The sequence below is a fragment of the Kitasatospora sp. NPDC001095 genome (genome assembly GCF_053598615.1).
On sequence record NZ_JBSFKQ010000052.1, the window covers coordinates 1 to 54,234 of the forward strand.

The window sequence follows — 54,234 nt, forward strand, 5'->3', positions numbered from 1 at the left end:
GGGCGGGTGGGCTGACGGCACCCTGCCGGGACGGTCCCGGGCGGGTGCGGACGGAAGGACGGCCGGCGGATGGGCAGCGAGCGGGTGGGCGGCGACCAGTTGACAGCGCGTCCGCGGCCTGACTCTAATGGGGGCGTGCAGCGCGGCGTCGGCCAAAGAGCAGTGGGCCGGCCGACAGCCGAGCGGGCACCTTTCCCGAAGGGTCGATGCGCGATGAGCACTCTCTCCGCTTCCCTGATCTGACGCCAGGCGGTCACCGCGGTACCGCTGTACCTGCGGGCGCGAACCGCATCCGGTGTTCCGCGACGCGTGTTCCGTGTTTCGAGCCCTGCGCTCGGAGCCCTGTGTTCCGAGCCCCGTGTCCTGGGTCCCGTGTCCTGTGCCCTGTGTCCGATGTCCCGTGACGGACGTCGCCGGGTGCGGGGACCGGCCGTGACACCGGTTCGGGCGCCGCACCGACACCGCGTGTGGCCGCACCCCCCTTCCTCTCTGGAGATCCATCACACACACATGCCTATGTCCTTCAATCTGAACGTCATCGAGGAGTTCCGCGCCAACGGCGGGAGGGTCGGCGGCCCGTTCGAGGGCGGCGACCTGTTGTTGCTGACCACCACCGGAGCCCGCTCCGGGCGGCCGCACACCGTGCCGCTCGGATACGTCCGGGCACAGGGGCAGCTCCTGGTCGTCGCCTCGGCCGGCGGTGCTCCGGAACACCCCCAGTGGTACCGCAACCTCCTCGTCCACCCGGTCGTCCGGGTCGAAGTCGGCACCGAGGCCTTCGACACCGTCGCCGTACCCGCCGAAGGCGACCGCCGGGAGCGGCTGTTCGCCGCCGTGGTCCGGAAGGCCCCGGGTTACGGGGACTACCAGGCGCACACCGAACGGGAGTTGCCGGTCGTCGTCCTGGAGTGCCCCGAACCACCCGCCGACGGACCGGCCCCGGCCGCCGCCCCGGTCGTGCGCAGCCTCGCCGACAAGCTGGTGGAGACGCACACCTGGCTGCGCGCGCAGCTGCGCCACGTACGGGAGGAGGCGCACGCCCACGTCCCGGGCCGACCGGCCACGCTCGGGCTGCAGCTGCGCCAGCACTGCCTGGCCTTCTGCGAGGGGCTGACGCACCACCACACCGGCGAGGACACAGCCGTCTTCCCCGCGCTCGCGCGCAGCCATCCGGCGCTGGCCGACGTCCTGGCGCGGCTCGGCGAACAGCACCGGGCCATCGGTCGGATCAAGGAGGAACTGGTGGCCCTGCTGGCCGGGATCGCGGTCACCGAACCGGGGCGCCTCCGGGCGGAACTGGACCGGATGTCCGCCGAGTTGGAGGCCCACCTCGACTTCGAGGAGGCGGAACTGCTGCCGGTCCTCTCCGGCATCCCCTTCCCGCCGCCCGGGTCCGCGACGCGCGGACCGGTGCCCGGCCCAGTGTCCGGCCCGGCGTCCGGACCGGCGCCTTCCGGCAGCTGAAACGGCGTTGCCGCCGCCCCCTCCCGAGTCGTGGGAGGGGACGGCGGCTCCGGGACGGGCCCGCGCCGGGCGGTCCGTCGCGGCGGTCCTTACAGCGCCGAGAAGACCGGCAGGTAGCCACCGGAGTGGCCGGACGCCTTCGGGTGGTAGCTCTCGTCGACCGGCAGGGTGGTGCTGTTCAGCCAGGTGGTCTGCGAGCCGCAGATCTCGTGCTCGGTGAAGATGCTGCGGACGTCGCCGAAGGCGAAGCCGGCGTTGGCGGCCCGCTTGGCGAGGACACCGTCGAGGGTGTCGGCGGCGCCGTTGATCGCGGCACGCTTGGTGTCGCTGATGCCGAAGATGCAGCTGCCGCCGATCTTGTAGATGTGCGGGTAGCCCATCACCACGACGTGGGCCTTCGGGGACTTGGCCTTGATCGCCGAGTACACCTTGTCCAGCTGGGCGGGCAGGGTGTTGGTGGCGTAGCTCTTGGCCGTGTTGATGGCGCTGATGCAGTCGCTGTCCGAGCCGAGGACACAGGTCTGCATGGTGTCGGCGAAGCCCGCGTCGTTGCCGCCGACCGAGATGCTGACCAGCGTGGTGCTGGCGTCCAGGGCGGAGATCTGGTTGTTCAGGATGTCGCCGGTCTTGGCGCCCGAACAGGCAACGAACTTGAAGGAGGACGGCGCGTGCGCGTTCTTCCAGAGGTACGCGTACGCATTGGTGCTGCGCTTGCAGCTACCGCTCTCGGCCGTGTAGCTGCCGGCGCCGACACCGGAGGAGTACGAGTCGCCGAGGGCCACGTAGTTGGCGCCGGCGGCGTTCGCGGAGGACGCGGCGAACAGCGTCGTCATGGTGAGGCCTGCGGCTATGGCGGCGATGGACAGAGCACGGGCACGGCGGATCATCACAGCTCCAGTGGGGTGGCGTGGTGAGGGTCACAGAAGTGATACCAGGCGGTAGCCGAACCTGGAAGCGGTCATGCCAGGGATATTGACGGGACGTCTGACTGCCCGGAGATGAACTGCCGCTGACAGTCCGTGACTTCGCGCAGGTCAAAAGGGGTGCGCGGTGACGCGCGTAGCGCTGCGCGCGTAGACCGGCAACTTGCGGAAATTTCTTGCACGATAAGCCGGGGGCCGCCGCCCGGACATCGCCGAGTCAGATTCGGAGCGGGTGTCAGCGAGCCCCGGGGGGGGGCTGATCGAACTCCCGAGGCGCGCCGAGAGGTGGGCGAAAAGGGACATCAACGGCACGGCCGGAATTCACCGTTGCGGCCGCTCCGAGCCGTGCGACGGATGTTGACATCGGTCCTGGCGTGGCGTCAGAACAGCGAACACCGCTGCCGAAACAATGGTGTCGGGACAGGGGTGCCGGGGCAGGGGTGCCGGGGCAGGGGTGCCGGGACGTCGTCCGGGAGTACGGCGCCGCGCGCGGTCAGCCCTGCACGCCGGAGTGGCCACCACCGTGGTGCACGGCCCCGGGGTACACGGTGCCCGGGGCGAGGGTGCAGCCCTCGACCGGCAGCTCCTCGATCGCCTCGTTCGCCGCCGCGGGCACGCCGAGCCAGCGGACGGCGGTGGCCACCGCCGTCCGGGCCTGGCGCAGCCCGGGCCCGCCCCAGCCGAGCAGTTCGACGGCGAGGCCCGGTGCGACCAGCAGCCGCCGGTAGTGCCGGCCCGAGGCCGGGTCGGCCGCGCTCGGGCCGACCGCCCGCAGCACCGCCGCCATCCGGACCCGCGCGCACTCGTGCCCGCCGTTCGCCGAGCCGACCCGGTCGTAGAGGTAGCCGAGGTAGTACGGCCGGCTGATCAGGGCCTGTGCCTCCTCGGCCGCCTCCCGGGCCAGGGCCGCCGCCGGATCCCCACCGTCCTCCGGCTCCAGCGAGCCGCCAGGCAGCGAGCAGATGCCGTCCCTGGGGTTCACCAGTGTCAGCACCCGCCCGTCGGGGGCGAACAGCCACCCCCAGGACTGCTTGACCGGCAGCCCCTCCGGCACCTGCTCGCCCGGCCGCCACGGCCAGCCCGCCGTGGGGCGCCGCCGCACCTTCCCGAGCAGCTCGGCGACCTCCGCGCTGTACTCGATCGGGCTCATGCAATCGCCCCGCGGCGCTCGGCGGGGGCACCGGCCCGCGCCCACCCCCTGGCACCGAGCGCACTCCGCTCGCTCATCCGTCCCCCTCTCGCTGTCGGGCTTCGCCGGACCGGCGGTGCGCGGGGAGGACCTGCAGGGCACGGTACGGAGCGGAGCGGCCGGAGCGGCGGCGTGGGGCACCGCGCGCTCCTGCTGTTGATCTTCTCCGAATCTTCCCCGAACACGCGGTCGATGAACAGTCCCCAGCGCCGCATGGCGGATGCGGAAGCCGTGAACGCGGTGAACGCGGAGGCGGTGAGCGCCCTCGTCAGCCCAGCGGCCCACCCCCTTCCCCGGCGCCCCGGAAGACGGGCAGCGGGAACCCGGGCAGCGGATCCACCCCGGGCGGGAAGGGCAGCCCGCGCGCGGCGTCGTCGGCCAGCTCGTCGAACACCTCGTGTGCCGTCATCGCCCGCAGCCGGCCGCCGGTCAGCGCCCAGCCGCGGACCGGCGGCCGGAGCCGGGTGCCCGCCTCCTCGCCGTCCACCCGGACGCCCGCCGACGGATCGCCGTGCAGCAGCAGCGCCCCCTCCCCACCCAGGGCGACACCCGCCGCGAGCGTGACGCAGAACGCCTCGGCGTCCCGCCCGGCGGGGTACAGCCGGCCCTCCTCCACACAGACGTCCACCGCGGAGGTGAGCTCCTCGCCGTCCTCGGGGCCGTGGCAGCGCAGCGTCAGCAGGTGGCAGCCCTCCCCCGCGCCCTCGGCCAGCGCCAGGTAGACCGAGGTCACGTACCGCATCACGGCCGCCATCCGGAGCTGCCCGGACGGGTCGTCGCCGACGGCGTCCAGCAGGGCCGCGCAGGCCACGGACATCCGCACCCGCGCCCGGTGGTCGTCCAGCAGCACCGGGAGCAGCTCGGCCAGCCGCTCCCCCGCGTAGACGAACGGCTCACCGGCCAGCTCCGGATCACCCGCGTAGGCGACCCGGGCGGCGGGCATCCGGGGATCGAGGCCGAGCGCCTCGCAGTAGTCCTCGAAGTCGCCCGCCTCCAGGACCCGAAGGTGCACCTCCAGCCCCTGCCGGTGCAGGGCCGTCAGCTGCTCCTCCGCCTGCCGCAGGTAGGCCGCGTGCCCGAGCCCGCCGAACAGCCCGTACCGCGCCAGCCCGGCGAAGTCCCCCGCGTCGACGGCCAGGGCCACCGCCACCGGCTGGGGCGGCGGCGCACCCCGTGCCCGCCCGCCGCGCCCGGCCGCCCGCGCACCACGCCCGCCGGCCCGCGCCCCCGGAGGCCGGTCGCCTCCGGGTGGCACCGCCCCGCCGGGCCCACCGGCCGACGCCCCGCCGGCACCGCCACCGGGCCTCCGCCCGGACAGCACCAGCACCTGCCGGCGCCTCGGCGACGGCCGCCCCGCCGCAGCACCGCCCAGCACCTCGCACACCGACTCCCGCACAGCAGCCATGGCTCCTCCTTCTCGTTCGATCGCCCGACACCGGACAGCGCCGACCACCCCGGCTGGGACTGGCCGACGTCGAGGAACATACACAGAGCCACTGACAATTCACCCCAGGTAATCGAACAAGCTCAGCGCGGACCCCAGGCCGCCGCTGCGGAGCGCCCCGCTTGATCCGGAGTGCCCGTGCCCGAGGTGCACGGACCGGAGGGTGGCCCGCGATGCCGCCGCTTGAGCTGATGGCGCCGGGGAGTGCTGGAGGTGTCGCGGTGGCTCGGCCATCGCTCGATCAAGATCACTGCCGACATCTACGGTCATGTGTCCCCCGATGCGGGTGAGAAGCTGAGAGCTGTGATGGACGCGGTGCTGTCGGAGGCTCCTGTGATACTCGGTGCTGACCACGCGCTCGCCGCGTGACCCGTGCTGGTCCGGTGCTGACTCGAATGTGCAAGGAGCGACAAACATGCAGGTGAGGGCCCTGTCGTGAGACTGCTGCATACCTCCGACTGGCATCTCGGGCGTTCGTTCCACCGGGAGAGCCTGCACGACGCCCAGCGCGCCTTCCTGGACCACCTGGTGGCAGTGGTCCGGTCCGAGGGCGTGGACGCCGTGCTGGTCGCGGGAGACGTGTACGACCGGGCGCTGCCCGGGCTGGAAGCGGTCGCGATGTTCGACGACGTGCTGCACCGGCTCGCGGATCTCGGGGTGCCGACGGTCTTCATCAGCGGCAACCACGACTCGGCCCGCCGCCTCGGGGTCGGGGCGGGGCTGATCGGACGGGCCGGCATCCACCTGCGGACCGACCCGGACGGGTGCGCCGAGCCCGTCCTGCTGGCGGACGAGCACGGCCCGGTCGCGGTGTACGGGCTGCCGTACCTGGAGCCGACGCTGGTGCGCGAGCGGTTCGGGCTCGCGAAGGGCGGGCACGCGGCGGTGCTCGGGGCGGCGATGGAGCGGGTCAGGGCGGACCTCGCGGCACGCCCGGCCGGCACCCGGGCGGTGGTGCTGGCGCACGCCTTCGTCACCGGCGGCGCACCGAGTGACAGCGAGCGGGACATCGCGGTCGGCGGCGTCGCCTCCGTGCCCGCCTCGGTCTTCGACGGGGTGCACTACGCCGCGCTCGGCCACCTGCACGGCTGCCAGACGCTCGCCCCGCACCTGCGCTACAGCGGCTCCCCGCTCGCCTACTCCTTCTCCGAGGCCAACCAGCGCAAGACCATGTGGCTGGTCGACCTCGCCGCCGACGGCTCGGTGACTGCCGAGCGCGTCCCCTGCCCCGAGCCGCGCCGACTGGCGACCTTGCGCGGCACCCTCGACGAGTTGCTCACCGACGAGCGGTACGCCGAGCACGAGCAGTCCTGGGTGCAGGCCACGCTCACCGACGCGGCCCGGCCGAGCGAGCCGATGGAGCGGTTGCGCCGCCGCTTCCCGCGCACCCTCCAGCTGCTGTTCGACCCCGAGCGCGGCGACGCCGAGCCCTCCCTGTCGTACGCGGCGCGGGTCAGCGGCCGCGGGGACCTCGAGGTCGCGGAGGGCTTCCTGCGGCACGTCCGCCCCGGTGCCGAGCCGGCGCCGGACGAGCTCGGCTGGCTGCGCGAGGGCTTCGAGCGCGTCCGGGAGACCACCGACCGGAAGGCGGACCTGCCCCGATGAGGCTGCACCGGCTCACCGTCACCGCCTTCGGCCCGTTCGCGGGCAGCGAGACGGTGGACTTCGACGCGCTCGCCACCGGCGGGCTGTTCCTGCTGCGCGGCGCGACGGGCGCCGGCAAGACCAGCGTGCTGGACGCGGTCTGCTTCGCCCTGTACGGCGAGACGCCGGGCGCACGCCGGGCCAACCGGCTGCGCAGCGACCACGCCGATCCGAAGCGGCTGACCTCGGTGGAGCTGGAGCTGACCCTCGGCGGCCGGCGGCTGCAGATCACCCGGCTGCCGGAGCAGCGCCGGCCGAAGAAGGTCGGCACCGGCACCACCGTCGAGCGGGCGCAGACGCTGCTGCGCGAGTGGGTCGCCGACACGGGCGACGGCGCGCCCGGCTGGCGGGGGCTCAGCAAGTCTCACCAGGAGGCCGGGGAGGAGATCCACCGGCTGATCGGCATGAACCGGGAGCAGTTCTGCCAGGTGGTGCTGCTGCCGCAGGGCGACTTCGCCCGTTTCCTCAAGGCCGACTCGGAGGAGCGCGGCAAGCTGCTGCGGCGGCTGTTCGACACCGAGCGGTTCCAGCACGTGGAGGCCTGGCTGGCCGAGCAACGTCGCGGTCAGGAGGCCGTCGTCCAGGCCGACCGGCGGCGGCTGCGGGACCTCGTCAGCAAGGCCGAGCAGGCGGCCGGTCCGGGCGCCGAGCCCGCCGCCGGCTGGGTGCCGGCCGAGGAGGACGACGCCGGTCTGGCCGCCGGGGTGCTCGGCTGGGCGGCGGTCCTGCGCAGCGGCGCGGCCGAGCAGTTCGCCGTCGCCGAGGCCGCCCTCGCGGGCGCCGGCGCCGCTCAGCGCGCCGCCCAGGAGCACCGCGGCGCCGCGGAGGAGCTGGCCGGTCGCCAGCGCCGGCACCGGGAGGCGCTGGACCGGGCCGAGCGGCTGGCCGGCTTCGAGGCCGCCGCGGCCGCGGACCGGCGGCGACTGGCCGCCGCCCAGGAGGCCGTCGGGGTGGAGTCGGCGCTGCGGCTGCGGGAGAGCGCGGCCGAGGCACTCGGGCGCGCCCGGCTGGCGGAGCGCCGGCACCGCGAGGCGCTGGCCGGCTCCGGTGGCGAGGGCCGGGAACTCGCCGGGGCGGACGCCGCCGGGCTCGCCGAGGCCGAACTGCGGCTGCGGGCCGAGGTGGTCCGACTGGAGGCGGCCCGGGCGGAGGAGCGACGCTGCGCCGAACTCGCCCACGAGCAGAGCTCCCTGACGGAGGACCGGCGCGCCGCCGAGGAACGGGCCGAGGAGGCCGAGGACTGGCTGTCCGAGTTCGAGGACGAGCTGGGCCGCTTGGAACAGCAGCACACCGAGGCCCGGTCGGCGAGCTCAAGGGTCGAGCAACTGGACGGGCAACGCACCGAGTTGACGGTCCGCCTGGGAGCGGCCAGGGAACGCGACGGCCTGCGCGCCGAGATCGCCGCGGCCGAGCCCCGGGTGGTCGCGCTGCGCACCGCCGCGCTGGACGCCCGCGAGCACAGCCTGGACCTGCGGGACCGCCGGCTGAGCGGCATGGCCGCCGAGCTGGCCGAGCAGCTGCGCACGGGCGAGGCCTGCCGGGTCTGCGGCTCGCCCGAGCACCCGGCGCCCGCCGAGGCCACGCCCGGCGGCCGGGTCGGCGCCGAGGACGAGGAGCGGGCGCGCCGGGCACAGGCCGCGGCCGAGCGGGCCTGGACGGAGGCCGACCAGGCGCTCACCGCGCTGCGGGTACGCGAGGCCACCGCCGCCGGCGCGGCCGGGCCGGACGGCGCGGAGGCGCTCGCGCAGGCCCTCGCCGGGCTGGAGCGCGAGCACCGCGAGGCACGGCAGGCGGCGGAGGCGCTCGGCCGGGTCGAGCGGGACATCGTCCGGCTGTCGCAGGACCGCGCCCGCCGGGTCGACGAACTGCACGAGGCCAAGGAGCGCGCCGCCGTCCTCTCCGACCGTCTGCTGGCGCTCGGCACCGAGCAGCGGGCGCTGACGGCCCGGGTGGCGGCCGCCCGGGGCGAGGCGGCCTCGGTCGCGGACAGGGCCGCGGCCCTGTCCCGGCTCACCGAGGCGGTCGCCGCCACGGCCACCGCCGCCAGGGCGCACGCGGAGGCGGAGGCCAGGCTCGGCGAGGCCGAGGACGAGCTGGGCAAGGCCGCCGCCGCGGCGGGCTTCCCGGACGCCGCGGCAGCGCTGGCGGTACTGCTGCCGCGCGAGGAGCGCGAGCAGTTGGAGAAGCGGCTGGAACGGCACAGCGCGGAGACCGCCGCCGTCCGCCGAGAGCTGGCGCTGCCGGAACTGGCCGAGGCCGCGGGCCGTCCGCCGGTGGACCTGACCGCCGTCGCGGCCGCGCTCGGCGCGGCCACCGACCGGCTCGGCCGGGCACACGCCGCCCACGCGGCGGCCCGTGAGCGCTGCGCGGCGCTGGCCGCGATCGGTCGGCAACTGGACGGGCTCGCCGCCGAGCTGGCCCCGGCGCTGGACCGGTACGGGCGGATCAACCGGCTCGCCGCGCTCGCGGCCGGCACCTCGGCCGAGAACCGGCTGCGGATGCGCCTGGAGTCGTACGTCCTGGCGGCCCGGCTGGAGCAGGTCGCGGCGGCGGCCAGCGACCGGCTGGTCCGGATGTCCGGCGGGCGCTACACCTTGGTGCACAGCGACGACCGGGGCACCGGCACCAAGCGCTCGGGCCTGGCCCTGCGGGTGGTCGACGCCTGGACGGGCACCGAGCGGGACACCGCGACCCTCTCCGGTGGCGAGAGCTTCTTCGCCTCGCTCTCCCTCGCCCTGGGTCTGGCCGACGTGGTCACCGACGAGGCGGGCGGGATGCCGCTGGACACCCTCTTCATCGACGAGGGCTTCGGCACCCTCGACGAGCACGCCCTGGAGGAGGTCATGGACGTCCTGGACGGCCTGCGCGAGCGCGACCGCGCGGTCGGCATCGTCAGCCACGTCGCCGACCTGCGCAGCCGCATCCCCGCCCAGCTGCTGGTCCGCAAGGGGCGGCACGGCTCGACCCTGGCACTGGCCGGACGGGAGGACGCTTAGTACTCCGGTAGCCGGCCCGCGCCGGGCCTCGACTCCGCCGGCCGCATCTCGGGCATCGACGCGGAACCGGTTCCTGCCCAGTGCTCCACCGTGGATCTCGACGCGGCCCGAGGTCAGCCCGAGCAGGCGATTCGCTGCGCCTGCTGCCAGGCGCACACCGGGCAGAGGGTGCCGCCGGGGTGGTCGGCGGGCAGTTCGGTCGGCTCGCCGCACAGGACGCAGTCGGCGCGGGGCCCGGTCGCGTCCGGGTCGTGCCGCAGCGCGGCCTCCGCTCCGCCCTCGGGTGCGAGTTCGCAGACGACCGCTTCCTGGATCGTACGGGTGTCGCTCATGCCGCCTTACTACTCCGCTCCCCGCTCAAGCGCAACAAGCTCGGTCCCGGCGGCCCGTGGCCCCGGCGGACGACCCGGGGCGGCGGGGTCGGTGCCGGAGGCCGGGGGCGGCTGTCACCCCCAGCGGTCGTCGCGCGGGCGCCTGATCACCGTTCCTCCAGCGGGAGTTCGCCGACGCGGTCGACCGCGCCCCTGGTGAGGACGGCTGAGGTTCCGAGCACCGTCCCGGCCGGCCCCGCGTCGCCGGCCTCGCTGAGGACCGTGCGCTCGCCGAGGAACGCGTACGTGGTCCGGTCGAAGATCCACTGCGTCTGCTGTCCGTGCGCCGTGCGGGCCACGGCGACGCCTTCGCGCCCGGCGGCGTCGCCGGCCGAGGGGACCACGGTGACTCCGGGGATCCGCTCGGCGGCCCGGTAGAGCGCGGCGCCGACCTGCGGCGGCGCCCAGGTCTCGGCCAGCAGGTCGCCGATCGCGGCGAAGGCCCGCTGGTCGGGGTCCTGGCCCGCGCCGGTCCGGCCCTCGGTGCGGGTCTGTTCCCGGATCAGCTTCAGCAGGGCGTCCGGGTCGGTGGGCAGGGAGGCGACGTAGGCGTGGGTCGGCTCGGCGATCGACGGGCCGACCGGGCGTGCGGTGTGGGGCCGGGGCGTCGCGCCCGGCCGGTCGAGCTCGAAAACCGGTCCGTCCTCGCGGAGCGGGCTGTCCGGCCCGCCGTCCTCGCGCAGCAGACCGGGGCGACTGCCGTCGGCGGACAGCCAGACCTGCCGGGTGTGCGCCGGCGCCGTCGTCACGGGACCACCCGCGGCGCTCTGCCCGGCGAAGGCGACCCTGCTCTCGATGTAGACGAACTGGTCGGCGCGGAGCGCCGGTTGCTCCGCCTCGGCGGCGGCGAGCGCGATGCGGCCGAGGAGCCGTCCCGCTTCGGAGGTCCCGGCGGCACTGCTCTCGATGACCGCGCGGTCGGGCTCGACCGCACCCCCGAGGTCCAGCGCCACGACGCCGACGGCCGCCAGGCCGCAGGCGAGCGCCGGCACGGCGATCCGGAACCGGAGCGAACGACGGGTCGGACGCCCGGACGGCGCCCGCCCGGCGGACGCGGGGGACGCGGCAGGCACGGCAGACCCAACGGACGCTGCAGGCGGAGCAGCCTCGGCGCCATCGGCGGCGGCCCTGCGCAACACCTCCCTTCTCAGCAGCAGTTGACGCTCCTCGTCCAGTCCGGGCACCGCCGGCGGCGGCAGCAGCTCGGCGAGTTCGCGCCGCTCGGACTCCTCGGACGACGGGCACTGCGTACCGCGCCGTGGGGTGGCATTCATCCGTGGCTCTCCTGGGTCGACGGCCGGAGCACGGGGGCACGGCCGGGTACGGGCAGGGTGGTGACGGCGGAGGAGGTCCTGCCCTCCGCCGCGGTGGGCTCTCCGGTGCCGTCCGGCCGTCGCCGCACGCGCGCGGAGGCCCTGGCCGAAGCCCTGGCCTCCGCCGCGATTTCGGCCTCGGTGAGGTCGCGCAGCCGGGCACGGGCCCGGGACAGCCGCGAGCGGACGGTCCCGACCGGCGTGCCGAGCGCCTCGGCCGCGCTCGCGTAGTCCAGTCCGGCCCACACCACGAGGGTGAAGACCTCCCGGTCGCGGCGCCGGAGGCGGGCGAGCGCGCGACGCGCGGCCCGCAGGTGTTCGACGTCGGCGAGGTTCGCGACCAGGTCGTCGGCGAAGTCCGGGACCGAGCCGCGTTCCGGCGTCCGGGCCAGCGCGATGTCACGGCGCCGGCGGGCGCGGGCGTTGCGGCGCATGATGTTGGTCGCGATCCCCAGCAGCCACGGGCGCAGCCCGTCACCGTCGGGGCGCGGCCCGTAACCGTCGGCGTGCGGCCCGTCACCGTCGGGGCGTGGCCCGTCACCGGCGGGATGCAGTCGCTCCCGGCCCCGCCACGCCTCCAGGAAGGTCGTCGAGACGACGTCCTCGGCCTCCGCCCAGTCGCCCGTCACGCGCAGGGCGTAGCGGTACAGCACCTGGGCGTGCTCGTCGTACAGCTCGCCCAGGGCATCGGGGTCGCCGCGGCGAAGACGCGTTCTCATGAGTGCTTCCACACACTGCTCTGCCCGGTCCGCCGCCCGGGTTCCGGTGATGCGCGTCACAGCCGCCGACCCGCCCGGGGTGTGGCCCTGATCACGGGAACTCCGCTGCCCGGCCGAGCAGTACAGGGCATGACCACGACCTCCCTTCCCCGCCGCAACGCCCTCCGCGCCCTGGCCGTCGCCGTCGCACTGGTCGGCGCCTCGACTCCCGCCTTCGGCGGTGCGGCCTTCGCCGCCGAGCCGGAGACGTACACCCTCACGATCAAGCACCTGGACCGCGCCGGCCAACCGGCCGGGAAGTACCGCACCCACATCAGCGGGGTCTTCGAGGCGGGGGGCGAGGAGTTCCTCGAGCAGCAGGACGCCTCCGGGGTCACGACGGTGCGGCTGCCCAGGGGCCGGTACCTGCTGGACAGCACCCTGCCCGACGGCCCGGGGGCGGGCGGCCCGGCCTGGACGGACTGGGTCGTCCAGCCGCGCCTCGACCTCGACCGGGACACCACCGTCACCGTCGACGCGCGGACCACCGCCCCCGTCGACGTCCGGCCCCCGGACGGCGCCGCGCGGTTCCTGCAGAGTTCGATGTTCGTCGAGGTCACGCACGAGGGTGTCACCAGGAGCGCCAACATCGGCAACAGGTCGACGAACCTGCGTGTGGCCCACCTGGGGCCCGAGGCCGAGGCCGGGACGGTCAATCAGTGGTACGACGCGCACTGGGCGACCGACAGCGGCGGCTACCTGCTCGGGCAGACCTTCTCCGGCACCCGCGCCCTGACCGGGCTCGCCCGGCAGTACGCCGCGCAGGAGCTGGCGACCCTGAACATCCGTGGCGCCGCCGGTCCGGGCAGCAACGGAACCGCCCTGCTGAGCGTCCTGCCGAGCACCGGGACGGTCGCCGGCGCCCCCCGGGTCATGAAGACGCCGGGCACCGCCACCTTCCTCGTCGCGCCCGAGCGCGGCACCTGGGACATCGGTGTCACCGTCCCGGGCGCCGACGGCGTGACGCGGAACCACTACGCCGCCGACCGCGTCGCCGTACGGGCCGGGACGACGACGACCCACACCTTCGACGGCCCGGTGTTCGGCCCGGCGCTCACCGAGCGTCCCGCCGTCTCGCGCGACGGCGACCGGATCACCGCCGACGTCCCGCTGCTCGCCGACGGCGACGGCCACGCGTCGTGGCGCCCGTCGTTCGACACCGCGTACACCGCGCTGTACCGCGACGGCGTGCTGGTCGGCACCGCGTCCGACGCGCCCGGGCGCGGCGAGTTCACCGTGGCCCCGGGCCAGGGCTCGTACCGTCTGGCCACCACGGTGACCCGCAAGGCCGCGGCCGGCGCGACCACCCGCGTGAACGCGTCCTGGACCTTCACCTCGACCACCACGACCGGGCCGACGGCGCTCCCGGTGAGCGTGGTGCGGTTCTCCCCCGATCTGGGCCCGACCGGCACCGCGACGGCCGGCAGCCCGCTCCGGATCCCCGTCACCGTCCAGGGCGCCGCCGCCGACGGCCGTACCCGTTCGCTGACCGTCTCGGCCTCCACCGACGGCGGCGCCTCGTGGACCCGTCTCCCGCTGGAGGCCGGTGCCGTCACCGTGCAGAACCCGCCGGCCGGCACCGCCGTCTCCCTGCGCGCCGAACTGACCGACACCGACGGCAACACCCTCGAGCAGACCATCGCCGACGCCTACCGCACCCGGTGACGACGGCGAGCGCCTGAGCCGGCGCCGGCCTCCTCGATCGAGGAGGCCGGCGCTGTCTTCTCTTCCCGTGCCGTTCCCGGGTCTCCGTCCACTCGCTCCCTCGACTCCGCTTCCGGCTTCGCCCCTCGACGCGTCAACGATGCTGGTCTTGACGGGTGTTGACGATCTGCTGGCCGGTGAGCGGCCGGGCGGGGAGGGGCTTCGCAGGGCCCGGCTATTACCCTAGGGGGGTATGGTACCTTCGACGTGAAGCAGCCGCCCGGGCCGTCCGGTCGGCGCCGGACACCCATGACAGGAGCACACCCATGAGCGAGAGCACCGTCACCGTCGAGTCCGCCACCGCCGAGGCCTCCTCCTGCTGCGGTTCGTGCGGCACCAGCGCCGGTGCGGCGCCGGCCGCCGAGTCCGTCCGGGCCTCGGTGTTCCAGGTGAAGGGCATGACCTGCGGCCACTGCGTCTCCTCGGTGACCGCCGAGCTGAAGAAGATCGCCGGCGTCGAGGACGTCGCCGTGGACCTCGCGACCGGCCGGGTCACCGTCGGCAGCACCCTGCCGCTCGCCGACTCCGACGTGGCCGCCGCCATCGACGAGGCCGGTTACGACCTGGTCAGCCGCGTCGAGGGCTGACCCGCACGCGTCGGCCCGAACGGGCGGGGCACCACCGCGCCCGTTCGGCCCGACTCCCCACCACCGCGCCGCCGGTAGAGTGAGGGCACGCCTCACCGCACAGGAACCGGAGACGGCTATGGCCAGCTACAGCTCCCACAAGGACGACTTCCTCAAGCGGCTCCGCCGCATCGAGGGCCAGATCCGTGGCCTCCAGCGCATGGTCGAGCAGGACACCTACTGCATCGACGTCCTCACCCAGGTCTCCGCCGCCAGCCGCGCCCTCCAGTCCTTCGCCCTCCAACTCCTGGACGAACACATCGAATGCTGCGTCCGCGACGCCATCGCCGAGGGCGGCCAGGAGGCGGGCACCAAGATCCGCGAGGCCAACCAGGCCATCGCCCGCCTCGTCAGGTCCTGACCCGACCCCGATCCGGCACCCGAGGCACCCGAGGCACCCACGACGCCCGAGGCGCCCGAACCACGACCCCCGGCTCCCGGCAGCTCCCGCGCCGGGAGCCGGGGCCGTTACGGGGTGGGGGTATGAGCGGCGGTCAACCGCCTTACCGGACAGTCGAATCGGGGCGATCAACCGTGGAGTCGATCGAGTTCGTCCGCCGACTGGACGGCCTGGTCCACCGCTTCGACCCGGACGGCATCTTCAACGGCCGCCCGTCCTACCGGCGGCGGGGCCTGGACCTGTGGTGGCGGTGGCCGCCGGACCGGGGCTGGTGCGTGGTCGATGCCGACGGAGTGCCCAACTCCGGCCCCCTGCCGGCCGGGAGCCGACACCGGGAACACCCGCCCACCGGTCCGTGGCGCAGCCGGAAGGCGGGCAGGTCATCCCTCAACGGCCTGCGCCGAGTCGACGGAGAGCCACCGCGCTGACGCCGCCGCCACGGCCGACCTCCAGGCTCGGACCCGCTCGGACCCACTCGGACCCACTCGGACGTGCTCAGACCCGCTCGGCCCCGCTCAGACCTGGCCGAGCGGACGGTGCGGGCCGTCCGGGAGCGTGACGGTGACGGGGTCGCCGGGGCGGACCGGGCCGCCGGCGCGGACGGTGCCCATGATTCCGGCGCGGCGCACGATCGTGCCGTCCGCGGCGCGACCGACGACCTGCTTGAGCAGCCCTGGCCGGTAGTTGTCGATCTGGGCGCACGGGTTGCGCAGGCCGGTGATCTCCACCTCGGCCTGCGGGCCGATCCGCAGCACCGCGCCGACCGGCAGGCCGAGCAGGTCGACGCCCTCGGTGGTGATGTTCTCGCCGAGCGCGCCCGGCGGCACGTCGAAGCCCGACTCGCCGAGCTCGGCGAGCAGTTCACGGTGGATCAGGTGGACCTGCCGCAGATTGGGCCGCGTCGGGTCCTGCGCCATCCGGGACCGGTGCTTGACCGTCGCCCCGGCGTGCACGTCCCCCTCGACGCCCAGCCCGGCGAGCAGCATGATGCCGTCGCGGTTCGTCTTGGTGAACGAGTACTCGGCGTTGCTGCTGACCGCCACCACGGTGCCGCTCATGTTCGGGCCCTCCTCGCGCACGCACGTTCGATCAGCCAGGAGCCTACTCCGCCGCGGCCGTACGGTCAGCCCTCCGAGGGCGCCCGCAGCAGCGGCAGCACGACCTCGTCCAGGATCTCCTCCGTCCACCGCGGGCGGGGCCGACTTCACCGGGCTCTCGGTCGGCTACCCGGGGCGGGCCGCTCGGCCGCGACCTCGATGACACCACCGGCATCCGGGCCGGCGACCGCGCTCCCGACGCGCCCTGCACCACCGCCGACGGCACCCCGCCCCGACTCTTCGACCTGTTCGCGGCCGGCACTTCACCCTGCTGACCGTCGGCGAGCACCCGGCGCCGGCCGACCTCCGCGAGAACGCGGACCCCGCCGCCCCCGGCCTGCGCCGGGGGCGGCGTGCCGGCCCCTGAGGGTCACGTCGCCCGGGCGTACGGGCTGCGCGGCGACGCCGTCGTGCTGGTCCGCCCGGACGGCTACGTCGCGCTCACCGGCGCCACCTCCGACCTGGCCACCGTCGCCGCGCAGCCGGCGGGCTACGCCCCGGTCGACTGAGCCCCGGTCGGCTGAGCCCCGCTTGGCCGAGCCCCGGCCCCGTTCCCGCCGCGCGCCGCCCGCTCGTCCGCGTCGGCGAGCCACAAGTACACCGGCGCGAGCCCGAGTTCGAGCGCCATCAGCACCAGCTGGAACCAGTGCGGCCGGCCGTCGACCACGATGGACAGCACCCGCGCGAGGCCGCCCAGCAGGAACACCGCCGCCAGCCACCGCACCGTCCGGGCGGGCACCGGCGCCTGCCGGGCGGCCTGGATCCAGGCCGCCCCGTACCCGGCGAAGACCGCCCCCATGAAGCGGCCGAAGCCGGCGGCCGTCGGCCCGGCGTCCGCGACGCCGGGCATCGCGGCGTTCCCCAGCAGGATGTGGACGAAGCCGATCGCCACGCAGGCGACCCCCATCGTCCACGTGAGCACCCGTAACGCCTTGGCCATGACCCACCCACCCGTTCCAGAGGTCTGGTTGACACGTGTCTACTAACCTGCGCCGACAAGTAGACGCGTGTCAAGTAACCTGGCGCGCATGCCAGTCCACGAACGACGCCGGCGCCTCTCCCCCGCCGAGCGACGCGCCCAGCTGCTCGCCACCGGCGCCCGGCTCTTCGCCGAACGGCCGTACGAGGACGTGCTGATGGAGGAGGTCGCCGAGAAGGCCGGGGTCTCCCGCGCGCTGCTCTACCGGCACTTCGCGAGCAAGCACGACCTCTTCGCCGCGGTCTACCGGGAGGCCGCCGACGGCCTGCTCGCCAGGACCCGCTTCGATCCGGCCGACACCCTGGTCGAGCAGCTGGTGGAGGGCATGGACGCCCACCTGGACTACTTCATCGCCAACCGGCACGCCGTGCTCGCGGCCAACCGCGTGCTGGCCGGGGACCAGGTGATCCAGACCATCATCGACGAGGAGCTCGACGCCCTGCGCGGCCGGCTGCTCGGCGTCCTCCCGCTCGCGGACGAGCGGGCGCGGCGGGCGGTGTCACAGGTCCTGCGCAGCTGGCTGGTGTTCGTCCGGGTGCTGGTCATCGATTGGCTGACCGAGGAGAACTGCACCCGCACCGAGCTGCGGGACGTCTGCGTCGGCGCCGTGCTGGGCGCGCTCCGGCCGCTGCTGCCCGCCGATCCGGCACCCGACCGGGGGCATCCAGGGCATACCATCGGGGCATAACGGGGAGAAGCGCCATAAGTATCCAATTACCTATGAATATACGACAATTGCATGCTCCGACTCCCCCCGACCAGCCGGACCTCCGAACCCGCGAAGGGACCCATGGACTCCGTCACAGCCGCCCCCCGGACCACCCTCCCGCCACTCCACCGGCTACCCACCACCCCCGCCCAGCCGCCCCACCCCACCACCCTCCCGGACGGCACCCCCGCGTGGCTGATCACCCGCTACCACGACGTCCGGCAGGTCCTCGGCGACCCCCGGGTCACCCGGGCCGACCTGCATGACGTCGGCACCGCCGGCACCACCGCCGACGTGGCCGCCAACCCGGCATCCCTGTTCAACCAGGACGGGCCCGCCCACCGCCGACTGCGCGGCACCGTCCAACGGGCCTTCACCCCGCGCGCCATCGCCGGCTGGCAGCCGTGGGTCGCCGCCGCCGTCCAGCAGTCCGTGGACCGGCTGGTCACCGCCGGGCCTCCGGCCGACCTGGTCCCCGCGTTCGCCCGGCCGGTGCCGTTCGCCGTCACCACCCGGCTGATGGGGCTCGACGGGGACGGGCCGGACCACCTGGACGAGGAACGGCTGCACCGCTGGACCCTCGCCCTGCTCGCCCAGGGCGAGGACCCGGGCAACGGGCCGGAGCAGCAGGCGGGAGCCGACCACGGCGACACCCTCGCCGAATTCGGTGCCTTCATGGCCGAGTTGGTCGCCCGCCGGCGCCGCGAGCCCGGCGACGACCTGGTCAGCCGGCTGGTCCGGGCCGCCGACCAGGACGGCGGCGTCCCCGAGGACTCCCTCGTCTTCCTGGTCGCCGGACTCACCGCCAGCGGCAACGAGAGCGTCGCCGGGGCGCTCGCGAACGCCCTGGTGTACGTGCTCGGCGAACGCCCCGAGCACTGGCCGCTCCTCGCCGACCCGGTCGTCGCCGAGCACACCGCCGAACGCCTGCTGCACTACATCCCGCTCGGCGACGACGAGGCCACCGTCCGCCGCACCATCGCGCCGATCGAGGTCGGTGACGTCACCATCCCGGCGGGCTCGGTCGTCGCCGTCAGCCTCGGCAGTGCCAACCGCGACCCGGCCGTCTACCCCGAGGGCCTCGACACCGACCTCGGCCTCCCGCTGCCCGCCCCCACCCTGGCCTTCAGCTCCGGCCCGCACTACTGCATCGGCGCCTGGCGGGTCCGGCTGGAGATGCGCGAGTCACTGCACCGCCTCGCCACCGCGCTGCCCGGCCTGCGCCTCACCACCCCGGTCACGGAACTCGCCTGGCAGCTCGGCAGCACCACCCGCAGCCCGGCCCGCCTGCCGGTGGACTGGTAACCCGCGGCCGACCCTGGCCAACCCGCGGCCGCCCCGCGACCGATCCCCGCCCGACCCGCGGCCGGGAGCACCCTCGGCACCCCGCTCGGCGTCAGCCGTCGAGCAGGGCGCCGAGCCAGAGCTCCCGGCGCCGCTCGATGTACTCGGCGTCACCGCGCCAGACCTCCCCGTGCCCCTGCTCCCAGAGCCTCGCCCAGGGCTGGACGCCACGGCCCGCCCGGTCCCGCAGGAAGTCGTGCATGGCCCGGGTCCGCGGGCCCAACAGGGGTACCAGAGCGCGCCGTTCGGCCTCGTCCAGCCCGTAGGCGTCGACGAACACCCGCAGCCGGGCCGCCGCGTCGGCGTCGGCGAGCCGTCGGTCCGGCTGCGCCGACAGCGGCAGGAACCCGTGCAGCGCGTACGCGAGGTCCCACAGGCGGGTGCCGGGGGCGGCCGTGTCCCAGTCGATGAAGGACCACTGGTGCTCGGCGCCGACCACGAGGTTCCACGGGGCGAGGTCGTTGTGGGCGATGATGTCGGCGCCGTCGGGCGGCATCAGCACCTGCCAGCGGGCGTCCGGCGGGGGCGTGAAGTCCCGGACGGCGTCGTGGAACTCCCGGATCAGGCGGGCCACCCCGGCCAGCCGCTCGGACCGGTCCAGCAGGTGGAAGCGGTCCGGCCAGAGCACCCGGCCAGGCTGGTACGTCAGCACCTCGCGCCCCTGCGCGTCGAGGCCGAGCGGGCGCGGCGCCGCCCGGTACCCCACCGCGTGCAGGTGCTCCAGCAGCGCGTGCACCGCGGGCGTCCACGGCCCGGCCGGGCGCCGCACGGTGTCCCCGACCCGGACCACGCCGGCGCTCGTGTTCCCGCCGGACAGCGGTTCTTCCTCACCGGGCACGCGCGCTTCCTCACCGGGCACGGGCGGTTCCCGGTCGGTTCCTGGGCCGACGAGGCCGGCGGCCCGCTCCCCCTCCCGGCTCATCCGAACAGCACCTCCCCCAGTGTCCCGCCCTCCGGCGCGCCCGGCAGCACGTAGGCCACCGCCGAGGCCGTGTGCTCGACGAAGGCGTTCAGGGCGTCGCGCGCGGCCAGCCGGTTCTGGACGCGGGTGAACTGGGCCGGGTCGCGCATGAAGGCGCAGAACAGCAGGCCGCGGTCGCCCGGGCCGTCGTCGTAGTTGTAGCCCCGCCGCAGCATCCGGGCGCCGCCGTCCAGCCGGGGGCTGGAGAGGCGGACGTGCGCGGTGGCCGGGATGACGTACGAGCCGTCCGGGTTCTTGGCGTAGATGTCCGGCTCGTCGTGTTCCGCCGTGCCGGTGAGCGGGGCGCCGTCGCCGGCCCGGCGGCCCATCACCTCTTCCCGGCGGTCTCCGGGGAGGGCCGCGAAGGCGGCGGTGTCCATCCTGATCCGGCGGTAGACCAGAACCGTCCCGTGCTCGTGCGGCCCCGGCGGCCCCCAGACCCACTGCCCGCTCTGCTCGCCGTCCGGGTTCGCCGTGCCGTCCTTGAAGCCGAACAGGTTGCGCGGCGTGGCGCCGCCGGCCGTCCGGGCCAGGAAGCCGGACTGGGTCCACCGCACCGTCGCGCCCGCCGCCCGGGCCACGGCGTCCACCTGCTCGGCGACCACGGACAGCGGCCAGCGGTCCGCGGCGCAGAGCTGGAGCACCAGGTCGCCGCCGCCGCGCGCCGGGTCGAGCCGGTCGCCGGGGAAGGCGGGCAGCTCGGTCAGCAGCACCGGCGGAACGTTCAGCCCCAGCCGGGAGGCGAGCCCGGGCCCGACCCCGACCAGGCTGCTCAGCCGGGCCGGCGGGGCTCCCTGCAGCCGCGCGTCCGCCGGGCTGCCGCCCGACGCCTCGGCCAGCACCCGGGTCAACTCGCCGAGCAGGCCGCGCAGGGCGGCCCGTCCGTCCGAGGTCGCGGCGGGCGCCAGGTCGAGGGCCAGCAGCTGGGTGGCCGGCTGCTGCGCGACCGTCACCCCGGCCTGCCGTTCGCCGTGGAAGGGCACGGGGGGCTGCTCCGGCGGCGCCTCCCGTCCGGTCCCGCCGCCGTGGCGGCCGCCGCCGTCCAGGGCCAGCGCCGTGACGCCGGCGCCGATCCCGGCGGCCGCCAGCGCCCCGCCCGTGATCAGGGCCCTTCGCCCCACACCGGTCCCGACGATCGGTGGCTGGTCGTGCGCCTTTCCGGCTTCGGCATGCATGGGCGACATTGGAGACGATAGAACACGCCGTATGCAACTTTTGACCACACGTCATCCCGACCCGACCGCAACTCCCCCCCGCGGGGCCCGTACTGTCAGGCGGCTGCCCGCCCTGTTCACCGCCGCCGTGCTCGCCCTCGTCCCCGTTCTCTCCGGCTGTTCCTCGGGCGGCTCGTCCTCCTCCGACGCCAAGCACCCGGACGGCCCGGTCATCCGCGTCCCGCAGCACTTCCCGACCATCCAGCAGGCCGTGGACGTCGCCCGCGAAGGGGACACCGTGCTGGTCGACCCGGGCACCTACCGGGAGAGCGTCCGCCTCACCAAGCCCAAGATCGTGCTGCGCGGCACCGACCGCAACACCGTCGTCCTGGACGGCGGCCTGCGGCTGGTCAACGGCATCACGGCCTCCGGCCCCGGCTCGGTGGTGGAGAACCTCACCGTCCACGGCTACCTCGCCAACGGCGTGCTGTTCACCGGTGTCACCGACGAGAAGCTCCAGCAGCACGGCGCCGGCGGCTCCGCCTACAACCCGCTGGACACCGTCCGCTTCCCGGTCGTCCAGGGCTTCCGGGCCAGCAACGTCACCGCGTACAACAACGGCCTGTACGGCATCTACGCCTTCGACGCGCGCGGCGGCATCATCGAGAACTCGTACGCCTCCGGGGGCGCGGACTCCGGCATCTACGTCGGCCAGTGCAAGCCCTGCGACACCCTCGTGCGGGGCAACACCGTCGAGCGCAACGCCGTCGGCATCGAGATCACCAACGCCTCCGACGGGCTCACCGTGGTCGGCAACCGGGTCACCGGCAACCGGGTCGGCGTCACCGTCAACTCCAACGACCTCGAGGCCCTCGCCCCGCAGCACGGCGCGGTGATCGTGGGCAACGTCGTCACCGACAACAACGCCACCGACACCCCCCAGCAGGCCGACGGCGCGTACGGCATCGGGATCGGGATCGGCGGCGGTACGGAGAACCAGGTGCGGCGCAACCTGATCCAGGGCAACCGCGCGGCCGGCATCGTCGTCACCGACCCGCCCGGGCACCCGGCGAGCGGCAACCGGATCGAGGGCAACCGGGCCACCGGCAACGGCACCGACCTGGTGCTGGCCTCCGCCGACCCGGGCAACTGCTTCACCGGCAACCAGCCGGGTGTCCAGAGCCCGGACGGCCTGGAGACGCTGGCGGGCTGCGCCGTCCAGGGGCGGACCGCCCCGCCGTTCGGCCGCACCAGCCCGGTCCAGTCACCGCCCGGCATCCCGTTCAGCCAGGTGCCGGCCCCGCCCGCCCAGCCCTCGCTGCCGGACCCGGGCGCGCCCGGCGTCCCGGCGACCGACCTGCCGGGCCCGGTCGACGCCGGCGCCTACCCGCTGCCGGAGTCCGCGGACGCCCTCCCGAAGCACTGACCCCCGCCCCCGTCCGGGCTCGCGCTCACGCGGGCCCGAGGGGGCGGACGGCCGTGCAAGGGCCGGGCGGCCGCGCCGCCCGGGACCGGCGGCGCCCTGGTCGCGGGAGCCTCCGGCGGCTTCATGAACGCGGCCGCCGGGGTGGGCGGCCCGGCCGTCTCCCTGTACGCCGTCAACACCGGCTGGACGGCCCGGCAGCTCCTGCCCGACGCCCGGCTCCACGGGGTGGTGGTGAACGCCTTCTCGCTGGCCGGAAAGGGACTGCCCGCGCCGTCCGGGCCCGCCCGGTGGCCGGTGGCCGCGGCACTCGCGGGCGGCGCGGTGGTCGGCCGGCCGCTCGCCGACCGGGTGCCCGAACACCGCGCCCGGCCGGTGGTGCCGGGCCTGGCCCCGGCCGGCGGGGCGACGGCGCTGGTCAAGGGCGTCTCGGGGCTCGGCCGAACGCCCGGGGGGAGCGCCGGCGCCCGGAACCCGGCGGAAGCCGGAACCCACCGGACACTCCGGACACCCCCGGATGAGCCCGACACCCTTGCCGACACGGACAGTTCGGGACACCCCGGGCAGTTCAGAAACCACCCGAACAGTCCTCCGCGGACATGACATACTGCGTCGGTGACCTCAGCTGACGTGGCCGAAAAACCGTCCAAGACCCGCCCCCAACTGGGCCGGAAGTTCAACCTGCTGTGGTCCGCGTCGGCGATATCCTCGGTCGGCGACGGCATGCGGGATTCCGCCCTGCCGCTGCTGGCGGTGGCCGTCTCCGACTCCCCCAGCGCGGTCTCCGTGGTCTCCGTCGCCGCGTCGCTGCCCTTCCTGGTGATGTCGCTGTACGGCGGGGTCCTCGCCGACCGGGCCGACCGGCGGCGGCTGATGTGGACGATCGACGCCGCACGCGCCGTCGTCGTCCTGGGCTTCGCCGGCTGGGTCTTCCTCGCCGACCCGCCCCTGGTCGCGCTCGCCGCGCTGGCCTTCGTGCTCGGCTGCGGCGAGACGGTCTTCTCCAACGCCGCCACCTCGGCCGTGCCCGAGCTGGTCCGACCCGACCAACTCGACGCCGCCAACGGCCGGATGCAGGCCAACATGCTGGTCGGCGGCAACCTGGTCGGCCCGCTGCTCGGCTCGGCGCTGTTCGCCGTGGCCGTCGCCTCCCCGTTCACGGTGGACGGCGTGTCCTTCGCGCTCGCCGCCGTCCTGGTCGCCGCCACCGGCCGCTCCACCGCCCCGCGCACCCGGGCCGACCGCCGACCGGTGCTCACCGAGATCCGCGAGGGCGTCGACTGGCTGTTCCACCACCGCGACGTGCGGATGCTCGCCGTGCTCTCCACCCTCGGCGCGCTGGCCTGCTTCATGGGCACCACCATGATGGTCCTGATGGTCACCAAGGTCATCCACGCACCGGCCGCCTCCTACGGCATCGTGCTCGCGGCCGGCGCCATCGGCGGCACCGCCGCCAGCACCCTGGCCGGCCGGCTCAGCCGACTGCTCGGCCGGGGCACCCGCATCGCCCTCGCCTTCCTGCTGATGGGCGTCTCGCTGATCCTGATGGGCCTGAGCACCTCGGTGGCCGAAGTGGCAGCGCTCTACGGCGTGATCGGCTTCGGGATCGTCACCTGGAACATCCAGGCGATCTCGCTGCGCCAGCAGGCCGTACCGAAGGAACTGCTCGGCCGGGTCAACAGCTGCTACATGCTGCTGAGCCGCCTCGGCATCATGACCGGCGCCGCCCTCAGCGGCTGGATCGCCTCCGCCGTCAGCATCCGCACCCCGCTCTTCGTCGGCGGCGCCCTGCTGCTGGTCCTGCTGGTCGCGGTGCTGCTCCTGCTCCCCCGGATGACGGCGCTGGAGGCCGCTCCGGCTCCGGCCGGGACCGAGGCCGAGCCCACCGCCGCCGCGGACTCCGGGGAGTAGCGTCCACGGCGGCTCCGACGCGGGGAAGTTCGCGTCCTCCCGCTCAACACCCCCGGTCGGCGGGTATGGTGGCCAGGGGGTGCACCGGGAAGCCTGGTCGGCGAGCAACTGCCGCCCGTCCTGAGGAGAGCCGTGAACGCCAACCACCCCACCGCCGCTGACCGGTCGACCGCCTCGGACGTGAGCGACACCGAAGTGCCTGCCCCCGACGCGCCGGACACCGGCACGCTCGGCGCCGACGCGCCGCCGGTCGGCCTCGGCCCGCTGGTACGGATCGACGGGGCCTGGTTCATCGGCGACCACGGGAGCAGGGCGTACCTCGCCGTCCTCCCCGAGGGGTTCGAGCACCGCGTCGCCGGGCACGAGCCGTTCCTGGTGCCGTGGAAGCGCCTGATGAGCCTGCAACTCGCCGTCACCCGCGGCCGGTTCCTCAGCACACCGGTCGGCGGTCTCCTGGCGGGCGGCCACCGCTCCGCGATCGGCGCCCACGGCTCCTGCCTGCGCGCCATGGTCCGGCACCCCTACGACAGGTGGAGCCCCCGGTTCGTCCACCACCGGCGGTGGTACCCGGCGCCCGAGATCACGGTGCTGCAGCAACTGCTGGGCGACATCGTCGATCTCGGGCGCGTCGACCGGCTCGGCGACGACGCCTGGCTGTCCTCGGTCGTCGCGGAGCTGGCGACGGACCCGTTCCTCCGCAGGTGGCGGACCAGCAAGGCCCTCGCGGAGGGCGTGAAGGAGCTGATCACGCGCGGGGCGTGACCGACGGGCGACGGTCGGGCGGGGTGGCGGCCCGGGCGGGGGCGGAGACGAGGGAGGCCAGGGCCGGGGTCGCGGCGAGGACGAGGCACAGTGGCAGCGGCAGGCGCTCGGCGAGCAGGCCGGCCAGTGCCGTTCCGGCCGAACTCCCCGCGTTGAAGCAGGCGTTGACCCAGGCGCCGGCCCGGGTGCGCCGGCCGGGCTCGGCGAGTTCGTCGGTGAGCAGGTAGGCGGTGGTGAGGGTCGGGGCGACGGTCAGGCCCGCCAGGGCGGCGGTCGCCGCGAGGAGCGGGAGCGTCGGGGCGGCGGCGGTCAGGGCCAGTGCGCCGCCGAAGGCCGCGGAGAGGACGGCGAGCCGGACCCTGGCCGGAGCGCGCCAGTCGAGGGAGCCCAGGGCGAGACCGCCGACCGCACTCCCGGCCGCCAGCGCCGCCTCCACCCAGGCGGCGCCGGCCGGCTGCCCGTGCCGCTGGGCGAAGACCACCGCCAGCAGGCCGAAGGCGCCGAGTCCGGCTCCGGCACCGGCCGCGGCGGCGAGTGGCTGGCGGGTCCGGGAGAGCAGCCGCCAGGGGCGCGAACGGTCGGCGGCCGCAGGTGGGTTCACGGCCGCCCGACTCGGCACGCCGCGCACCGAGGCGGCCAGGGCGAGGGTGCCGGAGAGGACCAGGACGGCACCCAGCACCAGCCCGAGCCCCGGGCGGGCCGTCCCGGCCGCGATCAGGCCGGCCAGCAACGGGCCGGTGACGTACAGGAGTTCCTCGGCGACGGTGTCCAGACTGTAGGCCCGTCGGCGCAGTTCGGGATCGGGCAGCAGGGCGCTCCAGCGCGCCCGGGTGACCGGCCCGAGGGGTGGCGCGAGCACACCGGCCGCCACCGCGAGGGCGAGCAGGGCGCAGTACGGGACGCCGGGACGCCAGGTGGCGGCGGCCAGGGCGAGCAGCACCAGCGCGTACCCGGCCGCCATCGGCGGCAGCGCCCGGCGCGGGCCGTGGCGGTCGACCAGCCCGGCCCGGACGGGCGAGAGCAGCACGTTGGAGCCGGCGAACAGTGCCGTCAGCCAGCCGGCCCGGGCGTACGAGCCGGTCGCGCCGGTGACGGCCAGCAGGAGCGAGAGCGGGACGATGCCGTAGGAGAGGCGGCCGATCAGGGCCGCGCCGAAGAGCCGGACCGCGCCAGGGGTGCGCAGGACCGCCGCGTAGGACGAAGACATGGAGGGGTTCCTCGAAGGTTGGCGCGCACCGCGCGCCGGTGTACCGGGACGCCGAAGGGCCGCACCACCGGGGTGCGGTCGCTGTCCGGGGCCCTAGTCACGAGAGAGGAACACGGGGCCATGCTAGGGCACTTCGGTGCGGATCCCGCACAGGAGGCCGGCCGGCTTCCACCGACCCCTCCTCATGGACAGATCAACAGATCCCCGGTAGCATCTGCTGACAGGTCGACAGATCCGGACGCGCCGTGACGCTGCGTTCCGGTCGACCCTCGCCGGGTGGCACCGCGAGGCCTCGCCCTCGCCTCCGAGCCGGGCGCCGGATCGCTCCCCCGTCGATCCGGCGCCTCTCCCCGACGGGTCGTACACCGGGGCCGCTCCGCCCTCACACTCCACCCTCAGGCGCCACCCCGGGTCGCATGTCCACACCCGAGCTCACGCCCAAGCTCACACCCAAGGCAAGGCTCCGCGGCGCAGCCGTGGCCACCGCCCTGGCCGCCACCCTGATCGCGCTCGGCGCGGGCTCGGCCGAGGCCGCCGGCCGGCCGCCGCTGGAGCCGGGCGCGCACCTCTACTCGGCCACCGACGGACGGGGAGCGGTGACCACCGTCGACCTCGCCGACCTCGACACCTGCCACACCCTGTCGACGCCCGCCCGCTCGATGCAGATCGCCAACGGCGCCGCGTCCGTGGTGCTGTACCCGGGCGCCGGCTGCACCGGCCCGTACGCGTGGGCCAGTGGTTCGCCGGCGCAGTCCAACCTCCCGATGGCGGCCCTGGGCTACCGGGTGGTCCCGGCGTAGCGGCGCCCGGTGCGGCGCCCCTCCGGGAGTCACGCCCCTTCCCGACCGTCACTGCCTTGACAGGTGACGCCGATGTCCGGCAATCTCATCACCTGTCAGGGTGGTGACGATATCGGTGATGCCGGCCGCCCCGTGCCGAACACCTGGGAGGGATCTGTCGTGGTGAGCATCAAGGGCCGACGCGGACGGCTGGCGGCGAGCGTGGTCTCGGCACTCACGGCGGGCCTCGCCCTGTGCGCCTTCACCCTCGGCGGCGCCGCCGACGGCGCGACCGTGGCCGACGCCTTCGGCGGCCGCGCCAGGCCGACCATCGTCCTGGAGCACGGCGCCTTCGCCGACGGCTCCAGCTGGAACGGCGTCATCTCCGCCCTGCGCGCCGACGGCTACCCGGTGGTCGCCGCGGCCGACCCGCTGCGCGGCCCGGCCTCCGACGCCGCCGCCCTGCGCACCGTCCTCGACCACGTCAAGGGCCCCAAGATCCTGGCCGGCCACTCCTACGGCGGCAACGTCATCAGCCAGGCCGCCACCGACGACCCCGAGGTCAAGGCCCTCGTCTACGTGGCCGCCTTCCTGCCCGCCCCCGGGGAGAGCGCCCTGGAGCTGACGAACAAGTACCCGGGCTCGACCCTCCCGGACGCCCTCGACCCGGTCGCCTACCCGCAGGCCGACGGCACCACCGCCACCGACCTGTACATCCGCCAGGACGCGTTCCGCCACCAGTTCGCCGCCGACGTCCCGGCCGGCCAGGCCGCCCAGATGGCCGCCGGACAGCGGCCCATCGCACAGGCCGCCCTGACGGAGAAGGCCACCTCCGCCGCCTGGCTGACCAAGCCCAGCTGGGCCGTCGTCACCACCCAGGACCTCAACATCCCGGCCGCCGCGCAGCGCTTCATGGCCGAGCGCGCCCACGCCGCGACCACCGAGGTAGCCGCCTCGCACTCGGTCGCGGTCTCCCACCCGCGCCTCGTCGCGGAGGTCATCGAGCGGGCCGCCCGCGCCACCGCCCACTGACGGCCCTTCCCGCTCGCCCGCGCGCCCGGTACCGCCACCCGACGGTACCGGGCACAGCCGTGTACGGGGCGGCACACGGGAGCTCGGCCGGCGCGGACCGGCAGGAAGGAGCCGTGGGCACACGGGGGAACCGATCAACCTCTCGCGCCGCCCTGCGCGACACCCTCGGCCGGGTGGCCGCTCCCCCGGAGGCGTGACCCGCCACACCAATTCGTCACCACCTTGACAGGTGACGGAGCCTCATGGAAGTCTAGCGTCACCGGTCAGAACAGTTACTCTCGATGAGGACACCCACCATGGCAGTCGTACGGTTCCATCTCGTCTCCACGCTCGACACCGAGGGCGTCCTGGCGGTGCTGACCGACTTCAGCCCCTCCCGCTCCGAGGCCTGGCCGACGATCGACGCCGAACACTTCGAGGTCCACGCGCTCGGCGACACCTGGGCCGAGGTCACCGAGGGAACCGCCGCCGCCTGGGAACGCGCCCGCTACGACTGGGAGCCCGGCGGTGACACCGTCACCGTCACCACCCTCGACTCCAAGCTCTTCGGCCCCGGCGGCGGCTGGGTCTTCCGGATGACGCCCGAGGCCGACGGCACCCGGGTCGACGTCCAGCTGACGCGGCAGCCGGACACCCTCAAGCGCAGGATGCTCGCCGCCCTGCTCCCCGTCGCCGCTCCCCCGGCCCTGCGCAAGTCCTTCGCGGGGCCCCTGCAGGCCAAGTGACCCCACCCCGAGGGGCCGACAGCACCCGCTGTCGGCCCCTTCGGCATTCCCCTTCGCCGCACGGTGATCCGACGGGCCGTCCGGCGCACCGCCCACGCGGCGGCGCCGACACGAAAAGGCCCGGCCCGCGCCGAGGGACGCGGGCCGGGCGGGCACCGGAGGGGATCAGGGCCGGGAGGGGATCAGTGCCGGGAGGGGAGGACGCAGCGGAAGCTGGAGGCGGCGCTGGTGACGCCGTAGCCCCGGTAGCGGGACACCTCGGGGTAGCGGCACAGGTCGCGGCCGACGGTCTGTCCGGCCGCGTCGATCAGGCCGGCGGACAGCGTCCGGGGCGCCTTGCCCTGCTCGACCCAGGTCACCAGCGCGGCGAGGTCGTCGACCGTGCCGGCGCCCTTGTTGAGGCCGCAGTGGGCCGCACCCGGGACGAGGAAGAGGCGGTAGAAGTCGTCGACCCGCTGGGTGCCGCCCATCGTCCGCTCGACCTGCCGGCGGTAGTCGACGGTGCCCTGGGTGGGGATGAACTGGTCGGCCTGACCGTGCCAGCTCAGGAGCTTGCCGCCGGAGTCGCGGAAGGCGGAGAGGTCGGGGTCGTCGGTGCCGATGATCTCGTCGTACTCGGCCCGGGACTGCTCGAACAGCCGGGTGAACTGGTCGTAGGTGATCGTCGAGACGTCGAACGACGGCTGCTTCTTCAGGAAGGTCGTCGCCCAGAGCCGGGGCACCGGGAACGGCGCGCCCTCCAGCCGACCGTCCGGGCCGAGCACGGTGCCGGCCAGCCCCGTCAGGTCCGCGCCGACCGGGACGCCGGACCACAGCTTCCGGCCCGACGTGCTCCGCGGGCCGTCCCAGATCTTGCGCACCACGGCCGCGTCGGCCGCCGTGATGGTCAGCTCCTTCCCGTCGCAGACCACCGTGGTGCCGATCAGCCGGCGCGGGTCGAAGTCGCATCGCGACGCGTCGTTCACCAGGCCGTCCCTGGCGCCGTCGAGCGGGTCGCAGGCGGCGACGGCGGCGTCGGTGAAGGCCTTGAACTCGCAGGCGGACGGGTAGGTCTTCTCGTTGTTCATGACCACCTGCGGCCACAGCGTGGCGACCTCGAACTCGTCCCAGTTGACGCCGGGCGCGGCGGCGAGGATGCCGTCGAAGTCGTCGGGGAAGCGCTGGGCCTCCAGGTAGCCCTGGCGCCCGCCGGTGGAACACCCGTTGAAGTAGGAGTAGGAGGCCTGCCGGCCGAAGTGCGCGGCGACCACCTGCTTGCCGAGGATCGACGCCTCGTGCTGGGAGCGGGACGCGAGGTTCTTCAGCAGCGCGCGGTTCACCTCGCCCTTGGCGTCCAGCGCCCAGCCGACGTCGACGGCGTCGCCGAGCCCACCGTCGGTGGTGGTCGCGGCGTACCCGTTCTTGACCGCGGTGCCCATTCCGACGCCGTTGTCCCCGACCGCGAAGGCGCTGCCACCGAGCGCCTGGAAGCGGCCGTTCCAGCCGCTGACGGGAAGCCAGGTCGAGACCTCGGCATGGTCGTTGTCGCCGGGGTGGGTCAGGGTGACGGTCACCTCGCAGAAGGCCGGGACCCCGGTGACCGTGCCGCCCACCACCCCGGTGCCGTCGATGGTGCCACCCTCGCGCCGGAGCGCCGTCACGGACTCCACCGCCGTGCCGGCCGGGGCCTGCACGGACGGCGCCGTACAGCTGAACGTCGTGGGTGCGGCGGCGCTCCGGGTGTCCGCCGCCGCCATCGGCAGGTTCACGGCGGCCAGCGCGGCGCCGGTCGCCAGCACGATCAGGAATCTCTTCATGGGTGTCCCGTCCAAGTGCGTTCGGTGGAAAAGGATTCGGTCGAGAAAGGGGCGTTCGGAAGCCGGGGTGTCGAGCAGGGGGGATGACTGGGGGTGATCGATGACCGGCGGTGATCGGGACGTCAGGAGTCGGTCCGGTCCCGGGACAGCCACCGGGCGTGGTGCCGCTGCGCCCAGGCACGGCTGACGTACCCGGTGCGCATCCCGCGCCTCGCCTCCGGGTCCTGGAACGCCTTGCGCAGATGGCCGTACAGCACGAGGGCGATCGCCCAGGCCAGGACGTCGTGGACGAAGATCGCGCTGGTGCGGGAGACGAACGGCAGCAGGCCCCTGAACCACATCAGCAGACCGGTGGCGGCCATCACCAGCACGGCGCCGGCGATCCAGCCGGCGAAGAGCTTCTGCCCGGCGTTGAACTTGCCGGCCGGGCGGGCCTCCGGCCACGTCCAGCGCCTGCGGACGGCCCGCAGCCACTCGCGGTCGTACGGTGCGAAGCGGTTGATCCGGCGCAGGTCCGCGCGGAACTCGGCGCAGAGCAGCCCGAGCAGGAGGGGCAGCGGCAGCAGGATGCCCGACCACTTGTGGACGGTGGCCACCAGGAAGCGCCGCCCGACGAGTTGGGCCAGCGGCCCGAGGTACAGGCAGGCCGCGGAGGCCAGGCAGAGCAGCATCAGGATGCCGGTGGCCCGGTGGACCATTCGCTCGGCGGCGCCGAACCTGCGGACCCGGTCCGGGAGTTCAGGCCGCTTCGGGGCGCTGGTCGGCTTCGTCGAGCCAGCCGTCGACGGCATAGCCGCGCTCCTCCCAGTAGCCGGGGACGACCTCGTCGGTGACCGTGATGCCGGACAGCCACTTGGCCGACTTGTAGAAGTACATGGGTGCCACGTAGAGGCGGACCGGTCCGCCGTGCGCGTGGGTGAGGGGCTTGTCCTGCATGTTCAGCGCCACCAGGACGTCCGCGCGGCGGGCCTGTTCCAGGGTGAGGCTCTCGGTGTACTCGCCGTCGAAGCAGGTGAAGCGGACCGCCGCGCCCGGGGACCGCACTCCGGCGGCATCGAGGAGGTCCGCCAGCGGCACCCCCTCGAACGGGGTGCTGTTCACCCGCCAGCCGTCCGTGCAGAGCACGTCGCGGACCACTCGGGCCTGCGGCATCGCGCGCAGTTCCGCCAGCGTGTACGTCCTCTGACGTTCGACCAGTCCGTCGACCCGCAGTTCGTAGTCGCTCTCGTCCTTGTGCGGCACCGAGCCGACGACGCTGAAGCACCGGAAGCCGCCGGGGTTGGGCAGCAGCCCGGTCAGGCCGGTCGCGTCCTTCTCGGAGGCGACGGACAGCGCCTTCTCCCAGCCGCGCTGGAGGTACGGCGCCGCGGCGAGCCCCGCGGCACCCGCACCGAGCATGCCCAGGACCGCGCGCCTCCCCACGGGTGCACCCTCGGCCCTCCGCTTCGGTTTTCCCGCCATGGTCACTGCGCTCCTTCGGGGTGGCGACGGTCCCGGTGGGCGGCCGTCCACGGCCGGCCCGGTCGCGGGCGGTTCACACGTGTGAACACGATCGAGCCGCCTCGACTCCGTCACCGGTTCAACTGGTGACGATGCTGGCACGGCCGCGCCCGGCCTGTCAACGAGGCGACGGAAGGCTCGGGCCGGGGCGAACGAGGGCACCGGAAAAGGAAGTTGCCGCCTCCGGAACGCCTGCTACAGTGGCCGGGACCTAGTAGTTCGTGATCGAGGAGTGGCAGACGTGGCGGGTGACGACGACATCTCCGGGTGAGATCCGGATCTGACGGCCATCGGCCGGTGCTTCAGGAGCGCCGTCGCCGGGTGGTCCTTTTCGTCGTACCCACTTTCCGCACGTCTGCCCAGGGCAGAGGTCTACCTTCCTGCCCTCATTCCCTTCGAGGTCATCTCCGTGTCCGACGCTGCCGTCGTCTGCTCCAACCTCTCCTTCGCCTGGCCCGACGACACCCGGGTCTTCCACGACCTGTCCTTCACCGTGCCCGCCGGGCGGACCGGCCTGGTCGCCCCCAACGGCGCCGGCAAGAGCACCCTGCTCAAGCTGATCGCCGGTGAACTCAAGCCCGCCACCGGCTCGGTGACGGTCACCGGAAGGCTCGGCTACCTCCGCCAGAGCCTCCCCCTGACCTCCCACCTCACCGTCGCCGAGGTGCTCGACATCGCCGGGATCATCCGCGCCATCGACGCCGTCGAGTCCGGGGACGTCGACGAGCGGCACTTCACCACCATCGGCGACGACTGGGACATCGAGGAGCGCACCCGCGCCCAGCTCGACCGCCTCGGCCTGACCGGCCTCGCCCTGGACCGCAGCCTGAGCACGCTCAGCGGCGGCCAGATCGTCTCCCTCGGCCTCGCCGCCCAGCTTCTCAAGCGCCCCGACGTCCTGCTGCTCGACGAGCCGACCAACAACCTCGACGCCGAGGCCCGGCACAAGCTCCACGACGCGCTCGAGGACTTCAACGGCTGCCTGCTGCTGGTCAGCCACGACCGCGCGCTGCTCGACCGGATGCAGCACATCGCCGAACTCGGCAACGGCGAACTACGCTTCTACGGCGGGAACTTCACCGCCTACGAGGAGGCCGTGCAGGCCGAGCAGGAGGTCGCCGAGAAGAACGTCCGCAACGCCGAGCAGGAGCTGAAGCGGGAGAAGCGGGAGATGCAGCAGGCCCGCGAACGCGCCGAGCGGCGCCAGAGCAACGCCGCCCGCAACCTCAAGAACGCCGGCCTGCCCCGGATCTTCGCCGGGAACATGAAGCGCGGCGCCCAGGAGTCCGCGGGCCGGGCCGGCCAGATGCACGCGGCCCGGGTCAGCGAGGCCAGGGCCCGGCTCGACGAGGCCGGGCGCGCCCTGCGCGAGGAGCAGCGCCTCTCCCTGGACCTGCCCGACACCCAGGTGCCCGCCGGACGCAACCTCTTCCTCGGCGAGGGCCTGCAGGTCCGCCACGCCGGTCGGCCGGTGTTTGCCGACGGCGGCGTCGACCTCAGCGTCCGCGGCCCCGAGCGGATCGCGCTGACCGGGCCCAACGGCGCGGGCAAGAGCACCCTGCTCAAGCTGGTCACCGGCGAACTCGTCCCGGACGGCGGGGAGATCACGCGCAACGGCGGGCGGATCGCCTACCTCTCGCAGCGCCTGGACCTGCTGGACCTCGACCGCACCGTGGCGGAGAACTTCGCCGCCTTCGCCCCCGAGCGGCCCGAGACGGAGCGGATGAACCTGCTCGCCCGCTTCCTGTTCCGCGGCGCCCGGGCGCACCTGCCGGTCGGGGTGCTCTCCGGCGGTGAGCGGCTGCGCGCCACCCTGGCCTGCGTGCTGTGCGCGGAGCCCGCCCCGCACCTGCTGCTACTCGACGAGCCGACCAACAACCTCGACCTGATCAGCGCCGGCCAGCTGGAGAGCGCCCTGAACTCCTACCAGGGCGCCTTCCTGGTGGTCAGTCACGACGAGCGGTTCCTCGCCGAGATCGGGGTGAACCGCTGGCTCCGGCTGGCCGACGGCACGCTGAAGGAGACCGGGGCGCCCGCGGTGTGAGCCGCCGACGTGTGACACGGCCCGCGCCCAGGGCCGTCGAGCCCCCGTGCCCGGCGGCCCCCACCCCCACGTCGGAAGGTTTCCCCGTGCTCCAGCACGCCCTGCTCGCCCACGACGTCGTCCGCAACCTCGGCGGCCGGCGCGTCCTCGACGGCGTCGGCCTGACCGCTGCCCCCGGCCACCGGATCGGCCTGATCGGGGAGAACGGCGCCGGCAAGTCCACCCTGCTGCGGGTGCTCGCCGGCGTGGACCGACCCGACGCGGGAAGCGTCTCCCGCCCCGAGGACCTCGGCTTCCTCCACCAGGAGCTGCCCCACGAGCCCGGGGCGACGGTCGCCGCCGTGCTGGACGAAGCGCTGCGCGAGGCCCGCGAGGACCTCGCGGAGCTGGACCGGCTCGGCGCGGAGATCGCCCGGGTCCCGGAGTCCGACCCCGGCCACGCGGACCTCCTGGACGCCTACGGCAGGCGGCTGGAGCTGGCGCAGAACCGGGAGTCCTGGGACGCCGACCGCCGCGCGGCCCTGGTCCTCGACGGGCTGGGCCTCGGCGCGCTCGGGCACGACCGCACGCTCGGCTCGCTGTCCGGCGGGCAGCGCGGTCGGCTGGCGCTCGCCGCGCTGCTCGTCCGCCGGCCGTCGGCGCTGCTGCTGGACGAGCCGACCAACCACCTGGACGACGGCGGCGCCGCCTTCCTGGAGGAGCAGCTCCGCGCCCTGCCCGGCACCGTGGTCCTCGCCTCCCACGACCGGGCGTTCCTGGACGCCGTCTGCACCGACCTGGTCGACCTGGACCCAGCGGTGGACGGGCCGGTCCGCTACGGCGGCAACTACAGCGCCTACCTGGGCGAGCGGCGCGCCGAGCGGGCGCGCTGGGAGCGGCGGTACGCCGAGGAGCAGCTGGAGCTGGCGCAGCTGCGCCGATCGGCCGGGGTGACGGCGCACCTGGTCGCCCCGGACCGGGGGCCGCGCGACCACGAGAAGATGGGCTACGGCCACCGGGCGGGCCGGGTGCAGAACCAGGTCTCCCGCCGGGTGCGCAACGCCACCCGGCGGCTGGAGGAGCTCGAGCGCGCGCAGGTCCCCGAGCCGCCGCGCCCGCTGCGGTTCGCCGTCGGGGCGCCGGCCGCGGACGCCGGGCTGCCGGCCGCGGGCGCCGGCGAGGACCGTCGGCCACTGGTGTCGCTCCGGGACGTCCGGGTGCCGGGGCGGCTCGCGCTGGACGGTCTGGAGGTGGCGGCCGACGACCGGCTGCTGGTCACCGGCGGCAACGGGACAGGCAAGTCCACGCTGCTCGCCGTGCTCGCCGGACACCTCACCGCCCGGGGCACGGTGCACCGGCGGCCCGGGCTGACGGTCGGCCTGCTCACCCAGGACACCGTGTTCGACCGGCCCGACCGCACCGTCCGCGACACCTACCTGCTGGCGCTGGGCTCGGCCCGGGCCGAGCGGGTGCCGCTGGTGTCCCTCGGTCTGCTGCACCCCGCGGACCTGGACAAGCCCGTCGGCCGGATCTCCGTCGGGCAGCGCCGACGCCTCGCGCTGGCGCTCCTGGTCGCCGCCCCACCCAGGCTGCTGCTGCTCGACGAACCCACCAACCACCTCTCCCCGCGCCTGTGCGACGATCTGGAGGAAGCACTCGGCACCGGTCCCGGAGCGATCGTCCTCGCGAGTCACGACCGCTGGCTGCGCCGGCGCTGGCAGGGGCGCGAGCTGCGGCTCGACCCGGTCGGCGCCCCGCGTTATTGCACCGCCGCGCAGTCACCTGTCAGCATGGTGATGTGAACCTTGACCATGTCTTCGTCTGCGGGCACCCCGCCCTGGACTTCGCCGCTACGCTCCGTGCCCGGCGCACGGTCCGGTTCGAGATGTTCGTGACGCCGGAGCGCCTGAACGCCTGGTACCTGGACTCAGGGCTCGCGGACACCATCACGCCCGGTGACGAGCACGACGTCCGCGAGGCGACGACCGTCCGCGAGGCGATCTACCGGCTCGTCACCAACCGACGGCTCGACGAGCCGTTCGACCGCGAGGCGCTCGCCGTGCTCAACGCCGCCGCGCGCAAGACGCCCGTGACGCCGCAGCTCACCATGACCGGGCGGCACAACGAGGCGACCCCCGAGCAGGCGCTGGCGACCGTCGCGCGGCAGGCGGTCGAACTCCTCAGCGGTCCGGACGTCCCGCTGATGAAGGAGTGCGGCAACCCGGAGTGCACCCGGATCTACATCGACCGCTCCCGGGGCATGCGCCGCCAGTGGTGCGGCATGGAGTCCTGCGGCAACAAGATCAAGGCCGCCGCCTACCGCGCACGGAAGAAGTCGCCGTCCGAGAAGACGCCGTCCGCGGCCGGCGCCCGGTAGCCCCGGGAGCCTTGTGGCCGAGCGCCACGAGGGGCGCTCCGACCGGGGGCGCTTCCTTCCGGGCGGACGCCGGTGGAAGCCCGCCGCCGTCCCCACCGCCCCGGCCGCCCCGGCCGCCCCGGCCGCCCCGGCCGCCCGCACGGCGAAAGCCGGTGCGAAGGGAACTTCGCACCGGCCTCTGCTCGGCGACCTGCTGGCGGAACTGCTGGGCCGGCACGAGGAACCGTGCCTGGCGAAGGACCTGCGCGACGAGCTGATGGCGACGTACCCGAAGCGCAATCCGACGCCCCCGGTCGTGCGGAACACCTTGGAGTCCCTCGTCGCCAGGGGGCGCGTCCGGCGCCACAAGCAGCAGCGTTCCGTGATGTACACCCTGGTGCGCGCGGGCCTGGCCGCCTGACCGGCCGGCCCCCGGACTCCCACGAAGAACGAGGCCCCGGGGCCGTACCCCAGCAGCTCGACGGTCTCCGCCCAGCTCCTCAGCTGCGCGGCGTCCGGCCACGGCCGCTCCCCCGGGGTCGCTGCCCGCCGGAGGCGCCGGAACACCGGTCAAGGGCGTGACGGATACGTCCGGCCACCCGGAGACATGTGTGCGTCGAGGAAGCCATCGCCCTTCGCCCTCCGGTCGACGGTGTGCGTACGTGTGAGTGTGCGGGTGTGAGCGGGCCCCGTGCCGGACGGGGGAAACAGGCACAGGGCCCGCGTTCAGGGGGTGGGTCAGGCAACGACGCCGGCGTGGATGACGACCGGGATGTTGCCGCGGGTGGCCTTGGAGTACGGGCAGATCCGGTGGGCGGCCTGCGCCAGCTCCTCGGCGGTGGCCTGGTCCACGCCGCCGAGTACGGGGCGGAGGACCGCGGAGAGCGAGAAGGCGTCGTCGTCGCCGTGGTTCAGCGTGATCTCGGCGGTGATGCTGGTGCTGGTGAGCCGGACCTTGCGGTCGCCGGCCGCCCGGCGGACGGCCCCGAGGAAACACGCCGCCCAGCCGGCCGCGAGGAGCTGCTCCGGGTTGGTCGCGGTGCCGGCGCCGCCGAACTCCTTCGGGATGGCGAGACCGGTCTCCAGCAGACCGTCGGAGGAACGGACCCGGCCGCCGTTGCGGCCCTCACCGTCGACGTCGACGACGGCGGTGTAGCTGACTGCCATGACTGGTGCTCCCCATCTGGATCGGATCGGCGTCCGACCTTGTCCGGCGATGCACTCGAACCCCCGGAGCATCACCGGCTCGGCCGATGATGCAATGGTGGCAACTCGGCACGTCACCAGTCAAGGCGGTGACGCAATTCGGTTGTGACGGGATGCGACGGTGCCGCTCGGGTGCAACGTCGTCGGGGCGGCGGGTGGGAGAAAAATGGTGGCGCCCTGCGGGCGTGCCTCATGCGGGCCCACGTCGCCGGTGTCCGCGCCGTCCGGACGCGCGCGCCACTCGCGCGGCGAGACGCCGTACACGGCGCGGAAGCTGTGGCTGAAGTGCGCCGCGTTGACGAAACCCCACCGCCGGGCGACGGCCGAGACCGTGGGCGCGATGCGGCCGCGCCGGGCCAGCTCCCGGGCGCCGGCCTCCAGGCGCAGCTGCTGCACGAGGCGGCTCACCGTCACGCCCTCGCCCTCGAAGAGCCGGTGCAGGTGGCGCACGGACAGGTGGTGGGCACGGGCGATCCTCTCCGGGGACAGCTGCGGGTCGCCCAGGTGGCGGTCGATGTACTCCCGCACCCGCCGGAGCAGGTGCGCGGTCGCGGCACCCGGCTCGTCGGCGGCCCGGGGCGGCGCCAGCCGGGCGACGAGTGCGGTGACCAGGTCGGCGACGCTGCCGGCCAGGCGGTCGCCGACCGGCGCGGGGTAGGAGTGCGCGCAGGCGGCGAGGACGTCCAGGAACGGCAGGATCACCGGCCCGCACCCCTCCGTGGGGCCTACGGCCGTCGCCGAGGCGTGCCGCAGGTCGTTCTCCGGCACGCCCAGCAGCCGGCGCGGCAGGTGGAACAGGTGGATGCGGAACCGCTCCGGGTAGTCCACCTCGTACGGGCGCGCCGTGTCGTACAGCACCAGCCCGCCCGGCGGCACCTCGGCGCAGCGCCCGTCCTGCTCCAGGACGGCCCGGCCGGCCACCTGCACGCCGACCCCGACCTGGGGCTCGCTCCGCGGGGGCCGGGCGATCAGTGCCGCCGTGCGGGAGAGCCGGGCCGCATCGGCCTCCAGGGTGGAGATCCGCACGCACCCGAGGCGGTGCGACTCCAGGAGCCCCTCGAACGGCCGCCCGGTCAGCGGGTGCACCTCCAGCGGCACCAGCGACCGTGAGACCGCCCCGCTCCAGAAGGCCGCCTTGTCGCCGTCCGCGACCGACGCCGTCGTCACTCGCACGCCCATCTGACCGCCCTTCCGCCGGAGCCCCGCGCACTCCCAGCGTGGCCCGTCGGCGCGGCGGGTCGGTAGGTCATCTGACTGACGTGTTCGGACGGCCTTCGTGGAGTCCCACGAGGCGGCCCCGCCGGCCCGGTCGGGCGGGCGGGGCCGCAGGTCAGATCCCGTCGAGGGCGTGGGCGAGGGCGGCCCGCGTGGTGATGCCGAGCTTCGGGAAGATCTTGTAGAGGTGGGCCCCGACGGTGCGGGGCGACAGCTGGAGCTGCCGGCCGATCTCCTTGTTGGTCAGCCCGGTCGCGGCCAGCCGGGCGATCCGCAGTTCCTGGCCGGTCAGCCCGGGCGCCGCGGCGGCCGGTCCGGTCTGCGGCGGGGCCACCGGGTCCCCGGCGGCGCGGAGCTCCTCCTCGCACTGCGCCACCCAGGGGGTGGCCCGCAGGCGGCGGAACGCGTGGTGGGCCGCGCGCAGCGCCTCCCTGACGCCGGGCCGGTGGCGGCGGCGCAGCCACGCGCCGTGGGCGAGCCGCAGCCGGGCGAGGTCGAACACCCACTGCTCGGCGCCCGGGACGGCGTAGGCGGCCTCGTAGGCGGCGTCGGCCTCGTCGTCGTCGGCGGCCAGGGCGGTGGCGGCCGCGCACAGGAAGGCGTGGTGTGCGGAGATCTCGGCGGAGCGCGCCGCGGCTCCGGCCGCGAGGTGGGCCCGGGCCTCCTCGTGCCGTCCGGTGTGCACGGCGGCCGTCACCAGGTCGAGGACCAGCGTGTGGTGCCAGGGCCGGCCGCCGGACAGCCGCCCTGGCGGGGTGAGTTCGGAGAAGTGCCCGTACGCCTCCTCGTAGCGGCGGTGGGCGAGGGCGGCCAGGCCGCGCAGATGGGTCAGCCGGTCGAGGACGTAGCGCATCCGGGCGCGGGCGGCGATCGGCCGGATGGTCCGCTCGACCTCCCGCAGGGCGGCCTCGTCGCCCCGGCCGGCGAGGAAGTGGGCGTGGTACTGACGGAACATCAGGGCGTTGGTGTGGTAGCCGAGTTCGTCCGCGATCTCGGCCTCGCGCAGGCAGACGGCGGCGCGGTCCCAGTGTCCGAGCAGGTAGTCCTGGTGGGCCCTGGCCTTGGCGACCGAGCCCTGGGTGGCGTAGCCGTGCAGGCCGGTGAAGCGCTGCCACAGGTCGCCGTCGGGCCGGTCCAGCGCGGCGGAGGTCCACAGCAGGAGCCAGGCCGCGCCGGCCTCCTGCGCCCCGGTCAGGCCTTCGGCCGTCGCCAGCAGGGCGGCGGCGGCGTCCGGGCCCGGGTCGGTCCAGGCGCGCAGGCAGAGCCGGCCGACCTCGGAGACGTTCTCCCGGTGCCGTTCCAGGGCGCGCCAGGCCCAGGGGTCGTCCGTGTAGGTGGCCGCGAGGAGGAGCTTGAAGTAGACCTGTTCGACCAGCCCGCCGAAGGTGTCGGCGCCCGGCGCGGTCAGGGTGTCGAGGGCGGCGGGCAGCAGCGCGGCGGAGGACTCGAAGTCGACGTGGTGGCTCTGGTCGGCGTAGACCACCGCGTAGGAGAACAGCGGGTCGATGTCCTGCGGGACGGTACCGCTCTTCAGTTCCTCGACCAGTGCCACGGTGTGGCGCAGTTGCCCGCCGCGGGCCGCCATCACCGCGGCCCAGGTGAGCCGACGGACGCGGTCGCACCCGCTGGGGCTGAGGGCGGCGGCGCGTTCGAGCAGCAGCGCGCCCTCCGCCTCGCCGCCCCGGCCGGCGAGGTCGCGGCCGGCCTCCTGGAGGCGGCGGGCCAGGTCCTCGTCCGGCAGCAGCGCGGCGGCGGCCTCGTGGACCAGCCGCCGGGGGTCCTCCGGTGCGAGGGCGTCGGACAGGGCGCGGTGCGCCTCCCGGCGCGCGGTGTCGGAGGCGGCGGAGACGACGGCGGTGCGGACCAGGGGGTGCCGGAAGACGAGCTGCCCGGCCGGGTCGAGCCGGGCCAGGCCCTCCTCCTCGATCCGTGCCAGGATCTCCCGCGCGTTCTCGTCGGCGAGGGCGCGCAGCCACTCGGCGCTGCCGGAGTCCGGGCCGGTGGCCAGGGCGCCGAGCAGGAGGAGGCGGCCGACCTCCGGGGTGACCGTGCCCAGCCGTTCGGCGAACATCCGCTCGAGCTTGCGCCCGAGCGGCAGCCGCTCGGGCAGCGGAGCGGCGCCCCGCTGCTGGGCGGCCGCCAGCTGGCGCGGCAGTTCCACCAGCGCGAGCGGGTTCCCGGCCGCCTCGGCGAGGACGCGTTCCCGCGCGGGCGGCGCGAGTTCGGGGTAGCAGGTGCCCAGCAGCAGGGCCGCGTCCGCCGGGGGCAGGGCCGGGACGTCGACGGCCTCGGCCGACCAGATCTGGGCGGCCGCGCTGTCCGGGCGGGTGGCTCCGACGATCGCCACCGGCAGCTCGGCGCACCGCCGGTGCAGGAAGGCGAAGACGGTCCCGCTCGACGAGTCGATCCAGTGGAGGTCGTCCAGGAGCAGCAGCACGGGGGCGGTCCGTACCGCCTCCTGCAGCAGGGCCAGCGTGGCGGCGCCGACGGCGAAGCCGCTCGGGGTCCCGGAGCGGACGCCGAACGCGCTCTCCAGGGCCTCCCGCTGGTGTGCGGACAGCGCGCCGGAACGCTGGAGCGGTGACCAGAAGGCCTGGTGGAGGGCGCCGAAGGCGAGGTCCGTCTCCGCCTCCGCGCCGACCGCGCGCAGCACGGTGAACCCGCGCTCGCGCGCCATCCGCTCGGCCCAGGCGATCAGCGTGCTCTTGCCGACACCGGCGTCGCCGCGCAGCAGGACGGTGGAGCCGCTCGCGCCGTCCTCGGCCTGGACCAGTGCCGCGGTCAGCAGCTCCGTCTGCCGCTGCCGACCGACCAGGACCGGAAACCGCCTGTCCTCCGTCACTGGTGCCTCTCCCTCGCCCCGGCCGGTCCGCTCGCCGGGGACCCAAGGCTACCGCCCGCCGGAACCGCTCCCGAGGTCGCCGGCCGGGCGGCGGGAACCTCGCGGCCGTCCCGTCCCGCAGCTGCGGTCACTCCCGGTGGAGCAGGACGGTGAGGCCGGCCAGGACGGCGCTGGCGACCAGGGCCCAGGCGATCTGGCCGTGCAGGACGAGGACCGCGCCGGGGGCGGCGCCGGCGAGCATGGTGACGACGGAGAGGATCTTCCGGCGCTGGCGGGGGGCGGTGCCGCCGGCGAGGCGGGAGTCGGCGGCCAGGCCGGTCAGGGTGAGGGTCAGTACGGTGGTGGTGAGGTCGGGTACGCCGAGGCCGCGGACGGTGCCGTTGCGGATGCCCATCGCCAAGGCGAGCAGGGCGATCACCGGGTACTGCGCGGGCCCGTCGGCGCTCCAGACGAAGGCGACGGCCGCGGCGGCTCCGTACAGCCCGGCCTCCAGGACGAAGACCGTGCGCAGCCGCGCGGCGCGGTGGGATCCGGCGTGCCGGGTGGCGAGGCGGCCGGCCACGCCCGCGCCGAGCAGGAAGGCCGCGAGGGAGGTCAGGGAGCCGGTGACGGAGAAGCCGGGTGCTCCGGCGAGGGCGAAGGCGATGACGACGACGTTGCCGGTCATGTTCGCGGTGAAGACGTGGCCGAGGCCGAGGTAGCTGACGGCGTCGATCAGTCCGCTGACCAGGGTGAGGCCGAACAGGGCCAGGGCCAGCGGGTGGCGGTCGTGGATCTGCGGTCCGGACGGCTGCGGCGGCGGGGGTGTGGTCACGACGGCTCCTCGCGGGGGGGGAGGTGGGGGAATCGGGGATGCGGGCGGGGCACCGCCTGGTGCAGGCGGTGCCCCGTGACGGGACCGGCGGGTGCGTCAGAAGAAGCAGGGGTCCATCGGCGTCTGCGGCTGCCCGGGCAGGGCGAGGCCGCGCGCCTGGCGCCAGGCGTGCTGTTCGCCGGAGGCCGCCACGGCCTCCAGCACGCCCTCGGCCTGGCGGACGCCGGCGGCCAGGCTGGGGGCGGGGGTGGCGTGGTAGCCGCCGAACTCGGTGACCGGGCTCCAGGACGGCGAGATCTCCGGCAGCTCCGGGGCCAGGCCCTCGTGCTCCTGGGCGGCGTGGACGATGCGCCCGCCGACGACGGTCAGAACGGCCTCGATGTGCGGGATGTCGGCCTCGGGCACCGTGAAGTAGTCGGCGCTGAGCAGTGCGAGGTCCGCGTAACTGCCGACCGTCAGGCGGCCCTTGACGTCCTCCTCGCCGGTGAGGCGGGCGCCGCCGAGGGTGTAGAGCTCCAGGGCCTGGGCGCGGTCGAGCCGGTTGTGCTCGGCCGCGAGGCGTCGGCCGGAGACGGCCCGGCCGGAGACCAGCCAGTGCAGGGCGACCCACGGGTTGTAGGAGGAGACCCGGGTGGCGTCGGTGCCCGCCGCGACGGTCAGACCGCGGTCCAGCATGGCGCGCAGCGGCGGCGCCTCGGCGGCGGCGGGGGCGCCGTAGCGGTTGACGAAGGCCTCGCCCTGGAAGGAGAGGCGGTTCTGGACGGACACGGCGCCGCCGAGGGCGGCGATCCGGTCGAGGCTGTCCTTGCTGACGGTCTCGGCGTGGTCGAAGAGCCAGCGGTTGCCCTGGGGGAAGAGGCCCTCGGCGGCGAGCTTCTCGAAGACGGCGAGGTCGCGGCGGATGGTCTCGTCGTAGGTGGCGTGCAGGCGGAAGCCCCAGCCGTTCTCCGTGAGCAGGCGCACAGCCTTCTCGAACTCGGTCTCGTAGGCGCCCAGTTGCGGACGCGGCTCGGTGAAGTTCTCGAAGTCGGCGGCGGCCCAGGTGAGGTTCTCCCCCGCGCCGTTGAGGCGCAGCCACTCGTCGCCCTCGCCGGGGCGGACGGTGTCGACCCAGCGCTTGAGGTCGTCGAGCTCCTGCCCGGCGGTCTGCGGGAAGAGGTGGTAGGCGATGCGCAGGCTCAGCTCGCCGCGGCGGGCGAGTTCCATGACGGTGCCGTAGTTCTCGGGGAAGGCCTGGAAGCCGCCGGCCGCGTCGATCGCGGAGGTGAGGCCGAAGCGGTTGAGCTCGCGCAGGAAGTGCCGGGTGGAGCCGATGCGGTCGGACTCGTCCAGCATCGGCGCCTTGGCGAGGGTGGAGTAGAGCAGCAGGGCGCCGGGGGCGGCGATCAGCAGGCCGGTGGGCTCGCCGTCGTTGCCGCGCACGATCTGGCCGCCGACCGGGTCGGGGGTGTCGCGGGTGAAGCCGGCGGCGCGCAGGGCGGCCTTGTTGAGCAGGGCCGACTGGTAGAGGTGCAGCACGAAGACGGGGGTGTCGGGGGCCGCGGCGTTCAGTTCGGCCAGGGTGGGCAGGCGCCGCTCGGCGAACTGGTCGGCCGACCAGCCGCCGACCACCCGCACCCACTGGCCGGGCGGGGTGCGCTCGGCCTGCCGGCGGAGCATGGTCAGGGCCTCGCGCAGCGTGGGGACGCCGTCCCAGCGCAGCTCCATCACGTAGTTGAGGCCGCCGCGGATGACGTGCAGGTGCGCGTCGTTGAGGCCGGGGACGGCCCGGCGGCCGAGCGCGTCGACCACCCGGGTGCCGGGGCCGACCAGCGGGACGACGTCCGCGTCGTCGCCGACGGCCTGGATCCGTCCGTCCCGGATGGCCACGGCGGTGGCCTGCGGGCGGCGCGGGTCGTTGGTGAACACCTTGGCGTTGCGCACGACCAGGTCGGCGGGCTCGTCGGGGGTGCCGGGGCGGACGCCGGCGACAGGCATGGTGGACAAGGGAAGCCCCTTCGTTGGGTGGGTGATTCGGCGCGAGGCCACGCGGCGAACGTAGGCAGGCGGCGGTGGGGCGAGGTTCTTCGCAGCGCATGGCCGGTTGCCCGGCAGCGCACTGACGCGGGCCGGCCGGGCGGGTGCGGTCGGTCGTGCGTTGTCGGGACAGTCCCGGGCGCAGAGTGAGCAGAACATCCCGCCGATCGCGGGCTAGTGTCGTTGACGTGAAGCCCTGCCGATCCAGCCGGGCCGAACCTGACGTGGTGTCACTTTCCCGCGTCGTTCCCCTCATTCACGAGAAAGAGAAGACCCATGGTCGACTTCGCCAACGTCCACGCCGCCCCGAGCCCGGACCTGCTCACCCCGGACAACGCGATGATGCTGTTCGTGGACCACCAGCCGCAGATGTTCTTCGGCACCGGCAGCGGCGACCGCACCGCCATCATCAACGCCACCGAGGGCCTGGCCAAGGCCGCGAAGATCTTCGGCGTCCCGACCGTCCTGTCGACCGTCGCCGCCGAGTCCTTCTCCGGCCCGATCCTGCCGCAGCTGAAGGCCGTCTTCCCCGACCAGGAGGTCATCGACCGCACCACGATGAACGCCTGGGAGGACGAGGCCCTGGTCGAGGCCGTCAAGGCCACCGGCCGCAAGAAGATCATCCTCTCCGGCCTGTGGACCGAGGTCTGCCTCGTCCTGCCGGCGCTCTCGGCGCTGGACCAGGGCTACGAGGTCTACGTCGTCGCCGACGCCTCCGGCGGTGTCAGCCCACTGGCGCACGAGCACGCCCTGCAGCGGATGACCGCCGCCGGCGCCGTCCCCGTCACCTGGATCCAGGTCCTCCTGGAGCTCCAGCGCGACTGGGCCCGCACCGAGACCTACGTCGCGGTCACCGAGCTCGTCAAGGAGCACGGCGGCGCCTACGGCATGGGCCTGGTCTACGCCCAGTCCATGATCAACCCGCACGCCGCCGGCTGACGGACCCCATCGATCCGACGGAGTCCGACATGAACACGGGTCTACTCCTGCTGCGCCTGGTCGTCGGCCTGCTCATCGCGGGCCACGGCGTCCAGAAGGTCAGCTTCCACCTCGGTGGCGGCGGACTCGACGGCGGTAGCGCCGAGTTCCGGGGCGACGGCTTCCGCGGTGGCAAGCTCACCGCGGTGGCCGCCGGCGGCACCCAGATCGGCGCCGGGCTGATGCTCGCCGCCGGTCTGCTCACCCCGCTGGCGGGCGCGGGCGTCATGGGGGTGATGACCGTCGCCCTGACGGTCAAGTGGCCGCACGGCCTGTGGGTCCAGCACGACGGGTACGAGTTCCCGTTCGTCCTGATCACCACCGCCGCGGCACTCACCGCCACCGGCCCCGGACAGTGGTCCGTCGACGGGGCGCTCGGCCTCGCCGACTGGCCCCTGTGGTGCCTGCCCGCCGCCGCCGTCGCCGGCGTGGGCGGCGGACTGGCGACCCGGCTCGCCCTGCACCGCGACTGACCCCGGTCGGCACCGCGGTCAGGCAGCCGACACCGGACGGGCTCGGGCCCGGGTGGGAAGACCACCCGGAGCCCGAGCCCGTCGGCATACATGCGAAGTACCCGAAGTACCCGAAGTACCGAGAGCAGGGAGCGAGATGATGACGACACCGACGACGGAAGAGACGCGCGTACGCGAGCCGGGCCCGACGGAGGCCGGGAACGGGGCGCCCACGGGCGCGGACCGGGCGGCGGGCCCCGGCCGCGAGCCGGACCTGCACGCCATGACACGGCTCACCCTGCGGCCCATCGCCTCGCCGATGCCCCTGGGCTTCTTCACGGTGGCCATCTCCTCCACCGTGGCCAGCAGCCTGCAGCTCGGCCTGGTCGACGGCGCGTACCGGCAGGCCGTGGCGCTCACGCTGTTCTCCGCGTTCGTCCTCCAACTGCTGGTCAGCATCCTCGCGTTCGGCGCCCGCGACGTCATCGCGGCCACGCTGATGGGCGGGTTCGCCGGTGCCTGGCTGGCCAACGGCCTGGTCACGGCGTCGGACGCCCCCGGCGGTGCCCGGGTCCTGGGCGTGATGAACCTGGTGTTCACCGTCTTCGCGGCCCTGATGGCCTCGGTGGCGAGGCCGAAGAGGGTGCTGTGGGTGCTCCTGATGATCGCCGTTCCGCGCTACCTCGTCGCCGGTCTCTACGGCGTCTCGGGCGAGGCCTGGCTGGGGCACGTCGCCGGCGCGCTCGGCATGCTCCTCGCCGCGGTCGCGATGTACGCGGCCTACGCCCTGATGCTGGAGGAGCTGCGGGGCCGGGAGGTCCTGTGGATCGGGCGCAGCGGCCCCGTGCGGGACGCCATGCACGCGGGGCTGACCGGCCAGCTGAACCGGCTGGAGCAGCAGGCGGGCGTGCGCCGGACCCTGTAGCGGGCGTCCCGCACGGGCTCCCGGGCTCGGGGCTCCCCTGACGGAACGCGAATCGGCTGTGCCCGTACCGGGTTTCCGGTACGGGCACAGCCGATTCGCGCATGCCGGTCGGCAGTTCGTGGGAACCACGCCCGGGGGCGGCTCAGCGACCACCGGCCAACCTGCTCAGTTCGGCGTCCCAGTCGATCAGTCGGGCCTCGTCGCCGCGCGGCACGAGGGCGAAGCTCCGCTCGCGCAGCCAGCTGTGCACCGGCTCGACCGGGACGTCGATCGAGGCGGTGCCGTCGTCCCCCCTGAGCGTGATCCGCAGCAGCCGGCGGCCGTGGCAGCGGCACGGCGGGGCGAACCGCACGTCGCCCATCCCGGCCGGCCGGTGCAGGCCCTTCCACAGCAGGTCGCGGGAGAACTCCCACGTCCCGACCGCCGGGTCGGAGCCGGGGAACTCCATGACCACGGAGAACGGCGCCCGCGCGCGGTACACGAAACGCACCGGCAGGTCGATGACCTTCCCCTCCCCGATGTTGAGTTGCGCGTTCAGTACGGGCGTGGCGCAGTCCCCGGCCGCGGCGGGGCCGTGACCGGGGAGCGGATGGCGGCCGGGCACGGGTACCTCCGAGGACGATGAGCGGAAACGAGAAAAGTGCCGGGCCCACCGACGAACGGGCCCGGCACTGAGCGGAGCCGGGCCTGCCGACGAACAGGCCCGGCCCGCGGTCACTCCCCGGTACCGGGAGCGACGACCAGGTGCTCGGCGAGGAACCAGACCTGGGTCTCGCCGGTGCGGATGATCTGGGAGACCAGGAGGTCCTGGGTGCCGTCGTCGCCGAGCTCCGCGGTGCGGGTGGCGGCGTCGCGGACGTCGGCGAGGATGGTCTCGTGGGCGTCGAGCAGACGCGAGAGCATCGAGTGCACGCCCTCGATGCCGTCCGGCGGGCGCGGCACGCCCGTGATCTCGGCGGCGTGCCGGGGGTCGCCCACGGCGACGCCGCCGAGGCTCTGCACCCGCTCGGCGAGCGCGTCGACCAGCTCCAGCTGCTCCTGGGCGTGCTTGTCGAACAGCAGGTGCAGCTGGTAGGCCGTCGGTCCGCGCATGCCCCAGTGGTACTTCTTGTACAGCGCGTACAGGAACTGGGTGTCCGCGAGGACCCGGTTGAGCCGCTGGCACGAGTACTGCCGGGCGTCGTGGGAGAGCGCGATCGGCAGCTGGGTGACGGTGCCGAACTCCTGGATCTCGGGACCGTGCTGGTGGAGGCGCGGCTGCTGGTTGATCATGGTGCTCCTAGGTTCTGTGCTTGCGGGGGTGGTCAGTGGGCCACGGACCGGACGGCTTCGCGGATCACGTCGGCGACGCACCCGGGGTGGGAGAGCATCACCAGGTGCGAGGAGTCCACCTCGACGGTGGTCGCCCCGGCGCGCTGGTAGCCGAACCGCTGGACCTCGGGGTTGAGGGTCCGGTCAGCACTGGCGACGATCCCCCACGACGGCTTGTCGCGCCACGCGGCGGTGGGCGCCGGCTCGCTGAACGCGGTCGCGGCGAGCGGACGTTGGGTGACGGCGAGGACCCGGCCGAGGGCGGGGTCGACGTCGGCCGCGAAGATCTCCGGAAGGCGGTCGGCCTCCACCGAGACGTCGGTGCCCTCGTCCCCGTCCGCCAGCGGGAAGGGGGTGTACACCAGGGCGGTGGCGAGCTCGGACTCGGGGAAGCCGCCCTGCAGCCTGCCCAGGCTCTCGCCCTCCTCCAGCGCGTAACCCGCCAGGTACACCAGGCCCTTGACGTTCTCCTCGGCACCCGCCACGGTGATCACCGCGCCGCCGTAGGAGTGGCCGACCAGCACGACCGGCCCGGGAATCCGCCGGACCACCGACGCGATGTAGGCGGAGTCCCCGATCAGGCTGCGGTTGGGCACCGCCGGCGCCACCACCTTCAGTCCGTCGCCCAGCAGCTCCGGGATCACCCGGGCGAAGCTGGAGGCGTCGGCGAACGCGCCGTGCACCAGCACGACGGTGGGCATGTCGTTCGTCGTCATGTATGCGTCCTCACCGAGGCCTCACCGAGGCCCTCGTGTCACGTGCTTCTGTGCCCCTCAGGCTAGGAACGCGACCGCCGCGGCCTGTTCCGACGGCGCACTGCCTGCGGTCGGTCCGTGCACCGAAGGGCAGTTCGGGCCCCCGCCGTCAACTCGCGCCCCGGCTCGGCGCTCTGGGACGACTCGGGGTGCTCTCACAGGCAACCGGCCGGATCCGGTGGCGCCTAGCGTGGGTCCCGTTGCAGCCGCCCCGCTGCGCTAGGAAAGGGAAACCCCATGCCTTACATCACCGTTGGCCAGGAGAACTCCACCTCCATCGACATCTACTACGAGGACCACGGCACCGGCCAGCCGGTCGTGCTGATCCACGGCTTCCCGCTGAACGGCGACTCCTGGGAGCGCCAGAGCGCCGCCCTGCTGGACGCCGGCTACCGGGTCATCACCTACGACCGCCGCGGCTTCGGCCGGTCCTCGCACCCGACCACCGGCTACGACTACGACACCTTCGCCGCGGACCTGAACACCGTGCTGGAGACCCTCGACGTCCGCGACGCCGTCCTGGTGGGCTTCTCCATGGGCACCGGCGAGGTCGCCCGCTACGTGTCCGAGTACAGCTCGGCCCGCGTCGCCAAGGTCGCCTTCCTGGCCTCCCTGGAGCCGTTCCTGCTGAAGACCGACGACAACCCGGACGGCGCCGCCCCGAAGGAGTTCTTCGACGGCGTCGTCGCCGCGGTGAAGGCCGACCGCTTCGCCTTCTACACCGACTTCTTCAACGACTTCTACAACCTGGACGAGAACCTCGGCACCCGGATCAGCGAGGAGGCCGTCCGCAACAGCTGGAACGTCGCCACCTCGGGCGGCGCCTTCGCCGCCTCGGCCGCGCCGACCACCTGGTACACCGACTTCCGCGCCGACATCGCCCGCATCGACGTGCCGGCCCTCATCCTGCACGGCACCGGCGACCGCACCCTGCCGATCGAGAACACCGCGCGCCCCTTCCACAAGGCCCTGCCCGCCGCGGACTACGTCGAGATCGAGGGCGCCCCGCACGGCCTGCTCTGGACCCACGCCGAGGAAGTCAACGCCGCGCTGCTCGCCTTCCTCGCCAAGTAGCCCGGACGGCCGCCCCACCCGAACGCGGCCGTCCGCACAGACGTCGGTACCGCCGTCACCGCCCCAGGCCCAGTGGTGACGGCGGTACCGGCCACCGCGCACCCGCGCCCGGTGTCCGTTCGAACGGGCACCGGGCGCGCTCCACGACAGGAGGTTTCCCGTGAAGCTTCGTTCGGCCCGCCGCATCGTTCCGCTGGTGGCGGCGCTCGCCGCCGTCACGGCGGCCCCCGCCGTCTCGGCGGCCCAGGGCGCACCCCAGAGCGCGTCCCAGAGCACCGCGGCGAGCGCGTCGGGCGGGCAGCACCGCCAGTTCGCCGTCGGCCCGCAGTACGACACCACCCACGTCTACGTCGAGCCCGGCACCGAGCAGGCCTTCGTGACCAGCTGGACGTCCACCTTCGGCGGCACCACGATCGGACCGGTCTCCACCCAGGTGACCCCGGCGCCGAGCCGGACACTGTCCGAGCTGGTCGTCTCCCCGGTCGGCACGCTGTCGGTGTTCGACTACACCACGCCCATCCCGTACCCCTTCGGCACCGAGCGCACCGGCTGGCTGGTGACCGACCTCGACCAGGCGGTCAAGGCCGCCCGCGCCGACGGCGCGACCGTCACCGTGGCGCCGTTCGCCGACCCGATCGGCCGGGACGCCGTCGTCCAGTTCCCCGGCGGGATCAGCGCCCAGCTCTACGTGCACACCGGCCCGACGTCGTACCCGCCGCTGGCCAGCGTGCCGGAGAACCGGCTCTACCTGTCGCCGGACGCCGTCGGCGACTTCCTGCACAGCTACCTCGCCTTCACCCAGGGCCGGATCGTCTCCGACGACCGGAAGGCCGACGGCGCCGCCCTCGGTCTGCCCGGCACGACGTACCGGCTCATCCGGCTCACCTCCGGCTTCGGCACCACCACGGTCGCGGTGACCGACGGCCACCTGCCCTACCCGTTCGGCAAGGAGCTGACCGGCTACGGGGTGTCGGACCTCGGCGCCACCCTGGACAAGGCGAAGGCCGCCGGCGCCACGGTGCTGTCGGGACCGGTCCGCGCGGGCGGCCGGGACAGCGCGATGGTGCGGTTCCCCGGCGGTTACGTCGCGGAGATCCACAGCGAGCGCTGACCGGCAGGACGCGCTCACCGGCGGGCGGCCGGGCACCTCGTCGCCCGGCCGCCCGTCGGCACCGGCGCGTCCGCGCATCGGCTCCGCGGAACGCCGCCGCTACCGCACGGAGGCCGCCGCCGACCGCACGGAGGCCGATCCGGCCGCCTCGTGGATGAACTCCGCGACCGTGCTCGGCCGGGAGACGGCCACGGCGTGGGAGGCGTCGGGCAGTTCGAGGACGGTGGCCCCGGCGCGCTTGGCCGTGAAGCGCTGGACGTCCGGTGCGAGCGCCTGGTCGGCGCCCGTCACCAGGGCCCACGAGGGCTTCTCGCGCCAGGCCGCCACCGTCGGCGCGTCGGTCAACGCCCTCTCGGCCACGGGGCGTTGGATCGCGGCCAGCACCTGCGCCACCTCCGCGTCGAGGTCGGCGGCGACCAGCGGCCGGAAACACTCCGCGGGCACGGTGAGCTCCGCCGGACGGCCGGTGCCGCCGGTGGTGGACTCGGTGCGCCGCAGCCGGGGGATGAGCGGCGCGGGGGCGAAGCGGCCGGCGAGCGTTTCGTGGCTCTCCCCCACGTCGGGGAGGTAGGCGGCCACGTAGACCAGCGCGAGGACCTTGGGGGCGGCCCCGGCCTCGGTGATCACGGCGCCCCCGTAGGAGTGGCCGACCAGGACGACGGGGCCGTCGATGCCCGCGACGACGTCGGCCAGGTAGGCGGCGTCATGGGCGAGGCCCCGCAACGGGTTCGCGACGGCGAGGACCGTCAGTCCACGGCGGTGGAGTTCGGCGACGACGCCGAACCAGGTGGTCGCGTCGGAGCAGCCGTCGTGGACGAGCACGACGGTGGGCCGGATGGAGGGCATGGCGGCCTTTCGGCGGGTGGCGGAGGAGTCGTGGCGCAGGGGTCAGGAGGCCGGAGTGCGGCTGTCGTTCTGGGTGGCGTAGGCCTGCCACTCACGCGGCGAGACCCCGTAGGCGTCGCGGAACGTCCGGCTGAAATGGGAGTGGCTGACGAAACCCCACCGGTGCGCCACCGCGGAGACGCTGCGCTGCCGCCGGGACGGCCGCTCCAACTCCCGGCGGCAGGCGTCCAGTCGGCGCTGCCGCACGAACTGGCCCACCGTCGTCCCGTCCTGCTGGAACAGCTTGTGCAGATAGCGCACCGAGATGTGCTGCGAGCGGGCGATCGACTCCGGCGCCAGATCCGGATCCGCGAGGTTCTCCTCGATGTGGGCCCGGATGCGTGCCAGCAGCTCCGCCGCGCCGCCCGGCTGCTCCGGCGCCTCCCGCTCCAGCAGCTCCGCCACCAGGACCGCCACCATGTCGCAGACGCTGCGCGCCAGGTGGTTGCCCGGCCGGGCCCGGTGCGCCCGGGACTGGACGACGAGCGTCCGCAGCAGCTGCGAGGCGAGCGAGCCGACGCCCTCGCTCCCCCGCGCCACCAGCCCACCCGCACGCCGGACGTCGGCCTGCCGCACGCCCAGGTAGAAGCACGGGATCCGGAAACGCACCATCAGACTCTGCGCGTCCTGCAGCAGACCCACCGGGTGCACGGCGGTGCCGATCAGCAGGTCCCCCGGCGCCAGCACCGTGCTGACACTCCCGCGCCGCACGGTGGCCGCGCCCCGCACGTGCAGGAGGACGTAGAGGCAGTCCTCGGGGTCGGCCCCTGGCGGCGGGGACAGGACGTCGACGCAGTCACCGCCGCCGAGGGCGGACTGGACGAGCTGCTGGACTCGGCGTTCCGACGTGGGGCTTTCGGGCGCGGGGGTTTCGGGCATGGGCGAGGGACCCGACGGGATCACGGGAGGCTCCGACCGGTTGCGAGGGTTCAGTACGGGTGCTGGGGCTCGCCGCGCCGCCCGGAGAGGGGCACGGCGGCCGGGGGATGAGCGGCAGCTCGTGGTGACGATTCTCGCCGCGCACCGGAACCGTTGACCACCGACCGACGTAGGGATTGCCCGACGAAGCTTCATCGCTCTGTAGCAACGGCCCACCCCGGCCGCCGGCTACCGGACGGCAGCCTCCGGAGTGGACTGGAGCAGGTCCCACAGCCGCAGCCCCATGTGCAGCACCAGGCGGTGCGCGCCGTCGTCCAGGTCCAGGCCCGTGATCTCCTGGATCCGGCGCAGCCGGTAGTACAGCGAGGTGCGGTGCAGCTCCAGCACCTCCGCCGTCCTGGGTACGGAGCCCGCGTTCTCCAGGAAGCAGCGCAGCGTCTCCTCCAGCCGGGCGCCGGCGCCGTCGTCCAGCAGGCGCCGCAGCGGGTTCGGCAGGAGGGACTCGTTGAGCGCGCTGTCGGGCAGTTGGAGGAACACGGCGTACTCCCCGAGCCGCTCCCAGTCGCCGACGCCCTCCAACCGGGGCAGCCGACGGGCCGCGCGCAGCGCGACCCGGGCCTGGTCGTGGGATATCCACGCGTCGGCGAGCGCCGTCCGCCGGCCGCCGACACCCACCGCCACGGACGGCCCCGGGCCCAGGAAGGTCGTCAGGGAGCGGACGACGGCACGGCCCTGCTGCTCCAGGTCCTCCTCCGTCGGTTCCCGGTCGAAGACCTGCACCAGGACCGCCCGGTCCTGGTCGACCGCCGGCAGCCCGTGGGCGGTGCGGGTCCGCCGGAACGGCTCCAGGGCGCCGCGCAGCGCCACCGCGACCTGGCCGGAGGGCCCGCGCCGTCCGGTGACGGCCACCCTGGTCACCACGACGTGGGGGCCGGCCGGAAGGAGTCCGTCGTCCACCAGGCGCTGGTGCGCCGCGCAGCGCAGCGCCGAGTCCGAGCCGACCAGTCGGCCCACCAGCCCGCGGATGTGCTCCTGCTCGTCGTCCGAGGCGAGGCGCTCGGCGTACATCTCGACCGCCACGGCCCGGGCGACCCGGTCGATGGCCTCGGTCTCGGCCTCGGTGAGGGGCTCGCCCACCGCCACGACCATCAGGATGCCCAGCAGGTGGCCGCGCTCGCGGA

General features: G+C 74.4%; 51 protein-coding genes and 1 pseudogene. 27 read left to right on the forward strand and 25 right to left on the reverse strand.

Going from position 1 to position 54,234, the window contains the following annotated elements:
• The first annotated feature begins 510 nt into the window (after window positions 1-510).
• Window positions 511-1,464 (forward strand): nitroreductase/quinone reductase family protein, encoded by a 954-nt coding sequence (locus tag ACWDBB_RS30135; RefSeq protein ID WP_449792579.1) that lies wholly within the window; start codon window positions 511-513, stop codon window positions 1,462-1,464.
• Window positions 1,465-1,553: 89 nt separating this feature from the next.
• Here ACWDBB_RS30135 and ACWDBB_RS30140 read toward each other — a convergent pair whose 3' ends face one another.
• The 3 genes from ACWDBB_RS30140 to ACWDBB_RS30150 form a co-directional block, all read right to left on the reverse strand.
• Entirely contained in the window at window positions 1,554-2,351 is a 798-nt protein-coding gene (locus ACWDBB_RS30140) for an SGNH/GDSL hydrolase family protein (protein WP_449792580.1), read from the reverse strand.
• Between the two features lie 529 nt (window positions 2,352-2,880).
• Entirely contained in the window at window positions 2,881-3,537 is a 657-nt protein-coding gene (locus ACWDBB_RS30145; protein WP_449792581.1) for an NUDIX domain-containing protein, read from the reverse strand.
• Between the two features lie 307 nt (window positions 3,538-3,844).
• Window positions 3,845-4,981, reverse strand: coding sequence for a hypothetical protein (locus ACWDBB_RS30150; RefSeq protein ID WP_449792582.1), 1,137 nt, complete (start codon window positions 4,979-4,981; stop codon window positions 3,845-3,847).
• Window positions 4,982-5,224: 243 nt separating this feature from the next.
• Here ACWDBB_RS30150 and ACWDBB_RS30155 point away from each other — a divergent pair, with 243 nt between their 5' ends.
• From ACWDBB_RS30155 to ACWDBB_RS30165, 3 genes are all read left to right on the forward strand, one after another.
• A complete protein-coding gene (locus tag ACWDBB_RS30155) occupies window positions 5,225-5,389 on the forward strand; it encodes an integrase (RefSeq protein WP_449792583.1) in 165 nt (54 codons plus the stop codon).
• 66 nt (window positions 5,390-5,455) lie between these two features.
• Window positions 5,456-6,625, forward strand: a complete 1,170-nt coding sequence (locus ACWDBB_RS30160) for an exonuclease SbcCD subunit D (RefSeq protein ID WP_449792584.1) — start codon at window positions 5,456-5,458, stop codon at window positions 6,623-6,625.
• Window positions 6,622-9,660: an AAA family ATPase gene (locus ACWDBB_RS30165; protein ID WP_449792585.1), complete on the forward strand. Its 3,039-nt coding sequence runs from the start codon at window positions 6,622-6,624 to the stop codon at window positions 9,658-9,660. The genes ACWDBB_RS30160 and ACWDBB_RS30165 overlap by 4 nt, the downstream gene beginning before the upstream one ends.
• A gap of 113 nt (window positions 9,661-9,773) precedes the next feature.
• Here ACWDBB_RS30165 and ACWDBB_RS30170 read toward each other — a convergent pair whose 3' ends face one another.
• From ACWDBB_RS30170 to ACWDBB_RS30180, 3 genes are all read right to left on the reverse strand, one after another.
• The gene (locus ACWDBB_RS30170) at window positions 9,774-9,992 is read right to left on the reverse strand and encodes a hypothetical protein (RefSeq protein ID WP_449792586.1); all 219 of its coding nucleotides are present in this window, start codon (window positions 9,990-9,992) and stop codon (window positions 9,774-9,776) included.
• 146 nt (window positions 9,993-10,138) lie between these two features.
• On the reverse strand, window positions 10,139-11,305 hold the full coding sequence (locus tag ACWDBB_RS30175; RefSeq protein ID WP_449792587.1) for a CU044_5270 family protein: 1,167 nt from the start codon (window positions 11,303-11,305) through the stop codon (window positions 10,139-10,141).
• A complete protein-coding gene (locus ACWDBB_RS30180) occupies window positions 11,302-12,063 on the reverse strand; it encodes an RNA polymerase sigma factor (RefSeq protein WP_449792588.1) in 762 nt (253 codons plus the stop codon). Before ACWDBB_RS30180 ends, ACWDBB_RS30175 begins: the two co-directional genes overlap by 4 nt.
• A 129-nt stretch (window positions 12,064-12,192) precedes the next feature.
• Here ACWDBB_RS30180 and ACWDBB_RS30185 point away from each other — a divergent pair, with 129 nt between their 5' ends.
• The 4 genes from ACWDBB_RS30185 to ACWDBB_RS30200 all read left to right on the forward strand — a co-directional run bounded on the left by ACWDBB_RS30185 (window position 12,193) and on the right by ACWDBB_RS30200 (window position 15,260).
• A complete protein-coding gene (locus ACWDBB_RS30185; RefSeq protein WP_449792589.1) occupies window positions 12,193-13,767 on the forward strand; it encodes a serine protease in 1,575 nt (524 codons plus the stop codon).
• Between the two features lie 305 nt (window positions 13,768-14,072).
• Window positions 14,073-14,393, forward strand: a complete 321-nt coding sequence (locus ACWDBB_RS30190; protein WP_449792590.1) for a heavy-metal-associated domain-containing protein — start codon at window positions 14,073-14,075, stop codon at window positions 14,391-14,393.
• A 79-nt stretch (window positions 14,394-14,472) separates the two neighbouring features.
• Entirely contained in the window at window positions 14,473-14,793 is a 321-nt protein-coding gene (locus tag ACWDBB_RS30195; RefSeq protein ID WP_449792591.1) for a metal-sensitive transcriptional regulator, read from the forward strand.
• A gap of 173 nt (window positions 14,794-14,966) precedes the next feature.
• Window positions 14,967-15,260: a hypothetical protein gene (locus ACWDBB_RS30200; RefSeq protein ID WP_449792592.1), complete on the forward strand. Its 294-nt coding sequence runs from the start codon at window positions 14,967-14,969 to the stop codon at window positions 15,258-15,260.
• Between the two features lie 87 nt (window positions 15,261-15,347).
• On the opposite strand, the gene ACWDBB_RS30205 is transcribed toward ACWDBB_RS30200, so the two are convergent.
• Complete coding sequence (locus ACWDBB_RS30205; protein ID WP_449792593.1) at window positions 15,348-15,890, reverse strand: MOSC domain-containing protein; 543 nt, start codon at window positions 15,888-15,890, stop codon at window positions 15,348-15,350.
• Between the two features lie 392 nt (window positions 15,891-16,282).
• On the opposite strand from ACWDBB_RS30205, the gene ACWDBB_RS30210 reads away from it, so the two are divergent.
• Window positions 16,283-16,438: a hypothetical protein gene (locus tag ACWDBB_RS30210; protein ID WP_449792594.1), complete on the forward strand. Its 156-nt coding sequence runs from the start codon at window positions 16,283-16,285 to the stop codon at window positions 16,436-16,438.
• Here ACWDBB_RS30210 and ACWDBB_RS30215 read toward each other — a convergent pair.
• The gene (locus ACWDBB_RS30215) at window positions 16,420-16,869 is read right to left on the reverse strand and encodes a DUF4345 domain-containing protein (RefSeq protein ID WP_449792595.1); all 450 of its coding nucleotides are present in this window, start codon (window positions 16,867-16,869) and stop codon (window positions 16,420-16,422) included. The two genes, ACWDBB_RS30210 and ACWDBB_RS30215, sit on opposite strands and share 19 nt — an antisense overlap.
• Window positions 16,870-16,957: 88 nt before the next feature.
• Between ACWDBB_RS30215 and ACWDBB_RS30220 the strand changes: the two genes are divergently transcribed.
• Window positions 16,958-17,596 (forward strand): TetR/AcrR family transcriptional regulator, encoded by a 639-nt coding sequence (locus ACWDBB_RS30220; RefSeq protein WP_449792596.1) that lies wholly within the window; start codon window positions 16,958-16,960, stop codon window positions 17,594-17,596.
• A gap of 102 nt (window positions 17,597-17,698) precedes the next feature.
• Window positions 17,699-18,922 (forward strand): cytochrome P450, encoded by a 1,224-nt coding sequence (locus ACWDBB_RS30225; protein ID WP_449792597.1) that lies wholly within the window; start codon window positions 17,699-17,701, stop codon window positions 18,920-18,922.
• 91 nt (window positions 18,923-19,013) lie between these two features.
• On the opposite strand, the gene ACWDBB_RS30230 is transcribed toward ACWDBB_RS30225, so the two are convergent.
• Entirely contained in the window at window positions 19,014-19,799 is a 786-nt protein-coding gene (locus ACWDBB_RS30230; RefSeq protein WP_449792598.1) for a phosphotransferase enzyme family protein, read from the reverse strand.
• 80 nt (window positions 19,800-19,879) lie between these two features.
• Complete coding sequence (locus ACWDBB_RS30235; protein WP_449792599.1) at window positions 19,880-21,097, reverse strand: Dyp-type peroxidase; 1,218 nt, start codon at window positions 21,095-21,097, stop codon at window positions 19,880-19,882.
• A 40-nt stretch (window positions 21,098-21,137) separates the two neighbouring features.
• Here ACWDBB_RS30235 and ACWDBB_RS30240 point away from each other — a divergent pair, with 40 nt between their 5' ends.
• From ACWDBB_RS30240 to ACWDBB_RS30255, 4 genes are all read left to right on the forward strand, one after another.
• Window positions 21,138-22,502, forward strand: coding sequence for a right-handed parallel beta-helix repeat-containing protein (locus tag ACWDBB_RS30240; protein ID WP_449792600.1), 1,365 nt, complete (start codon window positions 21,138-21,140; stop codon window positions 22,500-22,502).
• Window positions 22,503-22,625: 123 nt separating this feature from the next.
• Window positions 22,626-23,102, forward strand: a complete 477-nt coding sequence (locus ACWDBB_RS30245) for a hypothetical protein (RefSeq protein ID WP_449792601.1) — start codon at window positions 22,626-22,628, stop codon at window positions 23,100-23,102.
• A 12-nt stretch (window positions 23,103-23,114) separates the two neighbouring features.
• Complete coding sequence (locus ACWDBB_RS30250) at window positions 23,115-24,410, forward strand: MFS transporter (protein WP_449792602.1); 1,296 nt, start codon at window positions 23,115-23,117, stop codon at window positions 24,408-24,410.
• 132 nt (window positions 24,411-24,542) lie between these two features.
• Window positions 24,543-25,172, forward strand: coding sequence for a hypothetical protein (locus ACWDBB_RS30255; RefSeq protein WP_449792603.1), 630 nt, complete (start codon window positions 24,543-24,545; stop codon window positions 25,170-25,172).
• Here the strand turns inward: ACWDBB_RS30255 and ACWDBB_RS30260 are convergent.
• The gene (locus ACWDBB_RS30260) at window positions 25,156-26,379 is read right to left on the reverse strand and encodes an MFS transporter (RefSeq protein ID WP_449792604.1); all 1,224 of its coding nucleotides are present in this window, start codon (window positions 26,377-26,379) and stop codon (window positions 25,156-25,158) included. The two genes, ACWDBB_RS30255 and ACWDBB_RS30260, sit on opposite strands and share 17 nt — an antisense overlap.
• Before the next feature lie 416 nt (window positions 26,380-26,795).
• On the opposite strand from ACWDBB_RS30260, the gene ACWDBB_RS30265 reads away from it, so the two are divergent.
• From ACWDBB_RS30265 to ACWDBB_RS30275, 3 genes are all read left to right on the forward strand, one after another.
• Window positions 26,796-27,179 carry a hypothetical protein gene (locus ACWDBB_RS30265; protein WP_449792605.1) on the forward strand — a complete coding sequence of 128 codons (384 nt, stop codon included), beginning with the start codon at window positions 26,796-26,798 and terminating at the stop codon, window positions 27,177-27,179.
• Window positions 27,180-27,338: 159 nt separating this feature from the next.
• A complete protein-coding gene (locus tag ACWDBB_RS30270; protein WP_449792606.1) occupies window positions 27,339-28,190 on the forward strand; it encodes an alpha/beta fold hydrolase in 852 nt (283 codons plus the stop codon).
• Between the two features lie 296 nt (window positions 28,191-28,486).
• Window positions 28,487-28,915 carry a hypothetical protein gene (locus ACWDBB_RS30275; RefSeq protein ID WP_449792607.1) on the forward strand — a complete coding sequence of 143 codons (429 nt, stop codon included), beginning with the start codon at window positions 28,487-28,489 and terminating at the stop codon, window positions 28,913-28,915.
• Between the two features lie 182 nt (window positions 28,916-29,097).
• Here ACWDBB_RS30275 and ACWDBB_RS30280 read toward each other — a convergent pair whose 3' ends face one another.
• The 3 genes from ACWDBB_RS30280 to ACWDBB_RS30290 form a co-directional block, all read right to left on the reverse strand.
• On the reverse strand, window positions 29,098-30,711 hold the full coding sequence (locus ACWDBB_RS30280; protein WP_449792608.1) for a tannase/feruloyl esterase family alpha/beta hydrolase: 1,614 nt from the start codon (window positions 30,709-30,711) through the stop codon (window positions 29,098-29,100).
• Window positions 30,712-30,833: 122 nt separating this feature from the next.
• Window positions 30,834-31,502, reverse strand: coding sequence for a cytochrome b/b6 domain-containing protein (locus ACWDBB_RS30285; RefSeq protein ID WP_449792609.1), 669 nt, complete (start codon window positions 31,500-31,502; stop codon window positions 30,834-30,836).
• Window positions 31,450-32,172 (reverse strand): molybdopterin-dependent oxidoreductase, encoded by a 723-nt coding sequence (locus ACWDBB_RS30290; RefSeq protein WP_449792610.1) that lies wholly within the window; start codon window positions 32,170-32,172, stop codon window positions 31,450-31,452. The genes ACWDBB_RS30285 and ACWDBB_RS30290 overlap by 53 nt, the downstream gene beginning before the upstream one ends.
• Before the next feature lie 448 nt (window positions 32,173-32,620).
• Here ACWDBB_RS30290 and abc-f point away from each other — a divergent pair, with 448 nt between their 5' ends.
• From abc-f to ACWDBB_RS30310, 4 genes and pseudogenes are all read left to right on the forward strand, one after another.
• The gene (gene abc-f, locus ACWDBB_RS30295) at window positions 32,621-34,255 is read left to right on the forward strand and encodes a ribosomal protection-like ABC-F family protein (RefSeq protein ID WP_449792611.1); all 1,635 of its coding nucleotides are present in this window, start codon (window positions 32,621-32,623) and stop codon (window positions 34,253-34,255) included.
• 86 nt (window positions 34,256-34,341) lie between these two features.
• A complete protein-coding gene (locus ACWDBB_RS30300; RefSeq protein ID WP_449792612.1) occupies window positions 34,342-36,036 on the forward strand; it encodes an ABC-F family ATP-binding cassette domain-containing protein in 1,695 nt (564 codons plus the stop codon).
• Window positions 36,033-36,611 carry a CGNR zinc finger domain-containing protein gene (locus ACWDBB_RS30305; protein ID WP_449792613.1) on the forward strand — a complete coding sequence of 193 codons (579 nt, stop codon included), beginning with the start codon at window positions 36,033-36,035 and terminating at the stop codon, window positions 36,609-36,611. The genes ACWDBB_RS30300 and ACWDBB_RS30305 overlap by 4 nt, the downstream gene beginning before the upstream one ends.
• A gap of 154 nt (window positions 36,612-36,765) precedes the next feature.
• Window positions 36,766-37,011: pseudogene (locus ACWDBB_RS30310) on the forward strand (hypothetical protein); the annotation flags it as partial.
• A gap of 317 nt (window positions 37,012-37,328) precedes the next feature.
• On the opposite strand, the gene ACWDBB_RS30315 reads toward ACWDBB_RS30310, so the two are convergent.
• The 5 genes from ACWDBB_RS30315 to ACWDBB_RS30335 all read right to left on the reverse strand — a co-directional run bounded on the left by ACWDBB_RS30315 (window position 37,329) and on the right by ACWDBB_RS30335 (window position 44,644).
• Window positions 37,329-37,757 (reverse strand): Ohr family peroxiredoxin, encoded by a 429-nt coding sequence (locus tag ACWDBB_RS30315; protein ID WP_392875088.1) that lies wholly within the window; start codon window positions 37,755-37,757, stop codon window positions 37,329-37,331.
• Between the two features lie 120 nt (window positions 37,758-37,877).
• Window positions 37,878-38,975: an AraC-like ligand-binding domain-containing protein gene (locus ACWDBB_RS30320; RefSeq protein ID WP_449792614.1), complete on the reverse strand. Its 1,098-nt coding sequence runs from the start codon at window positions 38,973-38,975 to the stop codon at window positions 37,878-37,880.
• Window positions 38,976-39,126: 151 nt separating this feature from the next.
• The gene (locus ACWDBB_RS30325) at window positions 39,127-41,853 is read right to left on the reverse strand and encodes an AAA family ATPase (protein ID WP_449792615.1); all 2,727 of its coding nucleotides are present in this window, start codon (window positions 41,851-41,853) and stop codon (window positions 39,127-39,129) included.
• Between the two features lie 127 nt (window positions 41,854-41,980).
• The gene (locus tag ACWDBB_RS30330) at window positions 41,981-42,667 is read right to left on the reverse strand and encodes a YoaK family protein (RefSeq protein WP_449792616.1); all 687 of its coding nucleotides are present in this window, start codon (window positions 42,665-42,667) and stop codon (window positions 41,981-41,983) included.
• Between the two features lie 96 nt (window positions 42,668-42,763).
• Window positions 42,764-44,644 carry an amidohydrolase gene (locus ACWDBB_RS30335; protein WP_449792627.1) on the reverse strand — a complete coding sequence of 627 codons (1,881 nt, stop codon included), beginning with the start codon at window positions 44,642-44,644 and terminating at the stop codon, window positions 42,764-42,766.
• A 315-nt stretch (window positions 44,645-44,959) separates the two neighbouring features.
• Here ACWDBB_RS30335 and ACWDBB_RS30340 point away from each other — a divergent pair, with 315 nt between their 5' ends.
• The 3 genes from ACWDBB_RS30340 (at window position 44,960) to ACWDBB_RS30350 (ending at window position 47,038) form a co-directional block, all read left to right on the forward strand.
• Window positions 44,960-45,622, forward strand: coding sequence for a hydrolase (locus ACWDBB_RS30340; protein ID WP_392875070.1), 663 nt, complete (start codon window positions 44,960-44,962; stop codon window positions 45,620-45,622).
• A 29-nt stretch (window positions 45,623-45,651) separates the two neighbouring features.
• On the forward strand, window positions 45,652-46,134 hold the full coding sequence (locus ACWDBB_RS30345) for a DoxX family protein (protein WP_449792617.1): 483 nt from the start codon (window positions 45,652-45,654) through the stop codon (window positions 46,132-46,134).
• Between the two features lie 262 nt (window positions 46,135-46,396).
• Window positions 46,397-47,038 carry a GPR1/FUN34/YaaH family transporter gene (locus tag ACWDBB_RS30350; RefSeq protein ID WP_449792618.1) on the forward strand — a complete coding sequence of 214 codons (642 nt, stop codon included), beginning with the start codon at window positions 46,397-46,399 and terminating at the stop codon, window positions 47,036-47,038.
• Window positions 47,039-47,180: 142 nt separating this feature from the next.
• Here ACWDBB_RS30350 and ACWDBB_RS30355 read toward each other — a convergent pair whose 3' ends face one another.
• From ACWDBB_RS30355 to ACWDBB_RS30365, 3 genes are all read right to left on the reverse strand, one after another.
• Window positions 47,181-47,642, reverse strand: coding sequence for an SsgA family sporulation/cell division regulator (locus ACWDBB_RS30355; RefSeq protein WP_449792619.1), 462 nt, complete (start codon window positions 47,640-47,642; stop codon window positions 47,181-47,183).
• 110 nt (window positions 47,643-47,752) lie between these two features.
• The gene (locus tag ACWDBB_RS30360; protein ID WP_449792620.1) at window positions 47,753-48,310 is read right to left on the reverse strand and encodes a Dps family protein; all 558 of its coding nucleotides are present in this window, start codon (window positions 48,308-48,310) and stop codon (window positions 47,753-47,755) included.
• 32 nt (window positions 48,311-48,342) lie between these two features.
• The gene (locus ACWDBB_RS30365; RefSeq protein ID WP_449792621.1) at window positions 48,343-49,065 is read right to left on the reverse strand and encodes an alpha/beta fold hydrolase; all 723 of its coding nucleotides are present in this window, start codon (window positions 49,063-49,065) and stop codon (window positions 48,343-48,345) included.
• 276 nt (window positions 49,066-49,341) lie between these two features.
• Between ACWDBB_RS30365 and ACWDBB_RS30370 the strand changes: the two genes are divergently transcribed.
• Together ACWDBB_RS30370 and ACWDBB_RS30375 are read left to right on the forward strand one after the other, a co-directional pair.
• Window positions 49,342-50,178, forward strand: a complete 837-nt coding sequence (locus ACWDBB_RS30370; RefSeq protein WP_449792622.1) for an alpha/beta fold hydrolase — start codon at window positions 49,342-49,344, stop codon at window positions 50,176-50,178.
• 160 nt (window positions 50,179-50,338) lie between these two features.
• Window positions 50,339-51,289, forward strand: a complete 951-nt coding sequence (locus tag ACWDBB_RS30375; protein ID WP_449792623.1) for a VOC family protein — start codon at window positions 50,339-50,341, stop codon at window positions 51,287-51,289.
• Window positions 51,290-51,388: 99 nt separating this feature from the next.
• On the opposite strand, the gene ACWDBB_RS30380 is transcribed toward ACWDBB_RS30375, so the two are convergent.
• The 3 genes from ACWDBB_RS30380 to ACWDBB_RS30390 all read right to left on the reverse strand — a co-directional run.
• Entirely contained in the window at window positions 51,389-52,135 is a 747-nt protein-coding gene (locus tag ACWDBB_RS30380; protein ID WP_449792624.1) for an alpha/beta fold hydrolase, read from the reverse strand.
• A gap of 42 nt (window positions 52,136-52,177) precedes the next feature.
• Complete coding sequence (locus ACWDBB_RS30385) at window positions 52,178-53,053, reverse strand: helix-turn-helix domain-containing protein (RefSeq protein ID WP_449792625.1); 876 nt, start codon at window positions 53,051-53,053, stop codon at window positions 52,178-52,180.
• A gap of 228 nt (window positions 53,054-53,281) precedes the next feature.
• On the reverse strand, window positions 53,282-54,234 hold a 953-nt coding region (locus tag ACWDBB_RS30390), incomplete at its 5' end, for a PucR family transcriptional regulator (RefSeq protein WP_449792626.1).

Excerpts from the sequence above, each read along its gene's own strand:
- ACWDBB_RS30135 (WP_449792579.1), top strand. The coding sequence starts at position 511 with ATGCCTATGTCCTTCAATCTGAACGTCATCGAGGAGTTCCGCGCCAAC.
- ACWDBB_RS30140 (WP_449792580.1), bottom strand. The coding sequence starts at position 2,351 with ATGATCCGCCGTGCCCGTGCTCTGTCCATCGCCGCCATAGCCGCAGGC.
- ACWDBB_RS30145 (WP_449792581.1), bottom strand. The coding sequence starts at position 3,537 with ATGAGCCCGATCGAGTACAGCGCGGAGGTCGCCGAGCTGCTCGGGAAG.
- ACWDBB_RS30150 (WP_449792582.1), bottom strand. The coding sequence starts at position 4,981 with ATGGCTGCTGTGCGGGAGTCGGTGTGCGAGGTGCTGGGCGGTGCTGCG.
- ACWDBB_RS30165 (WP_449792585.1), top strand. The coding sequence starts at position 6,622 with ATGAGGCTGCACCGGCTCACCGTCACCGCCTTCGGCCCGTTCGCGGGC.
- ACWDBB_RS30170 (WP_449792586.1), bottom strand. The coding sequence starts at position 9,992 with ATGAGCGACACCCGTACGATCCAGGAAGCGGTCGTCTGCGAACTCGCA.
- ACWDBB_RS30175 (WP_449792587.1), bottom strand. The coding sequence starts at position 11,305 with ATGAATGCCACCCCACGGCGCGGTACGCAGTGCCCGTCGTCCGAGGAG.
- ACWDBB_RS30180 (WP_449792588.1), bottom strand. The coding sequence starts at position 12,063 with ATGAGAACGCGTCTTCGCCGCGGCGACCCCGATGCCCTGGGCGAGCTG.
- ACWDBB_RS30185 (WP_449792589.1), top strand. The coding sequence starts at position 12,193 with ATGACCACGACCTCCCTTCCCCGCCGCAACGCCCTCCGCGCCCTGGCC.
- ACWDBB_RS30190 (WP_449792590.1), top strand. The coding sequence starts at position 14,073 with ATGAGCGAGAGCACCGTCACCGTCGAGTCCGCCACCGCCGAGGCCTCC.
- ACWDBB_RS30205 (WP_449792593.1), bottom strand. The coding sequence starts at position 15,890 with ATGAGCGGCACCGTGGTGGCGGTCAGCAGCAACGCCGAGTACTCGTTC.
- ACWDBB_RS30215 (WP_449792595.1), bottom strand. The coding sequence starts at position 16,869 with ATGGCCAAGGCGTTACGGGTGCTCACGTGGACGATGGGGGTCGCCTGC.
- ACWDBB_RS30220 (WP_449792596.1), top strand. The coding sequence starts at position 16,958 with ATGCCAGTCCACGAACGACGCCGGCGCCTCTCCCCCGCCGAGCGACGC.
- ACWDBB_RS30225 (WP_449792597.1), top strand. The coding sequence starts at position 17,699 with ATGGACTCCGTCACAGCCGCCCCCCGGACCACCCTCCCGCCACTCCAC.
- ACWDBB_RS30235 (WP_449792599.1), bottom strand. The coding sequence starts at position 21,097 with ATGCATGCCGAAGCCGGAAAGGCGCACGACCAGCCACCGATCGTCGGG.
- ACWDBB_RS30245 (WP_449792601.1), top strand. The coding sequence starts at position 22,626 with ATGAACGCGGCCGCCGGGGTGGGCGGCCCGGCCGTCTCCCTGTACGCC.
- ACWDBB_RS30260 (WP_449792604.1), bottom strand. The coding sequence starts at position 26,379 with ATGTCTTCGTCCTACGCGGCGGTCCTGCGCACCCCTGGCGCGGTCCGG.
- ACWDBB_RS30265 (WP_449792605.1), top strand. The coding sequence starts at position 26,796 with ATGTCCACACCCGAGCTCACGCCCAAGCTCACACCCAAGGCAAGGCTC.
- ACWDBB_RS30275 (WP_449792607.1), top strand. The coding sequence starts at position 28,487 with ATGGCAGTCGTACGGTTCCATCTCGTCTCCACGCTCGACACCGAGGGC.
- ACWDBB_RS30280 (WP_449792608.1), bottom strand. The coding sequence starts at position 30,711 with ATGAAGAGATTCCTGATCGTGCTGGCGACCGGCGCCGCGCTGGCCGCC.
- ACWDBB_RS30285 (WP_449792609.1), bottom strand. The coding sequence starts at position 31,502 with ATGCCGTCGACGGCTGGCTCGACGAAGCCGACCAGCGCCCCGAAGCGG.
- ACWDBB_RS30290 (WP_449792610.1), bottom strand. The coding sequence starts at position 32,172 with ATGGCGGGAAAACCGAAGCGGAGGGCCGAGGGTGCACCCGTGGGGAGG.
- ACWDBB_RS30315 (WP_392875088.1), bottom strand. The coding sequence starts at position 37,757 with ATGGCAGTCAGCTACACCGCCGTCGTCGACGTCGACGGTGAGGGCCGC.
- ACWDBB_RS30320 (WP_449792614.1), bottom strand. The coding sequence starts at position 38,975 with ATGGGCGTGCGAGTGACGACGGCGTCGGTCGCGGACGGCGACAAGGCG.
- ACWDBB_RS30335 (WP_449792627.1), bottom strand. The coding sequence starts at position 44,644 with ATGCCTGTCGCCGGCGTCCGCCCCGGCACCCCCGACGAGCCCGCCGAC.
- ACWDBB_RS30340 (WP_392875070.1), top strand. The coding sequence starts at position 44,960 with ATGGTCGACTTCGCCAACGTCCACGCCGCCCCGAGCCCGGACCTGCTC.
- ACWDBB_RS30345 (WP_449792617.1), top strand. The coding sequence starts at position 45,652 with ATGAACACGGGTCTACTCCTGCTGCGCCTGGTCGTCGGCCTGCTCATC.
- ACWDBB_RS30350 (WP_449792618.1), top strand. The coding sequence starts at position 46,397 with ATGACACGGCTCACCCTGCGGCCCATCGCCTCGCCGATGCCCCTGGGC.
- ACWDBB_RS30360 (WP_449792620.1), bottom strand. The coding sequence starts at position 48,310 with ATGATCAACCAGCAGCCGCGCCTCCACCAGCACGGTCCCGAGATCCAG.
- ACWDBB_RS30365 (WP_449792621.1), bottom strand. The coding sequence starts at position 49,065 with ATGACGACGAACGACATGCCCACCGTCGTGCTGGTGCACGGCGCGTTC.
- ACWDBB_RS30370 (WP_449792622.1), top strand. The coding sequence starts at position 49,342 with ATGCCTTACATCACCGTTGGCCAGGAGAACTCCACCTCCATCGACATC.
- ACWDBB_RS30380 (WP_449792624.1), bottom strand. The coding sequence starts at position 52,135 with ATGCCCTCCATCCGGCCCACCGTCGTGCTCGTCCACGACGGCTGCTCC.
- ACWDBB_RS30385 (WP_449792625.1), bottom strand. The coding sequence starts at position 53,053 with ATGCCCGAAACCCCCGCGCCCGAAAGCCCCACGTCGGAACGCCGAGTC.